General features: G+C 33.7%; 45 protein-coding genes (2 of these 45 running past the window's edge). 21 read left to right on the top strand and 24 right to left on the bottom strand.

Going from position 1 to position 57,671, the window contains the following annotated elements:
• The 5 genes from RT250_RS06920 to RT250_RS06940 all read right to left on the bottom strand — a co-directional run.
• Window positions 1-1,807, bottom strand: partial view of a gluzincin family metallopeptidase gene (locus RT250_RS06920; protein WP_313113372.1) — the 5' portion only. The gene continues 953 nt to the left of window position 1, outside the view; the window shows 1,807 of its 2,760 coding nt (coding positions 1-1,807); the start codon lies at window positions 1,805-1,807; its stop codon lies off the left edge, out of view.
• A gap of 132 nt (window positions 1,808-1,939) precedes the next feature.
• Window positions 1,940-2,626 carry an LOG family protein gene (locus tag RT250_RS06925; protein ID WP_313113374.1) on the bottom strand — a complete coding sequence of 229 codons (687 nt, stop codon included), beginning with the start codon at window positions 2,624-2,626 and terminating at the stop codon, window positions 1,940-1,942.
• A 59-nt stretch (window positions 2,627-2,685) separates the two neighbouring features.
• On the bottom strand, window positions 2,686-5,541 hold the full coding sequence (gene uvrA / locus RT250_RS06930) for an excinuclease ABC subunit UvrA (protein WP_313113376.1): 2,856 nt from the start codon (window positions 5,539-5,541) through the stop codon (window positions 2,686-2,688).
• An 84-nt stretch (window positions 5,542-5,625) separates the two neighbouring features.
• On the bottom strand, window positions 5,626-6,885 hold the full coding sequence (locus RT250_RS06935; protein WP_313113378.1) for a mechanosensitive ion channel family protein: 1,260 nt from the start codon (window positions 6,883-6,885) through the stop codon (window positions 5,626-5,628).
• Window positions 6,885-7,163 (bottom strand): DUF3817 domain-containing protein, encoded by a 279-nt coding sequence (locus RT250_RS06940; RefSeq protein ID WP_313113381.1) that lies wholly within the window; start codon window positions 7,161-7,163, stop codon window positions 6,885-6,887. The genes RT250_RS06935 and RT250_RS06940 overlap by 1 nt, the downstream gene beginning before the upstream one ends.
• Before the next feature lie 114 nt (window positions 7,164-7,277).
• Between RT250_RS06940 and RT250_RS06945 the strand changes: the two genes are divergently transcribed.
• Window positions 7,278-8,195, top strand: coding sequence for a mechanosensitive ion channel family protein (locus tag RT250_RS06945; protein ID WP_313113383.1), 918 nt, complete (start codon window positions 7,278-7,280; stop codon window positions 8,193-8,195).
• A gap of 10 nt (window positions 8,196-8,205) precedes the next feature.
• Here RT250_RS06945 and RT250_RS06950 read toward each other — a convergent pair whose 3' ends face one another.
• Window positions 8,206-8,811: a M15 family metallopeptidase gene (locus RT250_RS06950; protein ID WP_313113385.1), complete on the bottom strand. Its 606-nt coding sequence runs from the start codon at window positions 8,809-8,811 to the stop codon at window positions 8,206-8,208.
• A gap of 69 nt (window positions 8,812-8,880) precedes the next feature.
• Here RT250_RS06950 and RT250_RS06955 point away from each other — a divergent pair, with 69 nt between their 5' ends.
• Window positions 8,881-9,606: an SDR family oxidoreductase gene (locus RT250_RS06955; RefSeq protein WP_313113387.1), complete on the top strand. Its 726-nt coding sequence runs from the start codon at window positions 8,881-8,883 to the stop codon at window positions 9,604-9,606.
• 81 nt (window positions 9,607-9,687) lie between these two features.
• Here the strand turns inward: RT250_RS06955 and RT250_RS06960 are convergent, their stop codons facing one another.
• The 4 genes from RT250_RS06960 to RT250_RS06975 form a co-directional block, all read right to left on the bottom strand.
• Entirely contained in the window at window positions 9,688-10,530 is an 843-nt protein-coding gene (locus RT250_RS06960) for an OmpA/MotB family protein (protein WP_313113389.1), read from the bottom strand.
• A 255-nt stretch (window positions 10,531-10,785) separates the two neighbouring features.
• On the bottom strand, window positions 10,786-11,679 hold the full coding sequence (locus tag RT250_RS06965; RefSeq protein ID WP_313113391.1) for a mechanosensitive ion channel family protein: 894 nt from the start codon (window positions 11,677-11,679) through the stop codon (window positions 10,786-10,788).
• Between the two features lie 11 nt (window positions 11,680-11,690).
• Window positions 11,691-13,517, bottom strand: a complete 1,827-nt coding sequence (locus tag RT250_RS06970; protein ID WP_313113393.1) for a sodium:proton antiporter — start codon at window positions 13,515-13,517, stop codon at window positions 11,691-11,693.
• A 98-nt stretch (window positions 13,518-13,615) separates the two neighbouring features.
• Window positions 13,616-14,482, bottom strand: coding sequence for a sigma-70 family RNA polymerase sigma factor (locus tag RT250_RS06975; RefSeq protein ID WP_139854606.1), 867 nt, complete (start codon window positions 14,480-14,482; stop codon window positions 13,616-13,618).
• Between the two features lie 128 nt (window positions 14,483-14,610).
• Between RT250_RS06975 and RT250_RS06980 the strand changes: the two genes are divergently transcribed.
• The 5 genes from RT250_RS06980 (at window position 14,611) to RT250_RS07000 (ending at window position 17,324) form a co-directional block, all read left to right on the top strand.
• Entirely contained in the window at window positions 14,611-14,811 is a 201-nt protein-coding gene (locus tag RT250_RS06980; RefSeq protein ID WP_313113400.1) for an adenylosuccinate synthetase, read from the top strand.
• 84 nt (window positions 14,812-14,895) lie between these two features.
• On the top strand, window positions 14,896-15,552 hold the full coding sequence (locus RT250_RS06985; protein WP_313113402.1) for a hypothetical protein: 657 nt from the start codon (window positions 14,896-14,898) through the stop codon (window positions 15,550-15,552).
• 105 nt (window positions 15,553-15,657) lie between these two features.
• Window positions 15,658-16,116 (top strand): universal stress protein, encoded by a 459-nt coding sequence (locus RT250_RS06990; protein WP_313113404.1) that lies wholly within the window; start codon window positions 15,658-15,660, stop codon window positions 16,114-16,116.
• Between the two features lie 128 nt (window positions 16,117-16,244).
• The gene (locus RT250_RS06995; RefSeq protein ID WP_313113406.1) at window positions 16,245-16,523 is read left to right on the top strand and encodes a DUF1456 family protein; all 279 of its coding nucleotides are present in this window, start codon (window positions 16,245-16,247) and stop codon (window positions 16,521-16,523) included.
• 186 nt (window positions 16,524-16,709) lie between these two features.
• The gene (locus RT250_RS07000) at window positions 16,710-17,324 is read left to right on the top strand and encodes a YqaA family protein (RefSeq protein WP_313113407.1); all 615 of its coding nucleotides are present in this window, start codon (window positions 16,710-16,712) and stop codon (window positions 17,322-17,324) included.
• Window positions 17,325-17,401: 77 nt separating this feature from the next.
• Here the strand turns inward: RT250_RS07000 and RT250_RS07005 are convergent, their stop codons facing one another.
• From RT250_RS07005 to RT250_RS07015, 3 genes are all read right to left on the bottom strand, one after another.
• Complete coding sequence (locus tag RT250_RS07005; protein ID WP_313113409.1) at window positions 17,402-18,151, bottom strand: YoaK family protein; 750 nt, start codon at window positions 18,149-18,151, stop codon at window positions 17,402-17,404.
• 111 nt (window positions 18,152-18,262) lie between these two features.
• Window positions 18,263-20,197, bottom strand: coding sequence for a heavy metal translocating P-type ATPase (locus RT250_RS07010; protein WP_313113410.1), 1,935 nt, complete (start codon window positions 20,195-20,197; stop codon window positions 18,263-18,265).
• Window positions 20,198-20,326: 129 nt separating this feature from the next.
• A complete protein-coding gene (locus RT250_RS07015) occupies window positions 20,327-20,746 on the bottom strand; it encodes a Fur family transcriptional regulator (RefSeq protein WP_313113412.1) in 420 nt (139 codons plus the stop codon).
• A 153-nt stretch (window positions 20,747-20,899) separates the two neighbouring features.
• On the opposite strand from RT250_RS07015, the gene RT250_RS07020 reads away from it, so the two are divergent.
• From RT250_RS07020 to RT250_RS07035, 4 genes are all read left to right on the top strand, one after another.
• Entirely contained in the window at window positions 20,900-21,499 is a 600-nt protein-coding gene (locus tag RT250_RS07020; RefSeq protein ID WP_313113413.1) for a Crp/Fnr family transcriptional regulator, read from the top strand.
• A 177-nt stretch (window positions 21,500-21,676) separates the two neighbouring features.
• Complete coding sequence (locus RT250_RS07025; RefSeq protein ID WP_313113415.1) at window positions 21,677-26,797, top strand: translocation/assembly module TamB domain-containing protein; 5,121 nt, start codon at window positions 21,677-21,679, stop codon at window positions 26,795-26,797.
• 58 nt (window positions 26,798-26,855) lie between these two features.
• Window positions 26,856-29,129, top strand: a complete 2,274-nt coding sequence (tamL, locus tag RT250_RS07030) for a translocation and assembly module lipoprotein TamL (RefSeq protein WP_313113418.1) — start codon at window positions 26,856-26,858, stop codon at window positions 29,127-29,129.
• A gap of 235 nt (window positions 29,130-29,364) precedes the next feature.
• Window positions 29,365-29,811: a cold-shock protein gene (locus tag RT250_RS07035; protein ID WP_313113421.1), complete on the top strand. Its 447-nt coding sequence runs from the start codon at window positions 29,365-29,367 to the stop codon at window positions 29,809-29,811.
• A 70-nt stretch (window positions 29,812-29,881) separates the two neighbouring features.
• Here the strand turns inward: RT250_RS07035 and RT250_RS07040 are convergent, their stop codons facing one another.
• On the bottom strand, window positions 29,882-30,136 hold the full coding sequence (locus RT250_RS07040) for a YtxH domain-containing protein (RefSeq protein WP_139854629.1): 255 nt from the start codon (window positions 30,134-30,136) through the stop codon (window positions 29,882-29,884).
• 271 nt (window positions 30,137-30,407) lie between these two features.
• Here RT250_RS07040 and RT250_RS07045 point away from each other — a divergent pair, with 271 nt between their 5' ends.
• The 4 genes from RT250_RS07045 to RT250_RS07060 all read left to right on the top strand — a co-directional run bounded on the left by RT250_RS07045 (window position 30,408) and on the right by RT250_RS07060 (window position 35,241).
• The gene (locus tag RT250_RS07045) at window positions 30,408-32,015 is read left to right on the top strand and encodes an SDR family NAD(P)-dependent oxidoreductase (RefSeq protein ID WP_313113423.1); all 1,608 of its coding nucleotides are present in this window, start codon (window positions 30,408-30,410) and stop codon (window positions 32,013-32,015) included.
• A 100-nt stretch (window positions 32,016-32,115) separates the two neighbouring features.
• On the top strand, window positions 32,116-32,340 hold the full coding sequence (locus RT250_RS07050; protein WP_313113425.1) for a VF530 family protein: 225 nt from the start codon (window positions 32,116-32,118) through the stop codon (window positions 32,338-32,340).
• A 151-nt stretch (window positions 32,341-32,491) separates the two neighbouring features.
• The gene (locus RT250_RS07055) at window positions 32,492-33,364 is read left to right on the top strand and encodes a hypothetical protein (protein ID WP_313113428.1); all 873 of its coding nucleotides are present in this window, start codon (window positions 32,492-32,494) and stop codon (window positions 33,362-33,364) included.
• Between the two features lie 137 nt (window positions 33,365-33,501).
• Window positions 33,502-35,241, top strand: a complete 1,740-nt coding sequence (locus RT250_RS07060; RefSeq protein ID WP_313113429.1) for a thiamine pyrophosphate-dependent enzyme — start codon at window positions 33,502-33,504, stop codon at window positions 35,239-35,241.
• Between the two features lie 158 nt (window positions 35,242-35,399).
• Here the strand turns inward: RT250_RS07060 and RT250_RS07065 are convergent, their stop codons facing one another.
• Window positions 35,400-35,858: a TspO/MBR family protein gene (locus tag RT250_RS07065; protein WP_313113431.1), complete on the bottom strand. Its 459-nt coding sequence runs from the start codon at window positions 35,856-35,858 to the stop codon at window positions 35,400-35,402.
• 540 nt (window positions 35,859-36,398) lie between these two features.
• On the opposite strand from RT250_RS07065, the gene RT250_RS07070 reads away from it, so the two are divergent.
• The gene (locus tag RT250_RS07070; RefSeq protein WP_313113433.1) at window positions 36,399-38,183 is read left to right on the top strand and encodes an aminopeptidase P family protein; all 1,785 of its coding nucleotides are present in this window, start codon (window positions 36,399-36,401) and stop codon (window positions 38,181-38,183) included.
• Between the two features lie 82 nt (window positions 38,184-38,265).
• Here RT250_RS07070 and RT250_RS07075 read toward each other — a convergent pair whose 3' ends face one another.
• The 4 genes from RT250_RS07075 to RT250_RS07090 all read right to left on the bottom strand — a co-directional run bounded on the left by RT250_RS07075 (window position 38,266) and on the right by RT250_RS07090 (window position 41,273).
• On the bottom strand, window positions 38,266-39,579 hold the full coding sequence (locus RT250_RS07075; RefSeq protein WP_313113435.1) for a S28 family serine protease: 1,314 nt from the start codon (window positions 39,577-39,579) through the stop codon (window positions 38,266-38,268).
• 41 nt (window positions 39,580-39,620) lie between these two features.
• A complete protein-coding gene (locus tag RT250_RS07080) occupies window positions 39,621-39,842 on the bottom strand; it encodes a hypothetical protein (protein WP_313113436.1) in 222 nt (73 codons plus the stop codon).
• A gap of 48 nt (window positions 39,843-39,890) precedes the next feature.
• Window positions 39,891-40,532: a thiamine phosphate synthase gene (gene thiE / locus RT250_RS07085; RefSeq protein WP_313113437.1), complete on the bottom strand. Its 642-nt coding sequence runs from the start codon at window positions 40,530-40,532 to the stop codon at window positions 39,891-39,893.
• A 111-nt stretch (window positions 40,533-40,643) separates the two neighbouring features.
• The gene (locus tag RT250_RS07090) at window positions 40,644-41,273 is read right to left on the bottom strand and encodes a DEAD/DEAH box helicase (protein WP_306785637.1); all 630 of its coding nucleotides are present in this window, start codon (window positions 41,271-41,273) and stop codon (window positions 40,644-40,646) included.
• 199 nt (window positions 41,274-41,472) lie between these two features.
• On the opposite strand from RT250_RS07090, the gene RT250_RS07095 reads away from it, so the two are divergent.
• Window positions 41,473-42,285 carry a hypothetical protein gene (locus RT250_RS07095; RefSeq protein ID WP_139854639.1) on the top strand — a complete coding sequence of 271 codons (813 nt, stop codon included), beginning with the start codon at window positions 41,473-41,475 and terminating at the stop codon, window positions 42,283-42,285.
• Here RT250_RS07095 and RT250_RS07100 read toward each other — a convergent pair.
• The gene (locus RT250_RS07100) at window positions 42,275-43,021 is read right to left on the bottom strand and encodes an arylesterase (RefSeq protein ID WP_139854640.1); all 747 of its coding nucleotides are present in this window, start codon (window positions 43,019-43,021) and stop codon (window positions 42,275-42,277) included. The genes RT250_RS07095 and RT250_RS07100 overlap by 11 nt on opposite strands.
• A 27-nt stretch (window positions 43,022-43,048) precedes the next feature.
• Between RT250_RS07100 and RT250_RS07105 the strand changes: the two genes are divergently transcribed.
• Both RT250_RS07105 and RT250_RS07110 read left to right on the top strand, forming a co-directional pair.
• Window positions 43,049-43,738, top strand: coding sequence for an ABC transporter ATP-binding protein (locus tag RT250_RS07105; RefSeq protein WP_313113443.1), 690 nt, complete (start codon window positions 43,049-43,051; stop codon window positions 43,736-43,738).
• Between the two features lie 47 nt (window positions 43,739-43,785).
• Window positions 43,786-46,278: an ABC transporter permease gene (locus tag RT250_RS07110; RefSeq protein ID WP_313113907.1), complete on the top strand. Its 2,493-nt coding sequence runs from the start codon at window positions 43,786-43,788 to the stop codon at window positions 46,276-46,278.
• A gap of 246 nt (window positions 46,279-46,524) precedes the next feature.
• On the opposite strand, the gene RT250_RS07115 is transcribed toward RT250_RS07110, so the two are convergent.
• The gene (locus RT250_RS07115; protein WP_313113445.1) at window positions 46,525-52,344 is read right to left on the bottom strand and encodes an alpha-2-macroglobulin family protein; all 5,820 of its coding nucleotides are present in this window, start codon (window positions 52,342-52,344) and stop codon (window positions 46,525-46,527) included.
• A gap of 436 nt (window positions 52,345-52,780) precedes the next feature.
• Here RT250_RS07115 and rapA point away from each other — a divergent pair, with 436 nt between their 5' ends.
• Both rapA and RT250_RS07125 read left to right on the top strand, forming a co-directional pair.
• The gene (gene rapA / locus RT250_RS07120) at window positions 52,781-55,615 is read left to right on the top strand and encodes an RNA polymerase-associated protein RapA (protein WP_313113446.1); all 2,835 of its coding nucleotides are present in this window, start codon (window positions 52,781-52,783) and stop codon (window positions 55,613-55,615) included.
• 146 nt (window positions 55,616-55,761) lie between these two features.
• Window positions 55,762-56,598: a M28 family peptidase gene (locus RT250_RS07125; RefSeq protein WP_313113448.1), complete on the top strand. Its 837-nt coding sequence runs from the start codon at window positions 55,762-55,764 to the stop codon at window positions 56,596-56,598.
• A gap of 212 nt (window positions 56,599-56,810) precedes the next feature.
• Here the strand turns inward: RT250_RS07125 and RT250_RS07130 are convergent, their stop codons facing one another.
• The 3 genes from RT250_RS07130 to RT250_RS07140 form a co-directional block, all read right to left on the bottom strand.
• Window positions 56,811-56,945, bottom strand: coding sequence for a hypothetical protein (locus RT250_RS07130; protein WP_313113450.1), 135 nt, complete (start codon window positions 56,943-56,945; stop codon window positions 56,811-56,813).
• Between the two features lie 420 nt (window positions 56,946-57,365).
• Window positions 57,366-57,566 (bottom strand): hypothetical protein, encoded by a 201-nt coding sequence (locus RT250_RS07135; protein WP_313113451.1) that lies wholly within the window; start codon window positions 57,564-57,566, stop codon window positions 57,366-57,368.
• A gap of 4 nt (window positions 57,567-57,570) precedes the next feature.
• Window positions 57,571-57,671 carry the 3' end of a nitroreductase family protein gene (locus RT250_RS07140; protein WP_313113452.1) on the bottom strand. Its footprint extends 502 nt past the window's final position, so the window shows 101 of its 603 coding nt (coding positions 503-603); its start codon lies beyond the right edge, outside the window; it ends in the stop codon at window positions 57,571-57,573.

A 57,671-nucleotide genomic window follows, 5' to 3' on the forward strand; every position in this document is an offset into this window, starting at 1 on the left:
ATAGTCTAATACCTGCAGATACCCCGTCGTACAAATTATACTCGAAAATTGGCATAAAGAAAAACTGGGTGAAGCTTGGATCTTCTACATCTTGAAAAAGCCTAAATTGGATAGGTTTATCTAATAAACCGTCTACAGTTTTGTAATTGTTTCGACGGTTGTATTCAGGAATTTCTCCATTGTGATTAAGTACTAACTTCTTAATATCCTTAGACGGAATTGTAATGGTGCTTATGCTGTCAATAGGCTTGGTCCAAGTTTTATAAACAACATCGTCTTCATTTAAGCCGTATAAACTAACGGGCAGTTTAGATTTTCTATTGTTTTTTATAGAAACTATAAGGGAATCGCCTTGTTTTTGAACTTTCTTAATTTTAAAATCTATGGTTTTTCGAGTGTTTGCAAAATCCTCAAAAAACCAATTAATAGGAAGGTCAGTTTTTTCAGACAGAAAAGTTTCGAAATCTGAAGTTTTTACTGGTTTTAGTCTATTTTTAATATAAAATTCTCTGAAACTTTCACTAAGTATATTATCTCCTAAATAATCCTTTAAATATTTAAAACCACTACCACCGTAATAACCATTGGCAATATTCATATTAAATTTCAATAACGAATCCTTTGAAGTAGTAAGTGGTTGTTGAATATTATTACGAGCCATATTCAAGTAGAGTAGCGGATACTGATCGTTAAATTCGAGATTTGCTGCATGTGCCCAACGTATTACCCACCAATTACTTAAACTTCCAATTATTTTCATATTAGGGTAGTAGGTATCTACATACTCCATCATTAAATAAATCTGCAAAGCATCCTGTAACCAAAAATCATCTCTAGGATTGAAAATTAAAGTATTGTCTATATAATGGCGGGTAATGGTTTTGAGATGTTCCATGTCATATTCAAAACCATCAGGAAAAGGACTAATAAAACTCGGGAGTTGATTTAAACCGTAAACAGGATTTGTTTTGTAATCTGTTTCACTAACCACTATTTTTTCAAAAGGATAAGGCCCAAGTTTATTGTGTAGAAATTGAGCGACTCTATCAATTACTAAAGCTTGAACAGGAGGGTTTACACGACTGTTTTGAATATTTGTAACAATGCTAACTTTATCGGTTTCAATTGTTGTAAAACTTGGATTTCTTTCAATATATAAAACAGCGCTATTTCGGTCTTTTCCTTCTAAATGAATAGTCTTTTCTTTAGTAGAAAGGGTTTTATTTTCGACGTTTAAATCTGACGTTATATTGTATATCCTTGGGATGTTTAAGTTTATAGAAATATGAGATGGAGTTAAGTATAAATCATCTGTATTTTTATTGCTGTAAACTTGCCATTCCCCATCGTAAACAGCAGGGGAAATGTACCAATACCGCAGTTTGTAATTGTTGTTTTTGTCTACTCCATATCGCGTAAACTTATCGTCTGGCACTTTTACGGTATACTCTATATTGAAAGTATAATTATCACCTGGATTAAGAGGTTTGTCAGGAATAACTCTTAGAATATCTACTGTTTTATCACGTTGCCATTGTAGTGGAACAACCGAGTTGTTATAGATTTTGTGAATATCTGTTTTTCCTCGATTTTCTTTTTTCTCGAAGTGAAAAGCGCTCTCGTAATTGTCAGCAAAACGTTTACCTAACGGTGTTGTTTTAGCTGAAAAACTATTCGCCCAATCAAAAAAGTAAATTTCATTTAATGTATCTTTAGAAGTATTATTATACGTTATCTCCTGTTTAATCGAAATGGTTTTATTTGAAGGGTTTAGCGTAGCATTAATATTTATTGTATGCTGTGCCATTGCTTGAATAGTCAAGCAAAAGAAAATACAGTATAAAATACTTCTTGCTATCAAGATATCTTAATGAATTTAAATTCTGAACTGCTAGAAGAATACGATAAACAATAAATACCTCCTGAGTTATATGGAAAATTAAAAGTTCGGACTTAAATTATATTCGTTGTAGAATTCGTTTAAGATAACAAGCACTTCATCTTCAGTATCAACTAAATGAACTAAATCTAAATCTTCAACATTAATATTTTTTGCTTCAACTAATGTCGTTTTAATCCATTCAAAAAGTCCGCCCCAGAATTCAGTACCAACCAATATTATTGGGAACTTATCTATTTTATGAGTTTGAATAAGTGTTAATGCTTCAAAAAACTCATCTAAAGTTCCAAAGCCACCAGGCATTACAACAAAGCCTTGTGAATATTTTACGAACATAACCTTTCTCACAAAGAAATAATCAAAGTCTATGCTCTTATCGCTGTCAATATATGGATTGTCGTGTTGTTCGAATGGAAGTGTAATATTAAGACCTACAGAAGTTCCCCCTGCTAAATGAGCACCTTTATTTCCTGCTTCCATAATCCCAGGACCACCACCAGTAATAACACCATAACCGTTTTCAGTGATTTTTTTGGCAATATTTTCTGCTAGCTTGTAATGTTTGTGATCTGGTTTTGTGCGAGCTGAACCAAAAATAGATACACAGGGTCCAATACGACTCATTTTTTCGTATCCATTAACAAATTCTCCCATTATTTTAAAAATAGCCCAAGAGTCGTTTGTTTTTACTTGGTTCCAGTTTTTAGGTGTTAATTCGTTTCTCATATATTGAATAGTATTTTATTGTTAAAAATCATTATTTCCAAGCTATTAGGAATAATCCACTAAAGTAACTCTTTTTTAAGGAATCGCGCAGTATAACTTTTTTTGTGTTCTGCAATTTCTTCAGGAGTGCCTAGAGCCATCACCTTCCCACCTTTTCTTCCACCTTCAGGGCCTATGTCTATAATATAATCTACGGTTTTGATAACATCGAGATTGTGTTCAATAATTAAAACGGTGTTACCCTTATCTACTAATTTATTCAGTACTATCATCAATACGCGAATATCTTCAAAGTGCAATCCTGTTGTAGGTTCATCTAAAATATAAAAAGTATTTCCGGTATCTCTTTTTGAAAGTTCTGTAGCCAATTTAATTCGTTGCGCCTCTCCACCAGAAAGGGTTGTAGATTGTTGTCCAAGCGTTATGTAACCAAGTCCAACATCTTTTATGGTTTTTATTTTTCGGTGTATTTTAGGGATGTTTTCAAAGAAATCATCTGCTTCATTGATTGTCATTGCTAAAACATCATAAATAGATTTTCCTTTGTAGCGAATTTCTAAAGTTTCACGGTTAAATCGTTTTCCTTGACAGGTTTCACATTCTACATAAACATCGGGAAGAAAATTCATTTCTATCACTCTTAGTCCAGCACCTTTACATGTTTCGCATCTACCACCAGAAACGTTAAAACTAAAACGTCCAGGTTTATACCCGCGAATCATTGCTTCCGGAGTTTTAGCGAATAGATTTCTTATTTCAGAAAAAACGCCTGTGTAAGTTGCCGGATTACTGCGGGGTGTACGCCCAATTGGAGACTGATTAATATCAATAACCTTATCGATATTTTCAAGTCCTTCAATCTTTTTGTAAGGCATTGGTTTTTTTACACCATTAAAAAAATGAGCATTGAGAATAGGGTAGAGAGTTTCGTTGATAAGAGTTGATTTCCCACTACCAGAAACACCTGTAACGCCAATCATCTTTCCTAAAGGAAACTCAACAGAAACATTCTTTAAGTTATTGCCTGTAGCGCCTTTCAGCGTTAATTTTTTTCCGTTTCCTTTTCTGCGTTTTTCAGGAATTTCTATCTTTCTTCTACCGTTTAAATAGTCTGCTGTAAGCGTATCGTGTTTTTCAACTTCTTTTGGAGTTCCTTCTGAAACTATTTCACCTCCATATTTCCCAGCAGCTGGACCAATATCGATTACATAATCTGCGCTCTCAATCATATCCTTATCGTGTTCTACAACTATTACGGAGTTACCAATTTCTCTAAGTTGTTTTAAAGAGTAGATTAAACGCTCGTTATCCCGCTGGTGCAGACCAATACTAGGCTCATCTAAAATATAAAGTACACCTACCAGCTGTGAGCCAATTTGAGTTGCAAGCCGTATACGCTGTGCTTCTCCACCAGAAAGAGATTTTGAGCTTCTGTCTAACGCCAAATAAGTTAACCCCACATCAATTAAAAACTGAAGTCTAGAGCGCACTTCTTTTATAATTTCAGAAGCAATTTTTAGCTGCGTTTCTGAAAGATTTTTCTCTAAATTTTTAAACCAATCTGCCAATTCCACAATATCCATATTGGCGAGTTCGGCAATATTTTTCTCATTTACTTTGAAATAAAGTGACTCTTTGCGAAGTCGAGTTCCATCGCATTCTGGACAAGGAATTTTATCCATATATTCCTTAGCCCATCTTTTAAGAGAAGTAGATTCGTTAGCATCAAATGTATTTTGAATAAAGGTTGCTACTCCTTCAAAATCTATTTTATAACTTCTTGTAATTCCAAGTTCTTTTGATTCTACTTCAAACTTTTCATTTCCTCCAAAAAATATAATATCCTTTGCTTTCTGAGGAATACTCTCAAAAGAATCACTTAATTTAAACTTATATCGTTCGGCAATTAATTCTAACTGCTTAAAAATCCAATTACTTTTTTGTGGTCCGTGCGGAGCCAAGGCACCTTGTTTAATTGATTGTTTTGGGTTTGGAACAAGCTTATTTAGATTTACTTCATAAAGCTTCCCTAACCCTTTACAATTAGGGCACATACCTTTTGGAGAGTTGAAAGAGAAATTATTTGGCTCGGGATTAGGGTAGGAAACCCCAGAAGTTGGACACATCAAGGAACGACTAAAATATCGCGCTTCATTGGTCTCGTTATCTAAAACAATCAAAACATCATCACCGTGATACATTGCTGTATTTATGGTTTCCGAAATTCGTTTGTCGTTATCTGTTTCTTTAACTGTTGCCCGCTCGGTAGATGTTGGAACTTTTAACCTATCTATTACAATCTCAATATCGTGAGTTTTATAGCGGTCAACCTTCATTCCTTTAACAATATCTCGTACCTCACCATCAACGCGAACTTTTAAAAATCCTTGTTTGGCTATTTGCTCAAATAGTTCGCGGTAGTGGCCTTTACGAGACCGTATAACTGGAGCGAGGATGCTAACTTTCTTATTTGCAAAATCCTCAAGTATTAGACGCTTAATTTGTTCGTCACTATAACTAACCATTTTTTGGCCAGTATTGTAGCTATACGCATCACTTGCACGAGCATAAAACAAACGGAGGAAGTCGTAAATTTCAGTAATTGTACCCACAGTAGAACGGGGACTTTTACTGGTAGTTTTTTGTTCAATTGCAATTACAGGTGAAAGACCTTCAATTTTATCGACATCTGGACGTTCTAAACTACCTAGAAACTGTCGTGCATAAGCCGAAAAAGTTTCAATATAGCGGCGTTGTCCTTCAGCGTAGATAGTATCGAAAGCTAGCGAAGATTTTCCACTTCCCGAAAGTCCTGTAATAACAACTAATTTTTCTCTGGGTATACGAACATCAATATTCTTTAAATTGTGGACACGTGCGCCCAAAACTTCTATAAAATTCTCATTTTTCGACATAGTTTGCAAAGGTACTATTTCACCGCAAATTATAGACTTGTGATGGTTGAAATTTTTATTCTGAAGTGCTTAGAAATCAAGTAATCAAAGACGTTGTATATCCTTGCCTGTAGGTAATTCAAATACCTCTAAATCGAAGTAGGGAATAGCTGCCAATAGATGATCAAAAATATCTGCTTGAATATTTTCATACATTACCCAGCGCTTATCCTTACTGAAGCAAAATATCTCGATAGGAATCCCTTTGTCTGTTGGTGCCAAATGTCGAACCATCAAAAATAAATCTTTGTTTATAATTGGGTTTTCGTTTAGATAAGCATCGGCATAATGACGAAAAACTCCTAAATTCGTCTGATTACGGCCATTGATAAGCAATTCTTTATCAGCTTCATTTTGTGTGTTAAACTTAGAAACCTCCTTCTCACGGTGTTCTAAATATGGTTTAATTAGCTGAATCTTTTTGAATTTTTCAATATCTTCTGAAGACAAAAATTTTATGGAAGATTGCTTTATATAAATAGATCGTTTTATTCTTCTACCGTCACTTTCCTGCATTCCTCGCCAGTTCTGGAAAGAATCTGAAATTAGACTATAGGTAGGAATTGTAGTATATGTATTATCCCAATTCTGAACGCGTACCGTTGCTAGATTTATTTCGGTAACATAACCATCGGCGCCGAACTTACTAAAAGTAATCCAATCTCCAATTCGAACAATATCATTTACCGCAACTTGGATACTCGCTACAAACCCGAGTATGGTGTCCTTAAAAATAAGTAAAATTACTGCTGAAGCCGCCCCCAAAGTTGTCAAACTAACTAGCGAAAAACCAGTCAACATCTGTATAATATAAATTATACCAATTCCCCAAGTAAAAATCATCATTACCTGAACGTAGCTCTCCATAGGTTTGTCCCTAAATCGTTCGGTACCTTGAAGATAATTACGAGTGGATCGTAGAATACTTCTAAAAATATAAATTAAAAGAATTACAGTAAGAACCTTAGTGATAACCAATAGAAGATTGGTAATTAGAGGGGATTCTATAAAAATTATTGGAATTAGGTTGTGTACAATCCCCAACGGCAGTACGTGCGCAATATACCTTGGGAAATTACTTTTAACTAAATAATCATCAAAAGTTGAAACAGTCTTATTGCTTAATGCTTTAAAGGTTTCTATAATTAACTTTCTAAAGACAATGTCAAGGAAATAGACTACTATCCAAACAATGATACAATTTACAACAACGTTTAAGAAAATAGCCCATTGGGGATACATTCCTTCATTTATAAGGAAGTTCTGTAATAAGCAACTATATTCTTGTAGTGTATCTTGATTCATTATAAATATTTACGCTCAACATAAAAAGGTCCGAAAGGAAGTACAGAGCACATTACCACGATAAACAAATCGGCTATAGACCAATTAAGTTTTTTGTACATATAAATAGCACCGCCAACATAAAGCACGAATAAGATTCCGTGCGCCATACCAACAATTTGTACCATTTCTGGCATATCCCAAATATATTTTAAAGGCATAGCAATACCTAATAATACTAAAAATGAAATAGCCTCTAAAGTGCTAATGAGCTTGAATGTTTTTACTGAAAGTTCCACTATACTTTATTTTTTTCGCAAAGATACATCTTGAAATCTGCTCTGCTAAACTTTAAGACTAATTTAAGTGAAGAATTGTTTACTCATTATTAGTATCTTTAAAAGAAAAAATAAATGCCTTTACTTCTACAATCACCTACCGAAACAATAAAGCTTTCACTTCAACAATATTACGAGGAATTTCTAAGAATTTTACCTCGCATTGCATTGGCTATTTTGGTTATAATCCTTGGTGTTTTACTTGCTCAAATGTTAACGAGCTTCTATAAAAGACGTTTTCAGCAAAAATCTGAAGATCCGTTAATGTCCAAATTTTTGGCACAAGCAGTGAAAGTAATTTTAATTATTATAACTATAATGCTAGCATTACGAGTTGCTGGATTAGATGATATCGCTACGGGATTATTAACTGCTGTTGGTGGTGGAGCAATTATTTTAGGATTTGCTTTTCAAGATATTGGTAAGAATTTTTTAGCAGGTATTATTCTGGCTTTTAACAGACCGTTTAATATTAATGATACCATAAAAGTTGATGACATTTTTGGAAAAGTAAAGGAGTTGAGTTTTAGATATTCACATATAAAAACTTTTGATGGACGTGATATCTATATTCCAAATAGTGATGTGTTAACTAAACCAGTTGAAAATTATACAGCAGATGGCTTCTATAGAGTCGATTTCACAGTAGGATTGGGGTATGAAGATGATATTGATGCTGCTAAAAAGGTAATCCAAGATGTTTTAGATAACAACAAAGAAATTGTCCGCGATGGTGAGCACGAAAACTTTGTAATTGAAGATGAGTTGGCCGCAAGCACTGTAAACTTGAAAGTATTCTTTTGGGTAGATACTGTTGATTATAGAAGGGCTTCAAGAATATTACGTGGTATGATAATTAAAGAAGTGAAAGTCGCACTTGCAGATAGAGACTTCAATTTACCTTCAGATGTTGTTGAATTAAAACTTTATAAAAACAGTCCGGAAATTCCTTTTAAATTGAATAGAGGGGAGGAGGGTAAAGCATCTAATTAAACACTAATTGTTATTCACAAGGCAAGGGGACATTCATTGCTTTATATTTCCTCGTACTTCCAAAGTTAAAATGCCACCATTCTGTACGGATATTTTTAAAGCCAAATTTGCGCATTCCTTCAAAAAGAAGCTTACGATTTGCAAGCACTTCTTTGGGCAAGTTATAATTGTCTATATGTGCTTCTTTTCCGAAGTAATCGTAATCGCTTCCCATTTCAACATAACATCCTTCTAGGGTTTCTATGGTTATATCTACTGCAGCAGCTTTATTATGGATAGAGCCATTTCCATAAGGATTACCAACATATCCAGGGCGCGGGTATTTAGACCACATGAATTTCTGCACATCTAGTGGACGGTAGCAATCGTAAATTTTTATCCGGTATCCTTTTTCACAAAAATACTGGTTTGCTAATAGAAGGGCTTCAGCAACCTCTGGTTGTAAAAGACATTCTGCACAATCGTAAAGTGTTTCGCCAATAAAATTATTTGGAGTGGCGTAACGGATTTCATAGTTGAATTCCGTAGAAAGATCTTTTAGATTAACTAACTTCTCTTGTGAATTCAATTTCGGTGAAAAAATGAGGAATAAGAGTAAAATTACTGGAAGTTTCATTTTTCAAATTTAAGTAGAAATTAATAACAATAGAAATTGCATTTGGTAACTTTGAAAAAAACAATAGACATGAATAATTTAGAAAAAAAATCCGCTTTAATTACTGGCGGTACAAAAGGAATTGGTTACGGAATTGCCGAAGCATTACTCAAAGAAGGCGTTAATGTAGCAATTACAGGAAGAAATTTAGAAACGGCTGAAGAGGCTGCTAAAATGTTGAATGCACATGGAAACGACAGCGCTCAAGCTATAGGTTTACAAGCAGACGTAAGAAGTTTTGAAAGTCAAAAAAATGCAGTGGAGGCGGCAATTAATCAATTTGGAGGTTTAGATGTTGTTATTGCTAATGCTGGTTTAGGCCATTTTGGTTCTGTTGAAGATTTATCCATAGAACAATGGCAAGAAACAATAGACACTAATCTTACAGGCCCATTTTTTACTTTAAAAGCAGGTTTAGAGCAACTGAAGAAAAACAAGGGGTATTATATAAGTATCTCAAGTTTAGCTGGTACAAACTTCTTTAAGGGAGGAAGCGCTTATAATGCAAGTAAATTTGGGTTAACTGGTTTTTCACAAGCAGCTATGCTTGATCTCCGTGACTATGGTATAAAAATAAGTACAATTATGCCTGGTTCAGTGTCTACGCATTTTAATGGGAATGAGCCTGATGAAAAGGATGCTTGGAAGATTCAGAAAGAAGATATTGGAAAGTTAGTTGTAGATTTATTAAAAATGAACCCTCGAACCTTACCGAGTAAAATTGAAGTAAGACCAACTACGCCACCTAGCAAGTAAAAGTATTTTCAACTATTTAAATAAAAAAAGGCTGTTCAAAATGAACAGCCTTTTTTGTTGTTTAATCTTTGCTTTCTAACATTAGTTATTAGAAAGTAATGCTAAGAATTTATCAAGGTTTGGTAAGATTACAATTCTTGTTCTTCTATTCTTTGCGCGACCTTCTTTAGTTTCGTTTTCGGTTAACGGATGAAAACTACTACGACCAGCAGCAATTAGTTTTGCAGGATCTACACCGTAATTATCCTGTAATATACGAATTACAGCAGTAGAACGATCTACACTCAATTCCCAGTTGTCTTTAATATAAGCACCTGGCTTTACAGTTTGGCTATCAGTATGACCCTCAACCATAACTTCTAATGCTGGTTCGCTGTTAATTACATTTGCCAAACGCTCTAATAGGGGATTAGCTTTTCTGTTAACACGTGCACTACCAGAACTGAATAATAATTTATCAGAAATAGTAATCATAACTACTGTTTCATCAATATCAATTGTGATATCATCTTCTTCACCTTCACCAACTAATGAATTGTCAAGGTTTTTCTTAAGATTGTAAGAAACAATAAGATTCATAGAATCTTTTAGTGTTTTAGCTTCAGCCAATTCTTGGGGATCTACGTTGGCAAGAGCTTCTTTCATTTTTTCCTTATCATTTTCTGAAATAACAACACCTTCAAACTGTTGTAGGCGGTTGTTGTTGCTGTCCGTTAATGATTGGATTTTAGAATTGTAGCTAGCAACACGCTCTTCAATTTTAGCGTATTTTGCTTCAATTTCTTCTTTTTCAAGTTGAGTTTTTGCTAATGTAGAACGAGTATCATTGTATTGATTCTCCAATTCTACATACTTTTTTTTCGATACGCAAGAGGTAGCAAATAATGCTCCCGCAAGCATGGTTAGTGCAATAGCTTTTTTCATTTTACTAATTTTTAATAGGTTTGTATGGGACAAATATATGTGCCAACACTACAAATAATTAGTTAATAAGTGCTATTGTTTTGTTAAAGGGGTATTAAAGGGTCTATAGTACAAACCCTATAAGCCAATATAGTATAATAAATACTACGATTGTACCTATACAACCGCACTTACCTCCACCTATTTTTTTAGCACCCCAACCGGCAGCTAATATTCTAAGTAATTTTTTCATAACATTAATTTTTTGGTTAATTTTTATTCTTCTTTCTTAGTAGCCATTTGTAACTTATTCTTTCCAAAATCCAATGTGCGAATAGGGAAAGGGATGTTTATTCCAGCCTCGTCAAAGTTTTTCTTGATTAATTTTATCGCTTTGTGTTTTGCAGCTAAAACTGGCTTTGGACTTTGGCTGTCTATCCAAAACCTAGTGATGAAGTTTATAGAACTATCTCCAAATTCTTTAAAGAAGAATTCTACCTCTTCATTGCTTTTTTGTTTAAAATTTTCTGAAATAATTTTGATAACCAATTCTTCTACTTTTTGTAAGTCGTCTTCATAACCCACGCCACATTCAACAGTGATGCGTGTTCTTTTAGTCCATGAATGATTTACAAAGCTGTGTTCGATAAATATTTTATTTGGAACAATAAGGTAATCGTTATCAGTTTGTCTAAGTGTTACATTCCTCAAATCAATTTCTTCTACAAAACCGCTTTCGTCTTGAGTTTCTACGAAATCACCTATTCTAACCTTAGGTTGAAAAGACAGCATAAAACCTGATACAGTATTGCTTAAGGTTCCTTGTAAAGCAAAACCAATAGCCAAACCCATTACACCAGCACCAGCTAGTATTGAGGTGAGCATTTTGTCAAGTTGTAAAACGCTAAGCGCTATAAAAAACCCAATTAATAATACTACGGCGTAAAAAGATTTTGATAAAACTTGCTTGATTGATTCATCACTCATTTTTTTAAAAAGAACCTTGTGGGCAAATTTCTTTACCCCTTTGGCTATAAAATAAAATATCACCATTACAATAATGGCTACCGCCATATTGGGCAGTTTTAGAATAATCGCATCCAACCAACCATCGAGTTTGTCCCATAAACTAGAAATTGAATCAGTAATTGAAAAGTTTTGAAGTGCCATATATTTTGTTTTTATAATAATGATGAAAGCATAAATGTACCAAAAAGCCATAAAATAATAGATAAAATACCTCCGATTATAAAGAAATGTTTGAATTTATAAATACCCATGCCGTAAATTAAAGTATTGGTTTGGTATCCCATAGGAGTAAAAAAACTGAAGTTGGCTCCAAATAAAACTGAGAGTATAAACGGCTTTAACGACAAATCTAGTCCAACGCCTACAGCTATTGCTATAGGTGTCATAATTATTGCAGTTGCATTATTGCTAATTGCGCTACTCATTAACATGGTGATTAGGAAAATAAGGCCTATAACCACTAAGTTAGATTGCCCGCTTAAAATTAAAAGCAGTTGATCTGAAAGCCACTTGTCTGCACCCGTGTTATTCATTGCAATACCCAGAGGTATCATTCCTGCAAGTAAAAATATAACCTGCCAATTAACACGGTGATACACGTCGTTTAAATTTAAACAACGAGTTAAAAGCATTAAGCAAACGCCAGTTATGGCACTAATTAAAATAGGTAAGACTCCACTAGCCGCTAAACCAATAACAACTAGCAAAATAATGAATGAAATATTTCTTTTTCGAATATCTACCTTAGGTTTAGCTTTATGTTCTTTAAGAATAGCAACATTCTCCAAATCGTAAAGTTGGTTCATTTCATTTTTCGGAATTTCAACTAAAAGTCTGTCACCAGGTTTTAAAGTAATTTGCTCAATATTCTTCCTGATTAATCTTTCTTTTGTATTTCTGATATTCCTACGTTTTTTAATAGCAATAGGTAGTGCGCTATTAAAGGTTTGTTTTCTTAACTGTTTTAATGTTTTACCTATTAGTATAGACCCAGGCAGAATTAAAAGTTCGACAAAAGTCCATTCCTTCGAAATTTTACTTGCTTCTTTATCTTTTGCTTTGTCGGTTTGTCCGTTATCTTCTTTATCCATTTCATCTTTATGAATACTTAAACCTTCAGCTTTTTTAAGTTCAGTAAGATTTTCTAAATCACACATTAAAACTAATCTATCGTTTTCCTTTAAAGATATGTACCTCCCGGGTGCATTAATAGTTTGTTTTCCTCTTCTTAGTTTTAATATTGAAATTTCTGGATTAGAATATAAAAAAGTGTCTTCTATATTCTTATCTATTAATTTAGATTCCTCTGTTATAGATACAGTTGTTACATAATCGTCCAATTCATATGCCTCGTGCAAACTTTCTTTAGAGTCGGAGGGAAGCCAACGTGAACCTATTGTTATTACGATAATTCCAACAATCAAAAAAATAAATCCGAAAAATGAAAATTCAAAAAAATTAAAGCGCTCGGCTCCTAAATCCTTTGCAATAGCGTTTACTATAAGGTTTGTTGAAGTTCCCATAAGTGTACAGCTACCACCTAAAATACCTGCAAATGATATAGGAAGAAGTAACTTGGCCTTTGGAAGATTAAAGCGCTTAGCTAATTCAGAGATAATTTTAATGAATACAATTACTACTGCTGTTGTATTTATAAATGCAGATATCCCACCCGTAATAAGCATAAATACGGGAAGCAGTAGAAAAAGTGGGAGTATATGTAAATTTTTAAGAAAACGCGCTAGAGTTGCGATTACGCCGTTGTCTTCAAGGGCTAATGCGATAATCATTAAGGAGAGCACTGTAATAGTTGCGGGGTTAGAAAAGCCCGAAATTGCCTCTTCTGGTTGCACTAATCCGGTAAGTGCTAATGTGGCTATTACCAACATCGCAATTTTATCTACTGAAAAAACTTCAAAGGCAAAAAGGATAATGGTAATTAACAGAATAGAAAAAACGAGTATTATTTCTGTTGTCATAAGACTTTTGTTATCGTTATAAAGATAACCTCAGAAACAATACTCGTTCTTTAGAAAATGTTAAAAATATTAATGAACCAATATTTTTAAAGATTTTTTTAGCCTAAATATTTTTTCAAGATGTGGCTTTTAGAAGTCTGACGCAAACGACGAATCGCTTTTTCACGAATTTGACGTACACGCTCACGACTTAAATCGAAAGTATCACCAATTTCTTGAAGTGTCATTGGTGGTTGCCCACAAAGACCAAAATTTAATTTTACAACATCTGCTTCACGTGGCGCTAAAGTGTCTAATGCGCGATTAATTTCAATACGAAGTGATTCGTGCATTAAATCTTTATCAGGATTCGGACTTTCTCCAGAACTCAATACATCATAAAGGTTATTGTCGTTTTCTCCTTCCTGAAATGGAGCATCCATCGATAAGCTTCGCGTTGAGTTTTTTAAAGAACTCTTTACTTTAGATTCACTAAAATCTAATTCTTTTGCAATTTCCGCCGCAGTAGGTACTCTTTCAAACTTTTGCTCTAGGTGAATAGAGGCTTTTTTAATTTTATTAATATCACCAATCTTGTTAAGTGGAAGTCTTACAACTCGCGACTGCTCTGCAATTGCTTGTAGAATTGCTTGTCTAATCCACCAAACGGCATACGAGATGAATTTGAAACCTCTCGTTTCATCAAATCTTTTAGCAGCTTTCACTAAACCAACGTTACCTTCGTTAATAAGATCTGGAAGACTTAAACCTTGGTTCTGATACTGTTTTGCCACAGAAATAACAAATCGTAAATTTGCACGACTCAATTTATTTAGTGCGGCTTGATCACCTTCACGAATTCGTTGTGCCAACTCAACCTCCTCTTCGGCGGTTATTAAATCTATCTTACTAACATCCTGTAAATAACTGTTTAAAGATTTGGTTTCTCTGTTGGTAACCTGCTTCGTGATCTTAAGTTGTCTCATATATTCTCCTGTTTTTAATAATAACACGGCATAGTAAGACATTTTCGGGGATTTTCCAAATAGTTAACATAAATTGTTAAAATTTGATGATGTAATTTTTAATGTTTATCTTAAAAAAAAATATATATATGAAAGATATTTTAATCCCTGCAACAGCCTTTTTATTTAGCTCGATTAGTTGGGCACAAAAGCCCACAGAGGTGCCAAAGCCAAGTGATTACCCAATAGACTTATCAAATACAGCCGACTTAATTATTTATATAATTATTCCAATTGTATTTGTGGTGTTAATTCTTTGGTGGAGAAAAAGGCAAAAACAGAATAAATAAAAATTAAAAATTTATTTCTCGTTTATCAATTAGCACACTAAATTTGGTGTAATTGTTGCTGTAGGCTAAGAAATTTAATACGCTATGTTAAAGAGATACTTATTCATTTGTTTAATTCTGTTTCAAGGAGTTTTGTTTGCTCAAATTGAATTCCCGAATAATAACAATGTTCGTTTTGAATCGTCGCAATCAACAATAGATAATCCTACAGGTTTTGAAATACCAGCTGTAAAAACACCTTCACTTACTAAAAATAATAAATCTAATACTTTTAGTAATTCAGATTTAGGAAAAGAAAAGGAAAAGCAAATTGATATGCAAAATGGGGATGGGCTAATAGATTACACAGGTACTAATAAAGCCCCGAAGTATTTTACCAAAGATAAGGAAGCTAAACCAGAGTATGGAAAAGATCAGTATTTAGGTGATTTTAAAACAACAGCAAAAAAGGCTACAATTATGTATCGCGATCACGAGTTTGTGGACGGAGATATAATTAGAGTATGGGTTAACGGACAAATTGAAATTGCTCACGTAAGATTAGAAGGAAGCTTTAAAGGTTTTGATCTTCCACTTGAGGACGGATTTAATAAAATTGATTTCGAAGCTTTAAATCAGGGTTCTTCAGGTCCTAATACGGCACAAGTTAATGTTTATGATGAAATTGGAAACCTTTTAGCTTCTTACGAATGGAATTTGCTAACAGGTAATAAAGCCACTACAATTATTGTAAAGCAATAGTATTTATTGAATAATTATAAGACATCCATTTTTAATAGAAATATTATTGATTAAAGCGAAATTATTCACTATTGTATTTTAACCTTACATGAAACTATATTCATTATGAAAAAAGTAATAATTACAGTTGATTATAATCCTAACTCTGAAAAGGTTGTAAATAAAGGTTACGAGTTAGCAAAAATGATGAATGCTGAGGTATGTTTGCTTCATGTTCTCTCTGAAATGCGTTATTATGGAATGGAATATCAACCATTTATGGGATATGAAGGATATGCTTTTCCTGTAGATTACAACATACAAGAAGAATTTGTAAAAGTTGCTGAAGATTATCTACACCAGACAAAAAGGCATATAGGAGGCGAGAATATTTCAACAAAATTGGTAGAAGGAGATACTGCAAATGAGATTTTAAAGTATTCGAATGAATGGGGTGCAGATTTAATTGTTATGGGAACTCACAGTCACGGTACTTTGGAAAGAATTTTCCTTGGGACAGTTGCATCCAGTGTACTTGAAAAAACTAAAGTTCCAGTTTATCTTGTACCTACCGGAGAAAAGTAGGTGGAAAGTAAATTAATATAAAAGAGATGCATGTTTATTTAAGACATGTTGGATATCTTGTTTCTTATACCATCTTGTTTTTGTAGCGTATAAATAAAGTTATCTTTGAAAAAATTCAATTTAAATTTATGGCATTAACAAATAACGATATAATGAAAAAATTGCGCGTAGCGCATAAACTTAGAGATGAAGATATCGTGAAAATCTGTGCATTAGTAGATTTCAGAGTAAGTAAAAGTGAACTTGGTGCAATATTTAGAAATGAAAACCATGAAAAGTATATGGAGTGTGGCGATCAATTTCTTCGAAATTTTTTAAACGGTTTAGTTATTCATTTACGCGGACCAATGCCTGATAAGAAAAAACCACAAGTAAAACATAGCGATCAAACTAAGTCAAACTCTTAGTATTATATTTTATAGTTAAGAGTTTTGGTGTTAAAACCTTGTGTTTCTTTAACATACAATTAACCGTGAATGATTTCATAAATCATTGTGTCTGAGTATTAATAAAATTATATTTGCAACGTCTCCAACCTAAATTGGTTGATGACTATTCTCAATATAAAAACGATTGAATTTTTACAATATATAATGAACACAGTAAAAAAATCTGAAACTAACAAACTAAAAAGGGTACATCTGTATTACAAATACACAGGTTTCTATTCCTTTGTAGGGCAAAGTCTTAAAAAAGCTTTTATTCCTATAGTTTTAATTATCGCTGCATTGTTTGCCATAGATAGGTATTTAGTAGATTTCAGTGACCTTTTTACTTATGTTACCGAAACCTATGCACCGATAAATATTTTGTTGGTCTTTTTGGCTTCAGAATCTTTACTAGGACTTGTACCACCAGAAATTTTTATTGCTTGGAGTGATAAAATGCCTCAACCAATACTTTACTTAACTCTATTAGCTGCATTATCGTACATAGGAGGTATTATATCATATTTCATTGGTAGATGGATTTTCACTCTTCCTAGAGTTTATGAATATATGGAAGGTAAAATGAAAAAGCATCTAAAGCAGATTCGCACATGGGGAGGCTTCCTTATAGTGGTTGGTGCTTTGTTGCCTATTCCTTATTCTATGACTAGTATGGCTGCAGGAATGATTCATTATAGCTTTAGAAACTATCTGCTTTTTGGATTACTTCGTTTTGTAAGATTTTATCTTTACGCTTTAGCTATTTTCAATCTACTTTAGTAAAAACCGCGCTTTTAGCATTCCTACAATTTCTGAGGTTCGAATTTTTTTCAATGTAACTTCCAGAAAAGTCATTTTTATTGGTTGTTCTGAATTCTATTCTGATAGATTTTCCTTTTAGTTTTAATTAAGCTAAATCTTAAGTCGTCATAAAATAAACTAAGTACTAGAATAGCAGCTCCAATAAATAGATTGTTGGTCTTAAATCCTAAGGTTGAATAGCAAAATCCGCCTAGTAAACCTCCCATAAAGAAAAAGGAAATAATAAACATTCTAAGTTTTATATTCGATTTTACTCTTTGAATATCAGGGTGCATTCTTGGAAAAAACAGATGAGCCAATTCAATACCTAAATCGGTAAAAAGTCCTGTAAGGTGTGTTGTACGAACAATTTCGTTTGAAATTTTAGTCACAAAAGCATTTTGCATACCCATCGAAAACAGTAATAAACAAGCTATAGTATTTGGATATTGTATTTCGGTGGATTGAGCCAGGATGGCTGCTGTAATAAGAATTATGGCTTCTGCTAGCGTAGGTAATACAAATACATTTATTCTTTTAGTTTCTCTAAACTTTAATATAAGAATACTAGAACAAAATGATCCTAAAAGAAATGAAAGGATAAACAGCAAATAAATAGTTCCCTTCCAAAATTTTAAATTTTCAACTTCATATATAAATTGAGCGAAGTGTCCAGTTACATTAGTAGTAAGTTCATGAATGGCAAGAAATCCAGTAACGTTAACAATTCCGGCAACAAATGATAAAACAGTTGCAATTTGTAAATTGTGTTTTAAAGTTCTGCTTTTGCCTTGATGCCTAAACATTATATCCTATTTTAAACATTAAAGTAAGCATTAAAGGAATTAAGTGAACAGTTATGAATAATACAAATTTAATGTTTTTGTTAACATTAAAACTTCGAAACCTTATTCAATTCATGACCATTTCATTTTCTGTAATCGTATGGCATTTAAAATGGCTAGAAAAGCTACACCTACATCAGCAAAAACAGCTTCCCACATTGTAGCTATTCCTCCTGCACCCAGAATTAAAACAATTAATTTTACGCCAAAAGCCAATGCTATATTCTGCCAAACAATATGTCGGGTTGAACGTCCTATTTTAATCGCTTGTGCAATTTTTGAAGGTTGGTCTGTTTGAATAATTACATCGGCAGTTTCAATAGCAACATCACTTCCTAAGCCTCCCATCGCAATTCCAACGTTACTTGTTGCAATAACAGGTGCGTCATTTATTCCATCACCAACAAAGGCGACCTTTGTACCTGGGATCCTTTTTAACCTTTCAACCTCTTCCAATTTATTCTCTGGCAACAATCCGCCTTTAGCTTGATTTAGATTTAATTCTAAACCAACCCTTTCAGTAATTGAAGCTTTATCACCCGAAAGCATAATGATATTCTTTATCCCAACTTTTCTTAGGTTTTTAATGGCTTCTTGAGCGTCATCTTTTAATTGATCAGCAACGATTACGTATCCCGCAAATACATTATCTATGGCAATCATAACAATAGATTCTACAATAGATTCAGTTTCTATAGGAACTTCAATATTATTCGAAATCATTAAAGATTTATTTCCAGCCAGTATAGTTTTACCGTTAACATTCCCCTTTAACCCCTTTCCTGCTATTTCAGTGACATTATTTGCTTGATAAATGTTGTCATTAGGTTCGTACTCCAAAATAGCTCTTGCTATGGGATGGGTTGACTGAGCTTCAATTGCAAGAAGATATTGCATCAATTCTTCTTCAGAAAACGCAATTGCCTTAATTGCACTAATTTTAAAAACCCCTTTAGTCAGGGTGCCGGTTTTATCCATAGCTACAGTGTTTATCTTAGTGATAGCATCAAGAAATGAAGCTCCTTTAAATAGTATACCATTTCGTGAAGCAGCACCGAGCCCACCAAAATATCCTAAAGGAATGGATATAACTAAAGCACATGGACAAGAAATTACTAAAAATATTAATGCTCTATATAACCAATCTTGAAACACATAATTAGCTACAAAAAAGTAGGGTAGAAGCGTAACGCCTATAGCTAAAAAAACAACTATCGGAGTATAGATTCTGGCGAATTTTCTAATAAAAAGTTCAGTTTTAGATTTACGAGAAGTAGCATTTTGAACTAAATCCAAAATTCTAGATATTGAACTGTCGTTGAATAGTTTTGTGGATTCAATTTCGATAACGCCTTCAAGGTTAATACTTCCTGCATAAACTTTATCTCCTTCTCTAATCGTATCGGGTTTGCTTTCTCCAGTGAGTGCTGCCGTATTTAAGGAAGCTTTTTGAGAAACTAATTTACCGTCTACGGGAATTTTTTCTCCCACGCGTATTTGAACTTTCTCACCAATTTCAACGTCTTCAGGATTTACTGTTACATATTTATCATTTCGATATACTAAAGCTTCATTTGGACGCACATCTAAAAGAGCTTTAATATTTCCTCTTGCTTTTTCAACTGCCGAATGTTGGAATAACTCTCCAACTGTATAAAAAAGCATTACAGCAACACCTTCTTCATAATGACCAATGGCAAATGCTCCGATGGTAGCAATGGTCATTAAAAAGAATTCTGTAAAAAAGTCTCCTTTAATAATGTTGTCCCAACCCTGTTTCATTACTGGGAAACCTACTGGGATATATGCTATTCCGTACCAAACTAATCGAACCCAATTTTTAAAGAAAGCGGTGCCATAGTAATCCATTATAATACCCGAAATAAGCATTATAAAGCTTATTACGGCAGGTAAATATATTTTAAAGTTACTTTGGTGATTATCGGTATTGACACTAGGGTTGTCACTACAGCATCCTTCTTCACTGTTTAATTCCTTTTTCTTCATTCCTAACTTATTTTCAATTTTGAAATAAAAATTCATTTCGGCTAATTCTTTAGCCTAAGAAATTCTATTACAAATAGCTTGTTGTTCAAAGTGGCAATTTAGGAATATAGATAGTGCAACAGAAGTGCATTATTCAGGACATTTTTCGCATCTACCTTTTATTACGAGGTTGGCATCCTCAGCAGTATAGCCATCAGGAAGATTAATATGCGGAATTTTTCTATCGGTTAAGCAAACGGTTTCATCGCAAATATTGCAATAGAAGTGGAGGTGAAGATCAGTTTCTATTTGGCAATTACAACCTTGTTCGCATAAGGCATACTTTGTTGTGCCAGTGCCATCGTCAATTTGATGAACAACACCTTTTTCTTCAAAAGTTTTTATTGTTCTGTACAAGGTTGTTCTATCAGACTTATCAAAATAATTCTCTAAGTCTGTCAAACTTTTTGCAGCCTCGTTTTCTAAAAGAAAATTATAGACCAAAATACGCATGGCAGTTGGTCTAACGTTACTTTTTTGAAGTAATAATTCAATTTTTGTCGTTTTCATTTTAAAAAGTCTTAGAATTTCCTTGCTGCTAGAAACTTATAAAAATAAGGTATTTGTTTGGTCTTTTAAGTTAATTTGAGCTAGAAGTTATAACGTATTATTTGGTATTTTTGAGGTAGATGAAATAACTTTTTGTATAAAACAAACTTTTGGATGAACGAATTTAATTTTAAATCTTATTTAGTTAGCGCTGCAGCTATTCCTGAAGAACAAGCAACAGAATTATATGATAAGCTTCAGAAGAAGAAGTATGATAAAGGTTCTATTCTTTTAAATAAAGGCGCTATCTGCAGCAATTCGTTTTTTGTGGAAAAAGGTTTGCTTCGTTCATATAGATTAGGAGACGATGGTAAGGAACATATTATTCAATTTGCACCAGAAAACTGGTTTATTGTTGATAGAAGTAGTGTATACTTTAATGATCCTTCTGATAGTTTTATAGAAGCTGTTGAAGATACCGAAGTTGTGTTACTGCAAGAAAACTTTTTCACTAATGCCAATAATATTAGTCCGATGTTTGGACAGTTTAATGATAAATTGTTGCACAATCATATCCGTCAAATGCAGAAACGGATTAACCTTTTACTAGGAGCAACTGCTGAAAGAAGATATTTGAGTTTTATTGAAATGTATCCAGATTTATTACTTCGTGTTCCACAATGGATGATTGCTTCATATTTGGGTATTACACCAGAAAGTTTGAGTAGAGTTCGTAAAGATTTAGCAAAGAAAAATTTTAAACCCAGTAAATAGCAGCATTCAAAATCTTTTGGGCAACATTCCATTTACTTCAAGAGTTTTTACAACTTCAAAACATTAAAAAGTTGGTTCAGTTCACTATACTAAATGTAATATAAACTTATTGTTACATACCTAAATACGATTATTGGTATATAATTTTTATATTTTTGATACCTACCAAATACAGCATTGGAAAAGAAAAAAGAAAAGAATAAAAAAAATAAGAAATTCAGAGTTTTAAGAATTATAGGAAGAGTTTTCTTAGTTCTTATTTTTCTGTTTATTCTTCTTGTACTATTTATCAGAAGTCCATGGGGTCAAGATATCATAGTACAGCGTGCTGTTAAATATGTATCCGATAAAACCCATACCAAAGTTGAGATTGAAAAGCTCTTTATTACTTTCGATGGTAATATTATGCTTAAAGACGTTTATTTAGAGGATAAAAAAGGAGATACCTTAATCTATTCAAAATCTTTAGAAGCAGACGTACCGCTTCTTCCTATAATTCGCGGTAACGGTATAGGGGTAGAATATCTTGAATGGGAAGGGCTTCGCGCTAATATTATCCGTAAAGATTCAATTGCAGGTTATAATTTTCAGTTCCTCGTAGATGCTTTTGCTTCATCTGATACTACGGCGGTTAAAAATGATACTACTTCAGAACCCTTAAATTTAGTTTTAGGGAACATTAGCTTTAAAGACTTTAATGTTGTGTTTAATGATAGTGTGTTGGGAATAAATAGCCTATTCAAAATAGGAAAATTGAACCTTCAAATGCAGAAAACCGATTTAGAAAATATGGATTTTCGTGCTTCTAAAGCTTCAATTTCTAATGCTCATATTAAATATATCCAATCACCCGTTCCGCCAACGCCTCCATCAGATTCTCCTTTACCTTATTTAGCATTGGAGGAGCTTTCACTGAAAAACGTATTTGTAGATTATCAATCTTATGCCGATAGGATTGCTGCTAACCTAGAGTTATCTAATCTGTTTTTAGAATTAGAAAAAGCAGATTTAAGTAATAATGAGATTGTTATTGGAGAATTCATTTTAGATAATTCAATTATTGCTATTAACACCGAAACAGAAGTTAACGAGATTACTCAAAAGGCTGAAGAAATAAAGGAAGAGGTAAAATCTGATATTCAACAATTTGAGTGGCCCGACTTTATATTTGCAGCAAACAGCATTAATTTTAAAGGTAATAATTTCAGTTATTTTGTCGGTAATCATAAAGTTACAAAGGATATCTTTAATTCCAATGCAATAGTATTAAAGGACTTAAATTTAAAGGCTTCTGATATTCATTTAAAAGATAAAAAGGCAGGTCTACAACTCAAAACTTTGACATTTAAAGAAGAGTCAGGTTTAAATCTAAATGAATTAGCTTTAAATCTAAATATTACTGATACTGAATTAAACCTTGATAATTTAGAATTAGCATTAAACAACAACAGGCTAAAGGGGGATATACACCTAGATTATATTTCTTTAGCTGAATTAATCGAGGTTCCAGACAGAACTAAAATTGCATTAAACCTCCCATCCTTTCAAGTAGATTTAAGAGAAGTATTTAAATTTCAACCAGAACTTCGAAAAAATGAATATGTACAGACTTTAAGTAAAAAGTATATTTCAGGAGATGTACAAGCTTCAGGCTATTTGTCTGCAATAAATATCCCAAAAATGACTGTTAATTGGGGAAGTTCTACCCAAATCTCTGCTAATGGATTAATTGAGAATGTTACAAACCCAGATAATTTGAAATTTAATATTCCTCAGTTTGCTTCAAATACTAAGCGTGCAGATTTAATTCAATTTGTAAGTGAAAAGGATTTAGGAGTAAGTTTACCGGAAAACATTTCACTTAATGGTAGTGCTAAAGGCAATTTAAAAGATATTTATGCCAAAGCAAACCTGACTACCACACAAGGAGTTGCAACTGTAGATGGCCACTTTAAAAACGATTCTAAAATTTCTTTTGATGCCGATATTGATATAAAAGAGTATAAATTAAACGAGCTTTTACAAAATGATCAATTAGGATCCCTTAGTTTAAATATAAAAACTAGTGGTTCGGGGACAGATTTAAACACTCTTGACGCAAAATTGGAAGCTGTAATTTCTAGTTTTCAGTTTAATAATTACGCTGTAAAAGATTTAGCTATGAATGGTAATATTAAAGACGGAAAAGGGAATGTGGTTTCAGCTTATAAAGATGAAAATATCAATTTAGATTTTAATGCTAACGTAATTTTAGATTCTATAGCAACAAATGCTAATGCACACCTAAAAATTATTGGTGCAAACTTGAAGTCGCTAGGTTTAATGGATCGAGATGTTAGGACAGCTTTTACCTTAGACGCCGATTTTGATATCACTAAAGACGGTCTCGATGTTATTTCAACCATAGGAGATGGAGTAGCAGTATATGATAATAAAACGTACATATTGGGCGATGTATTGGCAACTGCTCACACTAGAAGCGATACCACTTCTGTGTGGATTAATAATAAAATTGTTCAACTTAGTTTAGAGAGTAATACAAATCCAGAGTTATTTAGCAAGGCTATTCAGCGACATGTTTCCAGTTATTTTTCTAGAGACATTATCTTGTCTGATACCATAAGCAACCCCATAAAGCTTAATGCGAAAGGGCGAATAGTAGAGGCCCCTGTATTAAATGAAGTGTTTTTAGTGAATGTTAAAAAACTAGATACAATTAAACTATCGGTTGACTTTGACGAAGCAGCACGAAAATTAAAAGCAGATATTCAAGCACCACATATTGTTTATGGAAGCAACGAGCTGGATAGTCTGTCATTTACAATGGATACAGATACAGATAAATTTGTTTTTGACCTGGGCTTTAAAAATATAAAGGGTGGCCCTTTAGATATTCCTAAAACAAAAATTACAGGAAACCAGCAAGATAATGAGATGAATCTAAGCTTTAAGTCGGTATATAAAGACAGTACGCTTATTAATATTCAATCTCAAATTACAGGTACTTCAGAGCAGCTTAGATTTCATATAGTTCCTGAAGATTTAATACTCGATAGAAGTAAGTGGCTTACTCCTAAAGACAATGAGATTCTTATTAGAAAAGATAATTTAGAATTCAACAATTTCAAATTTTCTAAGGGCGATGAGATGGTCGAACTATCAAATAAACTGCCAAATGTGCCTGAATATCACGCAGCAATTACATTTAATAACTTCAAACTAAGTGAGATTCTAAATTACTTAAATCCATCGGATGAAATTGCTAAAGGAAATTTAAACGGTAGTCTAATAACTATTAACCCTTTTGGAGATATGGGGCTTTTGGCAGACCTTACCGTGGATAATTTAAATTTCTTAGATGTTGATTTAGGAACGATGACCGTTGACGCCAAGTCGAAAGGTGAAAATAGTTACGATTTTAATCTAGCTTTAAAAGAAGGCGACGTCGATTTAGATTTAACGGGAGATTATATAGCAAATCAAAAAGATGCACAGATAGATTTAGATTTAGATATAAATGAGTTTAAAATGAAAGCGCTCGAAGGGTTTTCTTTAGGTGAAATTAAAAATGGTGAAGGAGGTTTTTCAGGAAAGTTTAAGGTAACCGGTAGTATGGCGGAGCCCAATTATCAAGGGAAATTAATTTTTAATAATGCTGAATTTACAATTGCAAAGTTAAATGCTCCATTTACACTAAAAAATGAAACTTTGTCTATTAATAACGATGGGTTCTTTATGGATGGTTTTACTGTCCGTGATGAAAATCAGAACCAATTGGTTTTATCTGGAGAGGTTGGTACGAAAAACTTTATCAATCCAACGTTTAATTTGCAGATTAATGCTAAAAATTTCCAAGTATTAAACGCCACCAAAGATGATAATGATTTTCTATATGGAAAAGCATCATTTAACGCAGATGCAACCCTAACGGGAGATATGCTAGTTCCAAAACTAGACGCCAGTATAACTGTAAATGATGCAACTGATATTACTTATATATTGCCATCCTCATCAGTGTTTATTGAAGAAAGAGATGGAGTTGTAGTATTTGTAAATCGCGAAAATCGAGATGCTATATTAACGCAAACTGCAGAAAAAACAGCAACATTAACAGGGCTTGATGTTAGGGCATTTTTAACAATTGGGAAAGAAGCTAAAGTCAAAATCATAATAGATCAGGAAACTGGGGATAACTTTGAAGTTTACGGTGCTGGGGAATTCGATTTTACAATGAATCCTACAGGAAGAATGAATTTAAGTGGCATTTATAATGTGGCAGGTGGTCATTATGAAATGAACTTATACAATTTAGTAAACAGAAGATTTGAACTTGCTCCTGAAAGTAGAGTAAGTTGGTCTGGAGATCCTTTCGATGCCAAACTAGACATCAAGGCTGTATACAATTTGAAAGCCTCTGCGTCGGCATTAATGGCGCCTATAAGTTCTGGAGCTGATCCTTCGGTGAAAAATAGGTATAAACAAGTATTACCATTTAGCGTATATTTAAATATTGACGGAGAATTAACTAAACCAATAATCGCGTTCGACCTTGATATGCCAGAGGATGAGCAGGGGGCAATAGGAGGACAAGTGTATGGAAGATTACAACAAGTAAATAGTCAAGAAGACGAATTAAATCGGCAAGTTTTTTCATTGCTAGTTCTCAATAGATTTTATCCAGAACCAGGAAGTGATGGTAGTGCTGGAGGTTTTGTCACTGTGGCAAGAGATAATTTAAACGACGCTATTTCAGATCAATTAAATAACTTTTCAAATAATTTATTAGGCGGATCTGGAATTCAATTGGATTTTGGATTAAACAGTTATACCGATTACCAAGGTGAAACCGCACAAGAGCGTACACAATTAGATATTGCTGCGCAGAAAAAACTCTTTAACGATAGATTAATAGTACGTGTAGGTAGTGAAGTTGACATACAAGGAAGCGGTTCAAATGAAGAAGAAGCCCCAATTATTGGCGATGTAAGTTTAGAATATTTAATCACCGAAAACGGCAGGTATAGATTAAAAGGATTTAGAAAAAATCAATTTGAAAATGTAGTTGATGGACAAACTATTGTAAGTGGAATTGCTTTAATTTTCACACAAGAGTTTAATAAGTTTGATGAATTGTGGCAAGCTATTTTAAATGGTGAAACCAAAAAGGAAAAGGCTGAAAAAGAAGCATTGGAAAAGGAAAAGGAAAGAATAGAAAAAGAAGAGGTAGAAATTAAAAAGAATATTGAAAATGAAGGGGAAGATGATAAAAACACTAATGATTCAAAAACTAAGGAATAAGTAAAACTGTAATACTTAAACTTAAGCCTCCTAATAGGTTGCTAAGCAAAGTTGGACTATGTATATCAAATTTAAAATAGTATTCATTTTAACATCGGCATTGCTCGTGCTTCAATCGTGTGCAGTAGAAAAGTACATACCTGAAGATGAAATGCTTTATACCGGTGCAACTGTGGAAATTAAATCGGATTCTATTATAAAAAATGAATCTCAACTAAAATCTGTTTTAGAAGAAGCTTTATTGCCAAAGCCTTATAAAAAGTTTTTGGGAATGCGTGTTGGGCTTCATTATTACTACAAAATGCAGAAAGAGAATCCGGGATTTATAAACCGATTTTTTTATAAACGATTTGGAGAACAAAAACCTGTTTATAAAAGTGATGTAAAACCTTATGAAGTTGAGGAAATTCTACTCAATCGTATGGAAAACAGAGGTTTTTTCTATAGTGAGATTACTTCGGAGTTTAAAGATAATGAGGAAAACAAAGAAGCTTCAGTAAAATACACAGTTAAAGCTCCAAAGGCATACACTATTGCTAGTTACCAATTAGATAGTATGCCGCATCCTATTTATCCTGAAGTTAAAAAAAGTGTAGCCAAAACAAAGCTTTCCAAAGGAATGCGTTTCGACTTAGCTATTATGAAGATGGAACGTGAACGTATAGATAGAGAATTAAAACAAAATGGATATTATAACTTTAATTCAAGTTTTCTAATATTTGAAGCCGACACTAATCAGTATGACAAAAAACGATTTGATTTATTTCTCGGAATAAAAAAAGATGTTCTTAAAAAGTCTATTATTCCCTATAAAATTTCCAAAATTAATGTTTACGCTAACTATCACGTAGAAGACTCTATTGATAATGAGGTGGAGCGTTTCAATGAAAAAAATTATATAAACAGTTCAAGTTTCTTTAAATCAAAATACCTCGATCCTTTTATTACTTTGGAAGAAGGGCAATATTACAGTCCAGAAAACTCAAGAAATTCAGCAAGAAGACTTTCAACAATTGGAGCGTATAAGTTTGTAAATATTCAATATAAAGAACGAGATACTGTACATAATGACAGCTTGGGAATTTTGGAAGCCAATATATTTTTATCACCCTTAAACAAAAGAGCGCTACGTGTTGAATTGCAAGCAGTATCAAAATCCAATAATTTTTCTGGACCTGGAATAGCATTAACTTACAGTAACAGAAACCTTTTTAGTGGTGGGGAAACATTAAACACTACTGCTAGTTTTGGGTATGAAATGCAAGTAGGAGGAGGGAGCAGTAGTGGTAAAACAAGTGTAGATTTAGGTTTAAAGTCTGAATTGATTTTCCCAAGAGTGATTTTTCCAATTAAAATAGATAGCGACTTTTTTAAATACGATATACCTAAAACAAAGACAAGCATTAGTCTTGATTATTTAAGAAGAACACAACTTTATACTCTATTATCGGGTAGCGCACAATTTGGATACCTTTGGCAAGCAAATAGGTATGTAACTCACGAAATAATACCTATTTCATTAAACTACACAAAACCTTCAAATACTACTGAGGAGTTTCAAAACATTTTAGACGCAAACCCTTATCTAAAACGCAGTTTTGAAAAGCAATTTATTGCAGGCTTGAACTATTCATTTACTTACAACGGAATGGTAAATGCAACTAAAAAGCATCAATTTTTTATTAATTCTACCTTAGATGTTGCGGGTAATACCATGAGTTTGTTTGCCAAAGAAATGGATAATGGTAAAAAAGGAATTTTAAATTTAGAATATGCTCAGTATGCAAAAGTTGATGCAGATTTTAGATATCATTTAAACTTCGGAAAAGAACAACTTATAGCTGCTAGATTATTCGGTGGATACGGGTATGCTTATGGCAATTCCGATATAATGCCTTATGTAAAGCAATACTACTCTGGTGGACCTTATAGTGTTCGAGCGTTTAGAATTAGATCTTTAGGACCAGGAACATATTCTGATGAGGGTAATTCTCAAACTAATTATTTCGATCAAACAGGAAACATTCGCATTGAAGCAAATATTGAGTATCGTTTTCCTATTATATCTTTCTTAAAAGGTGCTGTATTTGCAGATGCAGGAAATATATGGAACTCAGATCCTAATCCAGTTTACGAAGGAAAAGATAAATTTACCTCAAGTTTTATCAAAGAATTTGGAATGGGAGCAGGAGTAGGGCTTAGAGTTGATGTGCAAGGTTTTGTACTACGCTTTGATTTTGCCGCTCCTTTTCATGATCCATCAAAAAATAATGGATTCGATTTTAACGTAAAGGAAACTGTATTTAATTTCGGAATTGGATATCCTTTCTAGATTATAGCTTTTTTAAGTGAAAACAAAAGCTTTTAGCATAAAGAATTAGGATTATTAATTAAATAGTCAGTCATTAATTATTTTAACACATTAATTATCCGTACCTTTGAAGCATTAGGGGGCAACTATAATTTAAAACCCCAGTAGGTATACCAATAACAATAATTTTTAATATATAATTCATTAAAAAGTCATCTGCCTACAGCGGATGGCTTTTTTTATTCTAAAAACACAAATGGCAAAATCGCAACAGACGTACAGTAAAAAAGAAAAAGAAAAAGCAAAACAGAAAAAGAAGGAGGAGAAACAAAAGAAAAAATTAGCTCGTAAAGCTGAAAAAACTCCAGGAATAGACTTTGTTTATGTAGACCATAACGGTAACTTAACTGATACGCCACCAGATCCTAGTATGAAGCCAGAAATTGAAGCAGAAGATATAATCCTTGGAATTCCACCAAAAGAAGAAGGGGATAGAGAAGCTTTTGACCCTTTAAGAAAGGGAAAGGTTTCTTTCTATGACTCATCGAAAGGATTCGGATTTATTATCGATAACGAAAACAACGAAAAGTACTTTACTCACGTAAGTGGAATTATTGACGAAATAACCGAAAATGATAACGTATCATTCGAACTTGAAAAAGGTCAAAGAGGAATGAATGCTGTAAAGGTTACTAAAATCTAAAGTATTAAACTTCTTTCCAACAAAAAATCCCGCTAAAAGCGGGATTTTTCAATTATAGTCTAGTTAATTATTAACTAGTTAAGTCTTCAGCTTTATTTTTTAGCTGGTTGGTTTCACGTTGTGCAGCATTTTTAAGTTGATCGTACTTTTCAGAAATTGTATCTTCAACTTCGCCAGCTTTTTCTTTAATTCTTCTACCTGTATCAGTAGCTTTGTCTTTAAGTCTTTGCTTTTCTTCTGGAGTCATTTTGTTATACTTCCATAAAGCAAATGCACCGGCAGCTGCACCTAAAACTGCTAATAATCCTTTTCCTTTATTGTTCATATCTTTTTATTTTTTTGTTTATGTGAAGATACGAGATTGGCGCACTATAACAATGTGATATTGTTGACTTTAATATAAATTTAATACTTAGCTTAAAATACTTTTAAAGTATTCCCAAATTTTTAAATTAAAAAGGTTTTTGAAGATTTACACTATGGTTTTTTGGGATTAAATACAGTTGAATTCTTTAAAAGAGAAACGTAAAAATTTAAGATAAGCATAATTACATTTTACATTGTTTCTCTAGCTATATTTGTTAAAAATTAAAAATATGTCTCGAAAGGAGTCTGAGAATGATATCTCAGTTGAAGAAAATAGTTTTTCTAGTGAATTTTCTGATAAAGAAAATAAAGCAATTAATCCTGATGAAATTGCCAAGTGTATTGCTATACTCGAATATTTGAATAACCATACCGATGAGATTTTTGAAATTCCAAAGGAACAGCGAACTGCTTTAATAAAGGCTTCAGGTCAATTATCAAGACCTAATCGAGATGAATTCTCACGTAGAAAGAAAGATGCCAAGAAAGCTCAAAAGCGTAAACTTGCAAATAAAGATAGAACTGCACGTAAAGAAACAGGAATACGAAGTGCTAGAGAGAATGTAGTATTTGTAGCGCCTAAACTTATACAAACCTCTGATTTGTCTTCAAAAGAAACCTTAGATCTTGAAACGCCTCGTAATTGTTACGTATGTAAAACTCTTTTTACAAAAATGCACCACTTTTATGATACCATGTGTACCGAGTGTGGGGACTTTAATTATGCCAAAAGGTTTCAAACAGCCGATTTAACAGGGCAAATAGCAGTTTTAACAGGCTCAAGACTTAAAATCGGGTATCATATTGCATTGATGTTACTTAGGGCAGGAGCCACTGTTGTTGCAACTACTAGATTCCCCGCAGACTCTGCTTATCGTTTTGGACAAGAAGAAGATTTTCACCAATGGTCTGACCGTTTAAAAATTCACGGGTTAGATCTTCGCCATATTCCTAGTGTTGAAATTTTCTGTAATTATATCGAGCAGAAATATGATAAACTCGATATATTAATAAATAATGCAGCGCAAACTGTACGTAGGCCAGCTGGATTTTATAAGCACTTGATGCCTAAGGAAGAAATGCCATTTGAAGCCCACCCTCAATTTGTAAAAGATTTACTTCAAGACCACTACCATTGTTTAACTGAGTTAAAATCACTTACTGACGATATTGGCAAAGACCAGAATAAAAATTTACCTGTTACTTGGCACGGTTCAGAACCAGGAATTGGAATTAGAGCCTCGGCTAAACTTTCACAAATACCATATAGTTTTGATAATTCATTAAGCGCAAATGAAGTTTTCCCTGAAGGAAAACTAGATGCAGATTTGCAACAAGTAGATTTAAGGAAGACTAATAGCTGGCGATTAAGGTTAGGTGAAATTGAAACTACTGAAATGATTGAAGTGCAATTAGTAAACTCCATTGCTCCTTTTGTTCTTTGTAATCGTTTGGGTGAAATTATGAAGAAAGAAAATACTGGTAAAAAACACATTATCAACGTTTCAGCTATGGAAGGAAAGTTTCATCGCTTTTTTAAGGAAGACCGACACCCACATACAAATATGGCAAAAGCCGCGCTAAATATGTTAACCCATACTGCAGCCGGAAGTCTTGCTAAGGAAGGAATTTATATAAACGCAGTTGATACGGGTTGGGTAACAGATGAAGACCCTGTAGAGCTTGCAAAGCGAAAAATTGAACTACACGACTTTCAACCTCCATTAGACATTGTAGATGGTGCAGCAAGAGTTATGGATCCATTGTTTGACGGAATTAATACTGGAAAGCATTGGAGTGGGAAGTTTTTAAAGGATTATAGACCAATAGACTGGTAGATGATTAGCTCTATTTAAAAACGACATGTCCTGAGAGTTTATCGAGAACATATTTAAAACGAGAGGTTATCAATACACTTAAAATTTAAAGATATATAGCATGAGTAACGAACAACCAAATAACCCGTTACACGGAGTGAAGCTAGCCGATATTTTAGAATACCTAGTAGAATATTATGGATGGGATACCTTAGGTGAAAAAATTAAAATTAACTCCTTTAATAGTAACCCTTCCATTAAATCTAGCTTAAAATTTCTACGTAGAACTCCGTGGGCTAGAGAAAAAGTAGAGAACCTATACTTAAAAACAAAAAAGACCTCATAAATTATTTCTGTAATTTATATATCTTCTTAATTCGTCTTTTAGATTGAACTAAGACTTCGAAAGTAATGTCGATATAAAGATTTTTACTAGATAAATCAAAAATCATAGTTGGTATAATTTTTAAGAGGAAAGAAACCTATAACTTTACTCAATGAAGAATCTAATATTTATTTTTAGTATTATTTTTTCGCTATCTCTTTCAGGACAAAATATTTCTAGTGATGATGTGGTAGGAGTTTACAAGGAATGGAGTAGTGACCCTATAGGCGGGGCAACGTTTATTTTTCTTCCAGACCACACTTATATTATTGCATATTTCGGTGGTTTTCAAAAGGGAGTTTGGGAACGAAATGGAGAGAAGGTAACGCTTATTAAAAGTACAGAACCCCAATTTGTTCTGTATGGCAGAAAATTGAAAAGTTTAAAAAATCAGACTCAAATAAATTTTTCAGTTGAAGCAAGTAATGCCGTGGTAGTAGGATTAGATTCAAATGAACCTATTAAACTGAAACCCGTCTTTAACGATGCAGCAAATTGTTTTAATTATCCTTATATTTTTAAACAAGAAAAGAAATTACACCATCTTCGTGCTGCCCAAGTTTTAATGAAAAACACTAATTCTTCTTCTGAAAACGATTTTTTTGGATATGTTTTTCGCTTTACAATCCCCACGGATTACAATGACCTTATTTTAATTAATCTACCATCAGATTATACAGATAAAGGTACTTTTAACGCTATATTTAACGATGATACGTTATTTATAGGTTCTGATTCCAAAGGCATGAAGAAGAGGCCTTTAAATACACTAAGCGAAGAGGATTTGGCTATGACAACCAATTTCGTCAAAAAAAGCTTACTTCCGAATAAACTTACAATGGATAATGAGTTTTTTCCTTATTTTGAAAATCCTAGTTCAGAATTTTTAGCACCTTTTTATAAAATTAAAGTTTTGAACGTCTCGAAGGAAGAGTTTACTATTGAAAGCCAACCGTTTTTTCACGCTAGCTGTGATGACGATTGAAAATCACATTTTTAATTTTATTTAATGTTTAAAAGACAGGAATTAAACTAGTTTCATAGCTTGCATTTCTGACAATTAACTTCGCATTAATAAAATTTAAAAATGACATTCCTTATCTTTAACAAAAAAGCAAAATTATGGCCAAAAAAGTAGCAGATTTATTAGTTGAGAACTTAGTTAATGCAGGTGTTAAACGCTTATACGCAGTTACTGGTGATAGTTTAAACCCTATTAATGATGCGATAAGAAGAGATGGAAGAATAGAGTGGATACATGTTCGTCATGAAGAAGCAGGTGCTTACGCTGCGTCTATGGATGCCGAGCTTGATGGTATAGGGTGTTGCATGGGTAGTAGCGGACCTGGACATGTGCATTTGGTAAATGGATTGTACGATGCCAACCGCTCTGGAAATCCCGTTATCGCCATTGCCACAACTATTAATACCGACAGAACAGGTTTGGAAAATTTTCAAGAAACCAATGTCGTAAAGCTTTTTGACGACTGTAGTAAGTACTGTGTAATGGCAAACACACCGCAACAAGCGGCAAATGCATTTCAAGCGGCAATTCAACATGCTGTTCAACATAAGGGAGTAGCTGTTGTTGGTCTTCCAGGAGATGTTTCTGAGGCAGAGGTAGATCATATAACTGTCGCTAATAAAAACTTTTATACCAATCCTATTGTTATCCCAGGAATCGAAGAGATGGAAAAATTGGCGAAAGTTATTAATTCACATAAAAATGTCATGCTGTTCTGTGGATATGGTTGTAAAGAAGCTCAAAATGAAGCTATACAACTGGCTGAAAAACTTAATGCACCCATGGGATATAGCTTTAGAGGAAAAATTTTTTTTGATAAAACCTCCAATCCTTATGCAGTAGGGTTAAACGGTTTATTGGGAAGCAAATCTGGATTTAAGGCTATGCACGAAGCCGATTTACTAATTTTGTTAGGAACAGATTTCCCGTACACCGATTTTTTGCCTGAAGAAAATACTATCATACAAATAGATGATAAACCCGAACGAATTGGTAGACGCGCTAAAGTTGATTATGGATTCGCTGGTAAAATAAAAGATACCTTAGAAGTTTTGCTTCCTATGCTAGATAAAAAAGCCGATGATGGGTTTTTAAAAGAAATGCGAAAATTACATGATGAGCAGGAAGAAAAATATGCTTCGTATGTAGAGGCGAAGTCTAAAGAAAAGAATATTCATCCAGAATTTGTTGCAGCCGTAATTGATGAAATAGCAGCAGATGATGCTATTTTTACGGTAGATACAGGTATGTCTGCAGTTTGGGCTGCGAGATATATTAAAGGACAGCGCAATCGATACCTAACTGGTTCGTTCAATCATGGTTCTATGGCAAATGCCATGCCCATGGCGATTGGTGCTGGCCTTTCTAGACCCGATCGTCAAGTTATAGCATTATGTGGGGACGGAGGCATAAGTATGCTGTTGGGAGACCTAATGACTATTAGCCATTATGAGATTCCTGCAAAAATTATAATTTTTAACAACCGCACTCTAGGAATGGTAAGATTAGAAATGCAGGTTGCTGGCTATCCACAATGGCAAACAGATATGAAAAATCCTGATTTTGCTAAAGTAGCTGAGGCTATGGATATAAAGGCATGGAATGTTGAAGAATGTGAGAATGTTAAGGGAGCATTGTTAGAAGCATTCGCACACAATGGTCCAGCTCTCGTTAATATATTTACAGATCCAGACGCGTTGGCAATGCCTCCAAAAGTAGAATTCAGTCAGATGAAAGGTTTTGCTACAACCATGGGGAAATTAATGCTAAACGGACAAGCTGCTGATGCCATTGATACAGCAAAATCTAATATGAAATATTTAAAAGAGTTATTTTAAATATTTAACTATAAAAACCTCAAATTAAAGAGAATTTAGTGTTCTTAATTCAATCGGTACTATAATTTTTGTAGGGATTGAATTAAGAACGCTTTTTTTAAGGTAACATTTATATTCTTGCTTGGGATGCTGCTATACCTTTTCACATTTTTAAAGTTTTAGTTTTTAATTAAGGTATATGCATTTAAGGAGGTGGCAATTAACAACCAGATAAAATAAGGGACTAAAAGCAACGACTTATATCCCGTTTCTGGCCAGTAATAAAATAAGAAGAATCCAATAACAATTGTAAGGGCTATAATAATAAATAGCGCCACTAAAACTTGATGGAAATAAAAGAAAGTAGGATTCCAAGCTATGTTAAGTATATAGTGAACAATTAGTGCTCCTATTAGTAAGTTTCTATTTTCGGCGGCCGGCCATAAATAAGCCAGATAGATACTAAAACATATCATTATTATAGTCCAAGATGCTCCAAATACCCAGCCTGGAGGCGTCCACGGTGCTTTATTAATTCCGTCATACCATTCAGATCGTGGGCCTTTACCCGCTAAAAAGCTGCCAAGACCGAGGGCTGAGAAATTTAAAATTAAAAATATTATAAGTCGATAAATCATTATTCTAGATTACATTAAATGTGAAAAATATTATATGCTGTTAAGGTAAATGAATAATTGGTAAAAGAATAATATCGACCAGAAATCTTTTTAATGCCATTTATATTATAACAGATAATAAAACCCCAACTATTTTTAATAGAATTTATGTTTTCATTACTTATTCACATAAACTTTCCAAATCAAGGTATATTATTTATTGGTTAAATTTCATTTTCAAGTTGCCTGGGGAAGGATGATGATTTTCACCCACAGGAAACTATAGTACCAATTAAATCAATAGAAATAAAGTACCTAAACTTTTACGGTTTAATAGGATTTGGGTTATCACAGCTCAATGATAGTGATAGATTATAATAGCATTAAGCATGGTTAATATTTACAGTTTAAAGAAATAATTATGCTACTCAATTTTAAATAGCCATAAAAATATAAAGGTTTTACAACTTTATTTAACCTCAAATGCCAGATAAAATCCAATTGATATTATTAATTTTAAACTTTTAATCCGTTACAAAATAAATCTTTTAATTCCTTCTTATGATTAATACAAGGCTAGAGAATCTGCGTCAACAAATGGTTAAGTATCAATTAGATGCAGTTATTATACCTTCAACAGATCCGCATCAATCAGAATATGTTGCGGAACATTGGAAAGTAAGAGAATATTTTACAGGATTTACGGGTTCAGCTGGTGTGTTAGTTTTAAATCAAAATGAAGCTGCACTTTGGACAGACTCACGTTATTTCCTTCAATTTGAAGATGAGTGTAAAGACTATAATTTAAACTTACATAAACAATCGATACCTCACGCTCCAGAACACGTACTATGGTTGTGTGATAGTTTAGACCAAGAAACGGTTATTGGGGTTGATTTTTTTCAATTTTCTAAAGCACAAATTGACTATATAAAAGAAGTCGCAAGTTCTAAAAGCATTAAACTTAAAAACATTCCAAATCTAGTAGATGAAATTTGGATTGATAGGCCCGCCTTGCCAAGTTTTCCAGTTGACATTCACCCATTAGAATACAGCGGAGAAACTACTGCTTCAAAAATTAAAAAAGTTCAAGATAAAATTGAAACAGCTAAAGCAGATTACTACTTATTTTCAAGTTTAGATGAAATTGCTTGGGTTTTTAATATCCGTTCTAAAGATGTAGATTTTACCCCTTTAGTAACTTCTTATGCGTTAGTAGGGCTAGAAAAAACAATTATTTTTTGTGATAGAAACAGGTTTTCCCCTTCAGCTATTGAAGCATTTTCAAAATTAAATATAGAAGTATTAGACTATGATTTAGCTATTTCTGAATTTCAGAAATTAGATTCAAATAAGAAAATCATCACAGATTTATCGTCTCTTAATTATGCAGTTTTTAACGCACTACAGAGTGAGTTTTTATTTCAAAACTCAATAGCAAGAGAATTGAAAGCTATTAAAAATGAAACAGAGATAAGCGGTTCCAAAAATTGTATGGTAAAGGATGGTGTTGCACTTACCAAGTTTTTCATTTGGTTGGAAAAAGAACTTGCATCACGAGAGATTTCTGAATATGAAATTGGAAAAAAACTAGAAAGTTTCAGGCAACAACAAGATTTATATACAGGTGAATCTTTTGCTGCTATTGTGGGTTATAAAGGAAACGGCGCAATTATACACTATACAGCACCAAAAGAAGGTTCTGCCATGGTGAAAAATGAAAATATTTTATTGGTAGATAGTGGCGCTCAATACAAAGATGGAACCACTGATATTACCAGAACTGTTTGGTTAGGAGGAAGCCCATCTGAAGAGTTAAAAACGGCCTACACATCCGTTTTAAAAGGATATATTGCACTTGAGCAATTACAATTTCCTAAAGCAACCGTAGGGATGCAAATTGATGCATTTGCAAGATTCCATCTTTGGCAACAAGGTTTAAACTATCCACACGGAACAGGTCATGGAATTGGTAGTTTTGGAATGGTACACGAACCACCACAAGGTTTTACAACAAATCCTGCAACGAGTAGCGGGAGAACAGCACATTTTCCAAATCAACTTACAACAATTGAACCTGGGTGTTATAAAAAAGGAGTGTTTGGAATTCGAATTGAAAACATAGTACTGTCTATAGCTAAACAAGAAACAGAATACGGAGAATTTATAGGATTCACGCCAGTTACGTTATGCCCGATAGACAGACAACTAATTGATAAGGCTTTACTAACCGCTACAGAAATTGAGTGGTATAACTCTTATCATATAACAGTGTTTGAACAACTATCTCCTATGTTGAATGCTAATGAAAAAGAGTGGTTAAAACGTATGTGTGAAGAATTATAATCCATCAAAATTTAACAAAAAAAATATAAAAGTCCTATCGAATTCAATTTCGAATTCAATTTCAAGCAATTGGGCTTAATATTTATTCCTTAAGCCAACTATCTATAATTTTATAAATTTGTTGTTGTTCTGAAACATCAAAACTTTTAATACGAGTTCTATGATCGCCTTGAGGGTTTACAAACTTAAATAACTCTCGTTTCTCAGCATTCTCCGACAACTCTACCGCTGTAGCACTCCAAGCGTCGTATTCGCCGTAAATAAATAGCATCTTTTCGGCCTTATTGTCTAAGAAGGCCTTTATGTTTTGCATTGGCTTAGGATCGAAAGGTTTTGAGATGTTTTCAGGGAAAGCCCAATCAAAAGTATATAGTTTATCGGTTTTTAAGTATTTTTCGAATGGGCTGGTTTCATAGGCATAAATTCCTTGTTGTGTTAAAGCAGCCCAAAAATAGGGTTGTAAATCTTCAACTGAACTTTCCTCAAAAAATCCGTAGCCTACAATATCAAATAAATGATCGTATATAGCCTCAACTGATGCTGTTTCTGTTGGAATATCATCAGTTTTTGTTCCCCATTGCCAGTGCGCAAAAGGGTATTCTAAAATTGAATATTCAAGAGCTTTCTCTACACCAAACTCCCAAGACATTGCTTTTTCAGCTGCTTTAGATTTTAATATTTCTAATAGAGCTTCTTTATTTTTGAAGCTTAATTCTTGGAAGTTTTTGATTTTTGTCCTGTCTTCTTCTGTTCCTACATTCCTTAAGAATTCAAATATCCTTTCGTCTTCTCTATCAAAATTTAAAGGACCAACGTAACAAACACAGCCGTCAACATTTTTTGGAAAATAATATCTATGTGCCATTACAGTTTGACAACCTTTTGAAATTCCTGTTGAAATAAATTTTGAATTTGGATATAAGGCATTTCTAATTGCATTGATGATAGCAGCTTGATCTTTAGCGGCGTTTTCAATTGATAGGGTATTCCAATCTATATCTTCAGGTCGAGAATTATTAAAATAACGATGTTCTATGGATATTTGATTGGCATTGTAATGAGTTGCTAATTCCCCTGCTTTTTCTGAACCAATTCCGTAGCCATTAAGTTCAACAATTACAGGTTGCATTGTATTTTCAAATCCTAAAAATACACGCTGTTTAAAGGTGCCTTTAGTTAAGTCGTTATGGTCTATTGGTTGTTCAAACCAAAGCTCATAATTTTCCTCAAAATGACTTACCACAGCTCTTTTTTCAATACTTACAACATTTTCTATAGAAGCTAATTTCTCAAAGTTTGAGACCTCTCTTAAAGTAGATTCAAGGCTTGTCGAGGTTTTACAACCTACAAATAGAAGAACAAAAATTAAAAAATAATGATAGCGAATTGATTTCATAATAAATTCAATTTTAAAGTTTTAATATCGTCAAGTTAGTGTTATTCAATAATTTCGTAATTAACACTTAGTTTTCGTAAGGCTCGTAATGCAGAACCTGAGTTTTTATCGTCAACATCAATTTCTACTGGGTCACCTTCTAATAATATATCTGTAAGTTCCTTAGCCAAGGACTCATTGTGCTTTGATATTTCTGAAATACATTGAGCTATCGCTCTTCTATCGGGGCGTTGCGCATCGCAAGATATTAAGTTTAATTTCATGAGTTTTCAAAGCATTAAATGTCAATAAAATATTATTCAACTTTACCTTTATTCAAAAGTATATCGTTGCTCTGCTGCTGAAGAAGCATTGAGCATTTGGTTAAATTTTCTAATTGTATTAAAATTACGAGTAATTTCTCCAGATACTGCTAGTCCTGAAATTCCAGTTTCTAGGATTGCGGTTACATCTTCTAAAGTAATTCCTCCCACACCAATTATAGGCGTTTCTGTATTTAAAACATCAATAATTGCTGTAAATCCATTTAATCCTAAAACTGGGGGTAGATTTTCCTTTGTTTCTGTAAGTCTAAAAGGTCCTAGACTAATATAATCTGCTTCTTTTTCAATTAATGTTTCGCAATCTTGTAAAGTGTTTGCAGTACCACCGATAAACTGCCAAGTATATAAATGTTTTCTAGCAATAGTAGGGCAGGTGTCAGATTTTCCTAGATGTACTCCGTCTGCTTTAATCTCTCTAGCGATTTTATAATGGTCGTTTATTATTAATCTGGTCTGAAAGTGAGCTGTAATATCTCTTGCCTCTTGGGCTAGTTTTAATAATTTTTTATCAGAAATATTCTTTAAACGCAACTGTACCAATTCTGCCCCAGAAGTACAGGCCTTCTGGATATTTTCCAAAAGCTCTTTAGGAGAATTCCCTTGAGATATATAATGTAATTTAGGTATCATAGCGTTTTTGTCAATATTTTATTAATCAAGATCGCCTTGTCTCTTTTTGAAGATCTCTGTTCTTTTTTCTCTGTTCTTTTTTCTCTACTCTCTTCTCGCGACTATTTATTTTCAAGAAATCTCAATCTTTTTAGCAAACTCCATAAAGTGTGCTTCAAAGCGTTTTAGCATTGGGTGTATTTTCTCTGTATACAATACATATTGACACCTTTTGATAGTTTGAGTAACGGCCATGATTGCGGTATAATCAGCTTTTTGAGCAAGAAATTCAGCATCATCAATACTTAATATCTTTAACTGAGAAGAACTAACTCCATTGGTTAAAAACAATTTATTTAATGTTTTAGGCGTAGAAATTAAAATATCTACACCCATAAAGATTTCAGATTTTTGAATATCAATATGAAGCTCTTCGTATCCAACGTAAACTCTTATTTCTTTGTGTTGTGTATATGCTTCAAAAGCTTCGAACATTTCCAATGCTTTTTCTTTGTTTTCTACCAAAACTATTGCTCTAGGAGCATCTCCCACGGGTTCAAATTTTAATTTCTGTAAAGTTGTTAGAATAAGTGTTGTTGTTTTTCCACTTCCTTTAGGAGCCGAGCAATAAACATTAGCACCACTTTTAATAACGGGAATGCTTTTTGTCTGAAATGGAGTAGGAGTAATTATTTCAAACTTTTCTAACTTCTCTTTTATTTCAGGGTTTAGTTTTTTAAAGGGCATAGGAAATAAAGACATGATAAATAGTTGAGATTTTACAATGCAACAAATATACTACCTAATGCCGAGTTATATTAAATCAGATGGGATAACTTAATTATTATGACTATTGTTTTTAATACTTCCATTGCAGTCTGATTATTTAGTTGATTTTTTGAGAATTAAGATAAAAAACTATTAAAAATTAAAAATGTATTTTTGCCAAAAATATAATTATATGAAGTTCTACCCCACGCTTATAGTGATGCTAATTTTTACAACAACTACTTTTTCCCAAGTAGGAATTGGTACAGTTACTCCAAAGAGTGACTTACATATTTCAAAATCATCTGTGGACGGAGGAAGTATTCAAATAGATGGAGGAATTAGATTAGGTGGAAGAAGTACAGCTGTAGGGAGTAAAGGTAAAACAGGGCAAGTATTGATGAGTGGTGGACCGACGGGGAGTGCTAAATGGGTCACTTTAGGTAAAACAGAAGGTTATACAACAAATTGCGGTGTTCCAAATAGTATTGCAACGATAAATATCACATTACCGGATGGAAGTAATGGAAATGAGGTAAATGTTACTAGTTTTCAAATGGCCACAGCCTTGAGTTCACTACCAGAAGGAGGGATAGTTTTGATTAGAACTACTACGTCAAATATTTACAACAATGTTAATACACGATTAACAATTCAACTTCCAACAGCAAACTCTGTTTTAAACAAACCCTTTGTAATTGCCTTTGACGGTCCAGTTAATTTTAATAATTCAATAAAACATAACAAAACAATTGAAATACTTGTGAAGGCAACTGAAACCAATTCATTTGTTTATGAATTAGGTACAGTTTCAACAAATAGAAAATTTTTTATAAATAAGTTTCCAGACAATAACAATTTAGATTACAAAATTTCTGAACTTGAAAATAATTCAGGTGAAACTCAACCTATATTATTAATGAATTCTTATACCATAACTGCCATTGATAATAAAACATGGTCTTTTACCAATAGAGATTGTTATATTCAGAATCCTAAATCTTAATTACAGGTAATAATACCTCCCAAACATTTTCAGCCAAAATCTTATGTCCTTCAGCTGTAGGGTGGATTCCATCGGCTTGATTTAGGTGTTTTACACCACCTACATTTTCTAAAATAAAAGGAATGAAAGCAATGTTATTCTCAGAAGCCAAATCAGAAAATATGGCTTTAAATTGGGTGGTGTATTCCGCTCCCATATTGGGTGGCATTTGCATTCCTGCCAAAACGATTTTTATTTCAGGATTCTTTGCTCTTACTGCATCTATAATTGCTTGTAAATTAGCTTTAGTTTCTGTTATTGGAAGACCACGCAGTCCATCGTTGGCTCCGAGTTCTAATACAAAAACATCAATATCTTGATTTAAAATCCAATCGATTCTACTCTTACCGCCGGCAGAAGTTTCTCCGCTTACACCAGAATTCACAACTTGATAATTTAGATCTAACGAATCTAATTTCTTCTGAATAATTCCTGGGAATGCGTCATTTGTATCATCTAAACCGTACCCAGCGGTAATACTATCGCCAAAAAACATAATGGTTTTGCTAGATGTTTTTTCTGTAGTTTCAGTTTCAGTAGTATTGTTTTCGGTTGAATCTGTTGTGGCCTCAGTTTTTTTATCATTCCCACAGGAAATCATTACAAATGCCAGAAGGATATAACAAAACTTTAAGAGGTTTCGAGACTTGTAAAGGCTTGTATTTAAAAGGCTTTGTGTAATTTTGGACTTCGGCATATTGTTGCAGATAATTATAAAATTGAAATGACAAAGATATTAAAGATTAACGGGCTAGAAAAGACTTATACAAGTGGCTCAAAACAATTAACAGTCCTTCAAAAAGTTTCCTTTGAAGTTGAAAAAGGACAAACATTTTCAATTGTTGGACCTTCTGGAAGTGGAAAAACCACCTTATTAGGATTATGTGCAGGCTTAGACACTCCTAACTCAGGAACAGTGGAATTATGTGGTTATGATTTAAGTACGCTGAATGAAGATGAACGAGCACAATTGCGAAACAAACAAGTAGGCTTTATTTTCCAAGATTTTCAATTATTGCCAACCTTAACTGCGCTTGAAAACGTAAGTGTACCATTAGAGTTACAAGGTGCCAAGAATGCCGCAAGTAAAGCGAAAGAATTATTAGAAAAAGTAGGTTTGGGAAAACGTGTCAATCATTATCCCTCACAACTATCAGGTGGGGAGCAGCAACGAGTAGCAGTAGCAAGAGCATTTTCCAACAATCCTTCTATTTTATTTGCCGATGAGCCTACTGGGAATTTAGATGAAGAAACTGGTGAAAAAGTAATTCAATTACTATTTAACCTCAATGAAGAAGCAGGGACTACGCTTGTTATAATTACGCACGATTTAGACTTAGCCGCAAGAACGCAACAAATTTTAAAACTGAAAGGCGGACAAATTTTAACCAATGAAAAAACAGCGGTAATTTGAAAAAGTCAACTTTAAAATCAAATAGTAATCCTGCTTGGCTATTTAAAATGGCTTGGCGTGATGCTAAAGCAAGTAGGGCGCGGTTGCTACTATTTATGGCTTCCATTGTTTTAGGAATTGCCGCAGTGGTTTCAATACAGTTATTTAGTCACACCCTTACCGATAATATTCAAAGACAATCGAAATCCTTGATGGGAGCCGATTTTCGTATCGATATAAATGAAGCTCCATCCGAGCGGGCACAGGAAATTATAGATTCTCTTCAACCAGACGCTTCGGAAGTAAGTTTTGTATCCATGGTCGCATTCCCTAAGAACGATGGCACAAAATTAGTTCGTGTGCGTGGCTTGCAGGGTGATTTTCCTTTTTACGGAAAACTTGAAACAGAGCCGGTTACAGCTTCTACTTTATATAAAACTTCAGGTGGCGCATTAGTAGATGCTACCTTAATGTTGCAGTACAACCTTCAGGCTGGTGACTCTATTAAAATAGGAGAAATAACCTTGCCTATAGCTGGTGCATTAAACGCAATTCCGGGTAATACGGCAGTCTCGAGTTCTGTAGCGCCATTAGTAATTATTCCTTATCGATTTATAGAAGCAACGAAATTGTTGCAATTTGGAAGTCGTAAACGTTATGAATTCTTCTATAATCAACCCGACACCGATTTAGTTTTATTGGAAGAGCAATTGCAACCAATACTAGAAGAAGAAAATGCCGACTTAGACACTCATATTAGTACTAGCAGTAGATTAGGGAGGCGTTATGATAATGTAGGTTCGTTTTTAAATCTTACTGCATTTATTGCACTCTTGTTAGGTTGTGTAGGGATTGCTAGCTCAGTTAACATTTATATTAAGGAAAAAATAAAAGCAATTGCCGTTTTAAAATGTTTGGGAGCCTCTAGAAAACAGAGCTTTTTAATTTTCTTGATTCAGATTGCCGGAATAGGATTATTAGCAGGAATTTTTGGTACAGCAATAGGAGTAGGGCTACAAGAGCTTTTCCCTATTGTTTTAAAAGAGTTTTTACCTTTCGATTTAACAATTAGTATTTCTGCCCAACCAATAGTTATGGGCGTGCTGCTGGGCGTAATAATGTCAGTTTTATTCGCTTTTTTACCGTTATTGCGTACTTGGTATGTTTCACCATTGGAAGTATTACGAGTTAATGGGGATACTTCAAAACAATCTAGAAAGGCAAGTATCGTAGCCATTGCGGTGATTGTTTTATTCTTATATATTTTTTCTTATTGGTTGCTTAGCGATTGGATATTTGCATTGGCCTTTGTCGGCGGAATCATGATAGCCTTTGGAATCCTCTCAGGGATAGCCTTAGGCACAATGAAATTGGTAAGAACCTTTTTCCCTAAAAGCGCAGGCTTTACTACTAGACAAAGCTTACTGAATTTATTTCGTCCCAATAATCAAACTGTAGTACTATTGATGGCTATTGGCTTAGGAACTTTTTTAATAAGTACATTATATTTTACAAAAGATATTCTGCTAGATAAGGCTGAAATTGGTCAAACATCAGAAAGTGCAAACCTAATAACCCTAGATGTGCAACCAGACCAAGTAGGGGACGTGGTTAAGACTTTTAAAGCAAATGGTTTAAAAGTAATCAATAATATTCCGCTGGTTACTATGCGAATGCACAGTATAAAAAATGAACTGGTAAACGACCTTCGCACCGATAGTACAGCCCAAATAAGAGGTTGGGTTTTAAATCATGAATTTAGAACCACCTACCGAAATAATTTAATCGATTCTGAAGAAATTGTAAAAGGGGAGTGGGTGCCTTTACAGAAACCTGGGGAGATAGTTCAAATTTCCATTTCTGAAAATCTTGCTGAGGATGCTAATGTAACTATTGGAGATTCAATTGTTTTTAATGTACAAGGTGTTTTAATGGAAACCGTCGTAAAAAGCATACGCAAGGTGGATTGGGCAAATCTGCAACCTAATTTTACCATCCTTTTTCCAAGTGGTGTCCTAGAGGACGCCCCCCAGTTTTATGTTTTATCTACCAACGCACCAACTGAAACCAGTTCTGCTAAATTGCAACGAGATTTAGTAAGTAAGTTTCCAAATGTATCCGTTATAGATTTACGGCAGATGTTTACTGTAGTAAAAGATATTCTTAACAAGGTGTCTTGGATAATTAATTTCATGGCATTTTTTAGTATTCTTACGGGGATTATTGTTCTAATAGGATCCGTGCGCACCAGTAAATATCAACGAATAAAAGAAAGTGTTTTATTGAGAACCTTAGGAGCAAAAAACAAACAGATTTTAACCATTACCGCTCTAGAATATTTATTTCTAGGTATTTTAGGTAGTCTTTTAGGGATTCTTTTGGCACTGATTAGCAGCTTGCTTTTAGCCGTATTTGTATTTCAAGAAACCTTTACTCCTTCGCTAATCCCATTTTTAGTTTTCTTACCTGGAATTTCATTTTTAGTTTTAGTGATTGGTTTAAGCAACATTCGAGAGGTTTTAAGAAGTTCACCTTTAGAAGTGCTAAGAAAGAGTGGGTAAAATAGATGTTAGTTTTCAGAGGTATTATGGTAGAGAGAAGTTTGCGGCCTTATGGTTAAATATCACAGCTGAGACGAAATAGGTAAAAAAAATATTTAATTAACTTAATTAAATAAGGCTTGTAAGCTTAGTTTTTTTAAAGAGCCTTCTTCGTTTTCTTACACCAATAAACAACGATATAAATTTGATAAGTAAGCCGTAGGAATCGCAGCTTGGTTTTCTCTATGGCTTGCAAAAATTTTTAAATCATTCGATTGAAACTTTTTTAAGTGTGGTATTCGCATTGAACGTTGGAAAATACATTAGTTCAATTTTTGCAGGATTCAGAGTGTAATTCCCTGAATATCTCGGCACTAACTTTACTTCAAATTCGTGTTCGCCAACAGGTAAAAAATCACAAAAAATTGTAGCTTCGTTTTTAAAGTTTTCTCTATGGCTTTCAAACCTATTTTTTCTTTGTGTACTGGCGTAGGAGCATCCCCCTGGAATTGGTACGTTGATTAATACATAATCAGCATCTTTTTTAATATTCACTTTTACCAGCAGTGTAACCTCCTGTCCTCCTTTTAAGGTGTTGCTATTCGTATCTTTAAATTGGGTGCTTATATCGAAATCTCCTGCTTTTTTATCGGGATTGCTCTCCCAAAACGATTGATAGCTTGTGAAGTAAACTGGAAAGTCGCCGGTTTTTTTAATCGAAATGTTTTGATTAGGTGCCAAGGTAAAATCGAAAGGAAAAGTTTCAATGACCTTAGAGACATCACCTTTAATGATGAGTTTCGGGGAAGTGGGTTTTGTACCGTCTTGAATAAAATTGTCGAGAATAGTTTCTACGATTTGAGCCGACTCAAAGGTGTTTCGCCAATATCCGGGTTGGCGTCTCTCAAAAAAGTAGTTTCTGATTTTCGAGAGGTCAGCGGTATAGTCTAAGGTGTCGGCTTTCAAGATTTTGTAGGTCAATAAAGTATTTTGGATGTTGTTGTTCAATATGGTTGAAATGTTTTTGGCATCTGAAAAATATACATTACCGAAAAGTGTTGTTCTCCTGTGTTGAAGGATCGAATCTAGTTTATATTCCATCCCATGCATTTGTTGAAGCTCAGTGAGCATGAGTCGCTCATTAAATTGGATTTGTTTCTTTTCTTCTAATTTTTCGATGTATTTGGGATAATCCACTTGGGCGTCCAGCAAATTTAACGCTCTTAAAATTCGGTACGTCTCATCGAAGTTTGATGAAGTCTCCAATCTCCAGATCATTTCTTGGACGGTTTTGGTTGGATTTAGTTTTACTGTGTAACCATTATCTCTTGCCAATGCTAAAGCCTCGAGTACTTGCAGACTGATCCAATAACTGTCTTTTGAGTTTTTCCACCACCCCCATAAACCTGAATGTTTTTGATTTTTTAGTAATCGTGAAATGTGCTTTTCGATACGTCTTTCATTTTTAAAAGGCACTTCTTTAAATGTAGCTAATTTTTTCTGCATTAACAGCATTTTGAGTTTGGAGGCTATTTGCTCGTTGCAGAGGTATTTATAATTAATAACGTGATCCATTTCCTCATCGAGAATTTCCAAGATATCGGCTCGCGCATAAAGTCTTACCGTGCCATAATCTGGATGGAAGGATAAATCGATTTTTTTGTTTTCTTCCAATACATAAAACTGACCTTTTGTTTGATAAAGACCTTGAGGATATACCGGAATCTCTCTTAATTCCCCATCATAATATCCATCGGGTTTTTCTAATGTGTATTTCACCGAAATAGAATCCTTTGGAGTAATCATCAAGGTGTCGATAACAGCATTTTTAAAATGCTCTATTTTTGAAAATTGAACAATATCGTTCACCGAATAAGTAATGGTTGCTTCTTGCTCAGATTCTGTGTAATTGAGTGACTTCCCTATAGCATAGGTGGTATCCTGCACTACTAAAAATCTTGGAATAGCAATTTGCGCCATTAAAGGCTTATAGGATTTAATCGATTTTTTTGTTTGCCCTGATTGTTTCTTTCCATTCATGGCTAGATAGAAGGTTTCCCAATTTGTAATGTCGTCTGGAAAAGTTACATTAAAACTGACTTTTCCGTTTATGTCAGTCTTGAGCTTTGGTTGCCAAAAGGCGTCGTCCGAAAAATTTTGCCTCAACGAACTTCCGCCTAGTGCAGTTTCATAAAATGTGCTATCAAAATCTGCTCCTTTGTCTTGCAACTTCAGCGTTGAAAGCAAGGCCTCATCACTAAGCTCAATAACAACTACCCCGTTGGCACCTCTTGCACCATACAAATTAGTTGCTTCCAATCCCTTTAAAATATTTATAGATGTAATTTGATCGCTGTTTATTTTAGCGAAATCCCCAGTATAAATCATCCCGTTAATAATATATAATGGCTCGGAGTCGCTGGATAAACTCCCCATTCCTCTAACTGTTATATCATGTGCAGCCCCAGGTGTAATTTCCACTCCACTCGCTTTTCCGGCTAATGTTTGTTCAATTTTTAAGCCAGAAAGAGAACCCACAGAGCTTCTTGAATTAGAATAAGCAGTTACAACAACTTCCTCTAGACTAGCTCCTGCTTCTAATTGAATATCCATTATATCTCCTTCGGGAATCATTTCTTGAGAATCGAAACCTACATAAGAAAATATCAACACTTCTCCCTCATTTATAAAGATGGTAAAATTACCGTCGAAGTCGGATTGAACACCTCGAGAAGTCCCTTTTACAATAATATTCGCTCCAGGCAAAGGAAGGCCAGTATCATCCATTATAGTTCCGTCGACCCTTATACTGCCTTCAGGACTAAAATAATTTTGAAGCGTCGAATTAATTTGGTCTAAGCCAGTGGTTCTGGATTTTTCATCCGATTTGCCTGAGGAAATTATATTTTGAATAATTTCGTCAAGAGTCTCACTAAAAGCATTTTGATCTAAGACCTTAGGTTTATAGATTCTGATGAAGTTTAGGCCATTGACACCCACTGAGATATCATCAACTACGTGGTATTTTTTATCTGGATAAAAGAATATCAGTTTGTATTTTCCTTTGTTCAGTTGATGGAATATACGGGAATTACCGGCATAAACTCTGACGAAATTTGGGTCATCTTGCTTAAAGACAAAAATATTTAAAAGTGCTTCTTCGAAATTATCTTCATTTTCTATCTTGATGGATAACCTGCCAAAACCCAAGGTGGTGTTTTTTGGGTTTTGAAAATAGTCCCAAGTTGTACGGGTTGTTGTAATAGATTTTTGGTACAAATCATTAATTTTTTCTGAAGTCAATACCAAGTCGTGAAGCCTTTTAAGATTATTATAACCAAACCTATTATATAAACGTGTTGGAAAACGTGACTTGTTATAAGGCCTCAATTTCATCATACCACCTTGAAAATCATATTCAAAATAAGGTTCATGAATAAACTCATTTTTGATGCTATCACGCATTCTGAAAGTTACATTTCCAGAAACAGGTCCCGCCAAACTGTAGTAACTATAGCCTGCATTATATGACAAGAGTTGAGTGTTTTCGCCATATTGAATGAAGGCAAATCTTTTGTGAAAAGTATTCCGATAAGGAAAAATATAGCGATAAAGCAGTCCTTGCTCTTGAATACTCAACTTGTTTTTCGCTTTTTTCTGTTCAACATCTTCTATAGAAATGGTTTCATCTAGACTGAATATCACTTTTTGATTTTCAGGAAAATACACGTTGTTCAAGGTGAATGTGTTCTTGCTTGTTCGCAGTTCAACCTGATGATATCCCGGTCTAACGTTAAAAGAATAAGGACGTTGATTGGTGGACCAATTGAAATAGACAGGTTTGTTGTCTACATAAATAACATGGATTGGAACTGGTTTTCCATCTGAAAACACAAAAGGCGCAAACTGTGTAATGGAATCTTTAGAATAAAATGAAGTTCGGTATATGTCATTTCCTGGGTATAGGAATTTGTAGTATTCAATGGAATCCAAACCTGCTTTGTTGTTCCAATATTTAAAATCCAATTGGCGATCCTTGGCCTGGTTTAACTTATTACCGTTTAAACTGAAGGTATTGATAATATTTCTGCTCTTTCTTTTTTTTCCTAAATAGGGTAGGTGGGGAGGGTAATGCCCAAATTTTTTGGTCAGGGAATAAGCCGTGATATCAACGCCTTCAACAGGATTTCCTTTGTAATCGGTAACAGACAATTCGATTGTGGAATTCTGGCCAGGGTAGACCAAATTAGGTTGATCTACTTCAATAGTTAAAGCCTTGTCCTTGATGGGAACTGATATGTTCTCAGTTTTTACTTCTCCACCCCAAATATATTGTATCGCAATTTGATAATCTTCGAGAGAGTTTAGAGGTTCTGATAGTTGAAGTTTATAGGTATATCCCGATGAAAGCTTTTGATTTTTTAAATATATACTGTAATTAAAAAACAAATTTCTCGGATTGATAACTTCAAGTTTGATTGAATCTGACGTCCGATTTCCAGAGATTTGAAGAAGCGAAGACTTATCTGAGATATTGTATTGCAGCTCTTCATCTCCAGATTTTAAAATGTAATTTGAATAGAACGGGTTCAGCTTTAATTTTATGGGTGTTTCTCCTTCAAAAACCAAAGTTTCATTGCCAAAATTATCTTGCCCGAATACCTCTGCTTTTCTATTTGTGGACAAACCGTTATACTTAAAAGTAATATTGATGGAATCGACTTTCAATTCGGCTTCTAAGCTTTCATTTAAATGGTAATAAGTTACATTTTCACTTTTCAGAATCAGTTCGTTGTCTGAGGTTAAAAGCTTTACGTCCAATGCGTATTCAAAATTAGCAGGCGGGAAAAGCGAATCTGAAATTTCGATTTTTGTTTCCGAAGATGGTTCTAACATTTTTTCAAAATACCCGAGAGTGTCTGGTATAAAAAGTTTTTCCTTAAAATAGGATGTCGGTCTTTTGGGTTGTATTAAAATCTGAACTCGTGCATCTTGAAGTACCAATTCATTTTCATCGGTTGCTTTAATGTAAACTTCCAATGGTTTGTTTCTGTATTGATTTTTTTTGGGTAATCTAAGGTGTAGTTGGTTCTTTGCCAATTCGTAATCTTCATAACTAAATGAATTTGCAATCAAAGTTTGTTCCTTCCTATTCTTAAGTTGAATGGCATAATGGGTGTCGAGTCTGAGTTTGAGAGAATCGTGAAGAAAGAATTGATATTCATATCCTCCTTTATCATAAGGTGTTAATTTTGTCAAAGCTATATTTTGCCTATTCCCGTATAAGGAAACCGATACAGGTTTATCGTATGGTTTTCCTCTTTTATTAACCAAAAAACTTTTAAACTTAACGGTGTCTCCAGGTTTGTATTTAGGTTTGTTGAAAACCAAATAGCCTTTATAGTCTGTTCTTTTAGTTTGATAACAATGATAGTCATCAAAAAGACAGGCTACTTTGTTATAAATTCTAACAAAAAAGTTTTCAGTCCTTCTAATAGTTCCTTGTGACCAACCATCGGTAATAGATTTTACGGCATCTACAGGCAATTTGACAACAAATTCTACAGGAGTCCAAACATATTTCAACGGAGTACCGTACAAAACCTTTCTGGAATTTCTTCGGAAGGCAGAGTTGTTGTAATTTCTATCTAGGTAGTAATAGGAGGTTTTACCTAAATACGTAATTTGAAGGAGCCCTCTTTTATTTGTCTTTTTTAATGAAAAAGATTGAATGTGATCGTTGAATTTTATGGACTTGCCTTTGATCTTTACATCTGCATCACGAATTAAATGTCCATTCAAATCATATAGCTGAATAACTAGGTCTTGATAATTGTTTAACAGAAAAACTTCGAGATTCTGAACGGTAGCAATTTCGGATTTTTGAATATTCTTGTCTAAATATGTTTTTAAATAATGTCCAGGCTTTAAATTTTTGTCGTAGCTGTCTCCGGTTGCGAAAGAATCAATTAAAGTATGGAAATACTCTGTTTCAATGTCCACATTTCTTTTTGAATATATCTTTTTAGCTTCGTCATCAGAAATCTTGAAAATATACGTAAATGCGCTATTTTGTCTACTTTCCAATAGCATTTGTGCTGAGATAGAAGAGTAATAACTACAAAAGAAAATAATAAAGGTAAACTTCAGGATAACCTTTATGGTAAGGCGGGGACTATCGCTACAATGCATTTTATAAGTTAAGTTACAGTTTTTTTGTCGAGAAATTTACTCGATAGTTACCGCCAAGATAAAGAGATAGGTGTATATTGAAAATAACTATTATTGTTATCAAATATACCAAAATATATTCGAGGAATTATTACACCAAAGTTTTTTGAAACCCGGCTAATAAAACTTAGATATTTTCAATTTTCTTAGTGAGAATTAAGCGAGGAAAGATCTCACGGATTATTGCATCACAGCCTAAACCTTATTCAACTTAAGAGGAAGTCTTCTATGGTCTAATGAACTTAGATTTCCGATATTTACCAATTCCCTCAACAAACAATTACCTACATCAATGAATAACAAGCATGCTTTTTACCCAAATCAAAGATATACTAGTAAAGGTGAGCCAGAATTAGGGATAGGTATTTTAACGGAAACCAGTAACCGTCAAGTAAAAATATATTTCCCGCTTTCCAAGGAATATAGAGTATATGCCATAGAAAGTGCTCCTTTGCGCCGTGTAGTCTTTAAACCCGGAGATACTATTGTAGATTCAAACCAGAAATCCATGCTTATTGAGAATGTGAGAATGGTTAATGGATTTTATATGTATTACGATAAAAACCATAAGATTTCTGAAGCCGAGCTAGGTGATGTTACCGCAAGTTATGGAGTGGATGATAAGCTATTTATGGGAGATGTTGATTCACCACGCGCCTTTGCACTACGAAGAGAAACTTTAGAACACGAATACAATAGAAGAATTTCTCCCGTTTATGGATTTGTAGGCGGAAGGATAGATTTAATTCCACATCAACTTTATATCGCACACGAAGTGAGCTCCCGCTATGCCCCGCGTGTATTACTTTCAGATCAGGTAGGACTTGGGAAAACTATTGAAGCCTGTCTTATAATTCACCGATTATTGCTAAGCGGTCGAATTTCGAGAGTGCTGATTCTCGTTCCTGAATCTTTAGTACATCAATGGTTTGTTGAAGTATTGCGCAAGTTTAACATGTGGTTTAATATTTTTGATGAGGCTCGTTGTGAAGCTCTTGACGAAAGTGCACCGGAGAATAATCCATTTCTTGCCAATCAGTTAATAATTTGTAGTACAGCGTTTTTGGCAGGCTCAAAAAAAAGAACACGCCAAGCATTATCTGCCAGTTGGGATATGCTTGTGGTGGATGAAGCTCATCACTTGGAGTGGTCTGTGGACAAAGTAAGCCCAGAATACGCTGTGGTAGAACTGCTGAGTAAGGTGGCGAAAGGATTGTTGCTTCTTACCGCAACACCGGAACAATTGGGAATTGAAAGCCATTTTGCACGTCTTCGATTGCTAGACCCTATTAGATATAACAATTATGAGGATTTTATAAATGAATCAAAAGATTATAAAAATATTGCAACTATAGTTGAAAAACTTGATTTGGGCAAATCCCTAAGCACTAAGGAAATAAAAATTTTAGAATCTATTTTTTTCAGAGAACGCATTCAAGCTGTACTAAAGGGCGACGCAGTATCAAAACTTAATTTAATAGAAGACTTGTTGGACCAACACGGTCCTGGTCGAGTATTATTCCGTAATACTCGATCTGCTATGAGTGATTTTCCTAAACGAAAAGCACATTTAATTCCACTTGCAGTAAAGGATGATGAATCAATTTGGGTTGAAAGGCTTACCAAAGAGTTTGTAAAAGATATTAATACAGAACATCTTATAGAGGAAAAAGAATTTTGGTTTCAGGACGACCCACGATTGCTTTGGATTTTGAATATTTTAAAAGAAATTTCTCCCGATAAAACCTTATTAATTTGCAAAAGCAAAGAAAAAGTAATGGCTATAGAAGAAGCGTTAACAAAGCGTGCCAATTTAAATGTAGCTGTTTTCCATGAAGATCTTACTATAGTACAACGAGACAAAAATGCAGCTTGGTTTACCGATGCAGATGGAGCACAAATTCTTCTTTGTTCAGAAATCGGGAGTGAGGGACGTAATTTTCAATTTGCAAATCACCTCATACTATTTGATCTTCCGCTACATCCAGAATTGTTAGAGCAGCGAATAGGACGATTAGATAGAATAGGCCAAACTAAAAATGTTAATATTTATATTCCATATCTAGTTAATACTCCACAGCATAAACTTGTACGATGGTATCACGAAGGGCTAAATGCATTTGAAAAAAATATTGAGGTTGGTCATGAAGTTTTTAAATTATTTGGAGATCGATTGCTAAATATTTGTAACTCTTCAGCATTCACAGAAGAAGATTCAGCATTAGAAGCCTTAATTGTTGACACAACCATCTTTCAAAAGGAACTTCAAGAAAGACTTTCATATGGACGTGATAAGTTGCTTGAAATGAATTCATTTAGACCAAAGGTTTCTCATGAATTGATTAGACAAATTAAGCAAGAAGATCGTGACAAAAATCTTGAAATATACCTAACCAAGGTCTTCAGGTATTTTAATATGGAAATGGAAGATTTAGCTTATAGAAGTTATTTTCTACATCCAGCTTCTGTTACTACAGAGGCATTTGCATCAATTCCACGGGAAGGTATCGGAGTTACTTTCGATAGAAATCATGCTTTGAGTAGGGAAGACCTGAGTTTTTTAAGTTGGGACCATCCTATTACCACAGAGTGTATTGAAATGGTGCTAACCTCAGGAATTGGAAGTGCTAGTTTCGGTATCCTTCGAAATACTAGTAGTCGTGGCCTTATAATGGAGTTCCTTTATATGTTAGAAACCTCAAGAAAACAAGGAGTATTTATAGATCGTTTTCTCCCCAATACTCCAATACGTATTGTGGTAGACCTTAATGGTAAAGAAGTAACCGATCAATATCCTGTTGAATTTTTAAACAAGAATTTGGCTGCTGGTCAGATAGAACCTCTGCTAGATAATGAAGCGCTGGTAGAAACAATCCTACCCAAAATGATAGCAGCTGCAACAAATATTGCCGAAACACAAAGTTTGAAAAAGAAAGAAATTGGTTTACATAAAATGAATACGACTCTTAATCACGAAATCGAGCGATTAAAAACTTTAAAGAGCAATAATAGTAACATTAGACAAGAAGAAATTCAAACAGCTCTTGACGAGCAGCAAGAATTATCTATTCTTATTAAAAATGCAAGAATTAGGATGGATGCAGTTCAGCTAATAATAATAGAGTAGTTGCTGAATACAATACATTTAAAAGGTAGGACGTAAATCGTCGGACGCATTTCAACCCCATCAATCTTGTAGACCTTTGGGGGCTGAAAACGCGCAGCCCAGGATGCCATAAAAATAGAATTTTAGTAGTTTTGAAATATATGGAAATGAAAGCGAATACAGAAAACTTATATAAACACGTGGCCTTTTTGACTTCCATATACCCTTATCGGAACTATAAAAATATTGAAAGCCTTCAAAAAACAGCCACATATATAGAGGAACAACTTAAAGATATCGGTTTACCTACAGCTAGGCAAAAATGGGAAGCTAAAGGAAATATATATGAAAATGTTATCGCGACCTACCAATCACAAAAATCAAAAAGATTTATAATTGGCGCTCATTACGACGTTTATAAAGAAATTGCTGGTGCCGACGATAATGCAAGTAGTGTAGCTGGCTTGTTAGATATATCACGTATGCTAGCTGAAAGTAGTTTAACCTTAGATTACGGAATTGATTTTGTGTTTTTCTGCTTAGAGGAACCTCCGTTTTTTAAAACAAGTAAAATGGGGAGTTATATTCACGCAAACTCAATCACAAATAGCAATATAGACTATATAGGGATGATAGCGCTTGAAATGATTGGCTATTATCGTGAAACTAAAGTTAAAGATGAAGACAATTCATTTCACAAAAATCAATTGATAGTTTCTGGTATAAAACGATTTGATTTCTTTAATAGAAAAGTCTCTCAGTTGTTAAAAGCGAATGGTACAATGGATTCCCGGCGTATTTCTTTTGCAGAGCACTATCCAAATAACGGTCCTTCCGATCATCGCAATTACTGGCAATTCAATATTCCAGCTGTGATGGTGATAGGTACAGGGGGAGAGGGAAATCCCAATTATCATACAGCTACAGATACCATTGAAACATTAGATTTTGAGATTATGACAAATGCAGTGAACAGTATTGCACATGCTTTGTTTAATTTTTAGGAATAAATTATAGGTAAAAGAATAATGTTTTAAACCAGTTCCACCAAAATATGAACTGACCAAAATTTGTTCTTTGCTCGGTTTGTGTGGTGTTCTTCAAACTTAATTTTCACACTTGGCATCGCTATTTTTATTATCCAAATTGGCTCAAAAATATTTGCTTAGAAATCTCAGATAAAATCAGATAAAACTAGATAATAGTAAATTTATATTTATTCTTCTTCTTTCGCACCTCTATTGGGTGGTTTAGGCAACTCTTTAATATCCTTTTTATTTCTATCTTTTTCTACTTCGCCGTATTGATTGTGGTCGCGTTTTTTATTAAATCCGTCTGTTGTATCACCCATGATTAATTGTTTTAAATTAGAAAACGATTTTTAAGTATTAAAACTAAAAATTTGCCTGTTGAATAAAAGCTTATTTGTAAAAGATTATAACACAATTAAAAATATTTTAACAGCAGTGATGTGAATTTATTTTTTTTGAAAACAGAACTCTTTGGGGTATTTTTTAAAATAGAAAATTATTGCCACCAAATTATAAATACAACTATAAATCCACAATTAGCTCGACATAATTACTCACACATTTATATTTTGTTTTATGGATTTCGTGAATCTCCTAAAGTCGATTCGGTTGACGATATAGACCTAAAGGCGCTATATCTGCATCTTTGTAAAATAGAATGAAAATGTTCTATTCGCTATTTTACCTACATGAACACATTTGTTCTATAATTTATATTATGTAAAATATTTGAAATAGAGCTATTCCTCTTCAGATATAATTTTGTTTAATGTTTTATCAATCTTCTTCTTTTCCGCCTTAGTTTTCATATTTTCATCTTTCTCTAACTTCAATTCCCCATCACCTTTTATGTTTAATTCATCAGTCTTGTCGGTTTTACCAAAGTTTGACGACTTTCTATATTCATCTTGGAAATCTGCATGTTTCTTTTTATCACTCATAGCTCTATTGTTTATTGTTTTTAAAATTTCCGTTGAAAGCAAATTCATCTTGTGACATTCTTTCACGCTTTTCTTTTAACTCTTGTTTTCTTAGATCCTCAGGTA

This window comes from Aequorivita sediminis (genome assembly GCF_032080575.2).
GTDB classification, from domain to species: domain Bacteria; phylum Bacteroidota; class Bacteroidia; order Flavobacteriales; family Flavobacteriaceae; genus Aequorivita; species Aequorivita sediminis.

What these genes read in the sequence shown, in the direction of transcription:
- RT250_RS06925 (WP_313113374.1), bottom strand. Translation starts at nt 2,626, where the DNA reads ATGAGAAACGAATTAACACCTAAAAACTGGAACCAAGTAAAAACAAAC.
- uvrA (WP_313113376.1), bottom strand. Translation starts at nt 5,541, where the DNA reads ATGTCGAAAAATGAGAATTTTATAGAAGTTTTGGGCGCACGTGTCCAC.
- RT250_RS06935 (WP_313113378.1), bottom strand. Translation starts at nt 6,885, where the DNA reads ATGAATCAAGATACACTACAAGAATATAGTTGCTTATTACAGAACTTC.
- RT250_RS06945 (WP_313113383.1), top strand. Translation starts at nt 7,278, where the DNA reads ATGCCTTTACTTCTACAATCACCTACCGAAACAATAAAGCTTTCACTT.
- RT250_RS06950 (WP_313113385.1), bottom strand. Translation starts at nt 8,811, where the DNA reads ATGAAACTTCCAGTAATTTTACTCTTATTCCTCATTTTTTCACCGAAA.
- RT250_RS06955 (WP_313113387.1), top strand. Translation starts at nt 8,881, where the DNA reads ATGAATAATTTAGAAAAAAAATCCGCTTTAATTACTGGCGGTACAAAA.
- RT250_RS06960 (WP_313113389.1), bottom strand. Translation starts at nt 10,530, where the DNA reads ATGAAAAAAGCTATTGCACTAACCATGCTTGCGGGAGCATTATTTGCT.
- RT250_RS06965 (WP_313113391.1), bottom strand. Translation starts at nt 11,679, where the DNA reads ATGGCACTTCAAAACTTTTCAATTACTGATTCAATTTCTAGTTTATGG.
- RT250_RS06970 (WP_313113393.1), bottom strand. Translation starts at nt 13,517, where the DNA reads ATGACAACAGAAATAATACTCGTTTTTTCTATTCTGTTAATTACCATT.
- RT250_RS06975 (WP_139854606.1), bottom strand. Translation starts at nt 14,482, where the DNA reads ATGAGACAACTTAAGATCACGAAGCAGGTTACCAACAGAGAAACCAAA.
- RT250_RS06980 (WP_313113400.1), top strand. Translation starts at nt 14,611, where the DNA reads ATGAAAGATATTTTAATCCCTGCAACAGCCTTTTTATTTAGCTCGATT.
- RT250_RS06985 (WP_313113402.1), top strand. Translation starts at nt 14,896, where the DNA reads ATGTTAAAGAGATACTTATTCATTTGTTTAATTCTGTTTCAAGGAGTT.
- RT250_RS06990 (WP_313113404.1), top strand. Translation starts at nt 15,658, where the DNA reads ATGAAAAAAGTAATAATTACAGTTGATTATAATCCTAACTCTGAAAAG.
- RT250_RS06995 (WP_313113406.1), top strand. Translation starts at nt 16,245, where the DNA reads ATGGCATTAACAAATAACGATATAATGAAAAAATTGCGCGTAGCGCAT.
- RT250_RS07000 (WP_313113407.1), top strand. Translation starts at nt 16,710, where the DNA reads ATGAACACAGTAAAAAAATCTGAAACTAACAAACTAAAAAGGGTACAT.
- RT250_RS07005 (WP_313113409.1), bottom strand. Translation starts at nt 18,151, where the DNA reads ATGTTTAGGCATCAAGGCAAAAGCAGAACTTTAAAACACAATTTACAA.
- RT250_RS07010 (WP_313113410.1), bottom strand. Translation starts at nt 20,197, where the DNA reads ATGAAGAAAAAGGAATTAAACAGTGAAGAAGGATGCTGTAGTGACAAC.
- RT250_RS07015 (WP_313113412.1), bottom strand. Translation starts at nt 20,746, where the DNA reads ATGAAAACGACAAAAATTGAATTATTACTTCAAAAAAGTAACGTTAGA.
- RT250_RS07020 (WP_313113413.1), top strand. Translation starts at nt 20,900, where the DNA reads ATGAACGAATTTAATTTTAAATCTTATTTAGTTAGCGCTGCAGCTATT.
- tamL (WP_313113418.1), top strand. Translation starts at nt 26,856, where the DNA reads ATGTATATCAAATTTAAAATAGTATTCATTTTAACATCGGCATTGCTC.
- RT250_RS07035 (WP_313113421.1), top strand. Translation starts at nt 29,365, where the DNA reads ATGGCAAAATCGCAACAGACGTACAGTAAAAAAGAAAAAGAAAAAGCA.
- RT250_RS07040 (WP_139854629.1), bottom strand. Translation starts at nt 30,136, where the DNA reads ATGAACAATAAAGGAAAAGGATTATTAGCAGTTTTAGGTGCAGCTGCC.
- RT250_RS07045 (WP_313113423.1), top strand. Translation starts at nt 30,408, where the DNA reads ATGTCTCGAAAGGAGTCTGAGAATGATATCTCAGTTGAAGAAAATAGT.
- RT250_RS07050 (WP_313113425.1), top strand. Translation starts at nt 32,116, where the DNA reads ATGAGTAACGAACAACCAAATAACCCGTTACACGGAGTGAAGCTAGCC.
- RT250_RS07055 (WP_313113428.1), top strand. Translation starts at nt 32,492, where the DNA reads ATGAAGAATCTAATATTTATTTTTAGTATTATTTTTTCGCTATCTCTT.
- RT250_RS07060 (WP_313113429.1), top strand. Translation starts at nt 33,502, where the DNA reads ATGGCCAAAAAAGTAGCAGATTTATTAGTTGAGAACTTAGTTAATGCA.
- RT250_RS07065 (WP_313113431.1), bottom strand. Translation starts at nt 35,858, where the DNA reads ATGATTTATCGACTTATAATATTTTTAATTTTAAATTTCTCAGCCCTC.
- RT250_RS07070 (WP_313113433.1), top strand. Translation starts at nt 36,399, where the DNA reads ATGATTAATACAAGGCTAGAGAATCTGCGTCAACAAATGGTTAAGTAT.
- RT250_RS07075 (WP_313113435.1), bottom strand. Translation starts at nt 39,579, where the DNA reads ATGAAATCAATTCGCTATCATTATTTTTTAATTTTTGTTCTTCTATTT.
- RT250_RS07080 (WP_313113436.1), bottom strand. Translation starts at nt 39,842, where the DNA reads ATGAAATTAAACTTAATATCTTGCGATGCGCAACGCCCCGATAGAAGA.
- thiE (WP_313113437.1), bottom strand. Translation starts at nt 40,532, where the DNA reads ATGATACCTAAATTACATTATATATCTCAAGGGAATTCTCCTAAAGAG.
- RT250_RS07090 (WP_306785637.1), bottom strand. Translation starts at nt 41,273, where the DNA reads ATGTCTTTATTTCCTATGCCCTTTAAAAAACTAAACCCTGAAATAAAA.
- RT250_RS07095 (WP_139854639.1), top strand. Translation starts at nt 41,473, where the DNA reads ATGAAGTTCTACCCCACGCTTATAGTGATGCTAATTTTTACAACAACT.
- RT250_RS07100 (WP_139854640.1), bottom strand. Translation starts at nt 43,021, where the DNA reads ATGCCGAAGTCCAAAATTACACAAAGCCTTTTAAATACAAGCCTTTAC.
- RT250_RS07105 (WP_313113443.1), top strand. Translation starts at nt 43,049, where the DNA reads ATGACAAAGATATTAAAGATTAACGGGCTAGAAAAGACTTATACAAGT.
- RT250_RS07110 (WP_313113907.1), top strand. Translation starts at nt 43,786, where the DNA reads ATGGCTTGGCGTGATGCTAAAGCAAGTAGGGCGCGGTTGCTACTATTT.
- rapA (WP_313113446.1), top strand. Translation starts at nt 52,781, where the DNA reads ATGAATAACAAGCATGCTTTTTACCCAAATCAAAGATATACTAGTAAA.
- RT250_RS07125 (WP_313113448.1), top strand. Translation starts at nt 55,762, where the DNA reads ATGAAAGCGAATACAGAAAACTTATATAAACACGTGGCCTTTTTGACT.
- RT250_RS07130 (WP_313113450.1), bottom strand. Translation starts at nt 56,945, where the DNA reads ATGGGTGATACAACAGACGGATTTAATAAAAAACGCGACCACAATCAA.
- RT250_RS07135 (WP_313113451.1), bottom strand. Translation starts at nt 57,566, where the DNA reads ATGAGTGATAAAAAGAAACATGCAGATTTCCAAGATGAATATAGAAAG.